The organism is Asticcacaulis sp. AC402, from assembly GCF_000495835.1.
Classification (GTDB): domain Bacteria; phylum Pseudomonadota; class Alphaproteobacteria; order Caulobacterales; family Caulobacteraceae; genus Asticcacaulis.
Genome location: NZ_AWGC01000019.1, coordinates 1 through 56,733, shown reverse-complemented (window position 1 = coordinate 56,733; position 56,733 = coordinate 1). Strand labels below are relative to the sequence as shown.

Below are 56,733 nucleotides of genomic sequence, written 5' to 3'. Positions count from 1 at the left end.
CAGTGGTTTGTCGGCCCGGCCGGCTGGACCATGCTCGATCGCCAGTTCGACTTTCGTCCGGGCGGCATGGAACGCGCCCACGGCCGCTTTCCGGACGGCAAGGAGAGCGATTTTCAGTGCCGTTATCACGACATCGTGCCCGACAGCCGCATCATCTACGCCTTCGACATGTATGTGAACGGCAAGAAGATTTCCGTGTCCCTGGCCAGTGTCGAGTTCATCCCGGTCGAGACGCGGACCCTGATCAAGTTCACCGAGCAGATCGTTCATCTCGACGGCTATCCGACGCCGGAAGACCGTGAAATGGGCAGCCGTTACATGCTCGAGATGGCCGCCACCTATATCGAATCCGAGGCGACCAAGGCTTAGATCATGACCGTCCGGATTACCCCTCACCTGGCCTTCAACGGCACCTGCCGCGACGCCTTCGCCTTCTATGCCGAGGTCTTGGGCGGCGAGATCACCCTCATGATGACCCACGGCGAATCGCCAATGACGGATCAGTTTCCACCGGAATGGGCCGATGCCGTCCTGCACGCCACGCTGACCTTGGACCGGGGCGAAATCTCCGGCGCTGACGCCCCGCCGGAAATCTACGCCAAACCGGCCGGCACGACCGTCACGCTGACGTTCGACGATCGCGATGAGGCCGAGCGGGTGTTTACGGCCCTGGCAAAGGGCGGCAGCATCTACCTGGATTTCGCTGAAACCTTCTGGTCGAAGGGCTTCGGCATGTGCACCGATCGCTACGATCAGCACTGGATGATCAATACGGTAGGAGAGATGTGATGACCTGCTCAGCCAAGGCCTGTCTGGACAAGACCTATGTTTGACACCGAACTGACAACCGAAGCAAACGACCTTATCCTGGTCCGCGACTTCGCCGCCCCGCGCGCCCTGGTATATCAGGCCTGGACCGACCCGCAGATGCTGGCCGCCTGGTGGGGGCCGGAAGGCCTGACCACGACGGTCGATGTCGATGTCCGGCCGGGCGGTAGCTTAAGCCTTATCATGCACGCCCCCGATGGCAGCGACTATCCGGTAATGGGCGAATTCGGCGAGGTCATCGATAACGAAGTGCTGGTCATGATCATGCAGGTCGAACGCCACCCGCCGGCGTGGCACGCCATGATCCGCGGCAAGTATGTCGAACTTGGCGGCGAGGAAGCCGCCTATGTCGGCGGCCCCATCCCGACGCGGATCACGTTTGAAGACTGCGATGCCGGCACCCGCGTCACCGTGCGTCAGACCTTCCCGCAGGCTCTGGTGCGCGACGCACACGTGGCGTTGGGCAATCCGGTCGGCTGGCGCAGCAGCTTCACCAAGCTGGACGTCGTGCTCGCGAAGGTAGTGTGATCACAAAGGCGGTTGCCGAAAAAAGCCGATGCGGCTACACCTGAACCTCTCATTCTTCGTCCGGGGGTTGGATGAAACGGTTGGTTTGCTTAGCGGCAATGGTGTGCCTGACCGCCTGTTCGGCGGAAGGTCCGATAACAGCATGGCGGTTGAACGCGTTTATTGCAAAGCCGACCGAGGTGACTTTTCGGGCGGCGTTGAAGTCGACGCGGACCTGCCTGAAACCCGGCTGCCGCGAGGGCGAAAACCTGACCGCAGCGATGATCGACGGCCTTACCGAACGGATGCGTGAGGGAAACCTGCTGGCGGTGCGTCTGGCGATGGCCTCCAACTATCTCATTGGCGATAGCGCCGGCGCCCGTGGGACCCTGGCCCACAGCTTTGGGCCGGTCATCAAGGGCCAGCCGGAAGCCTTTCTAGACGCGGCCCTGACCGAGGACTGCCATCGGCTGGAGTTCGTGACCACGACGCCTGAGGCGATGCTGGACAATGATGGGGCGCAGTATGACGAACTGGTGGCGCGGCGTGAGGCGTTGATGTCGGTGACGCGGCCGTATCTGCAGGATTTGCGCAATGAGTATGTCGCGGCTCTGGATAAGGCGATCGAGAAGGCTGACCGGGGACGCTTCAAGCCTGTCGTGGCTTTGGAATAGCGTTTTTTGACCACAAACCACACGAACCTTAGGTCAATCGTAACGGTGGGCATGTCGGACAGGCAGTTAAGATTTGCCACGAAAAGCACGAAAATTGGAAAAACACGAAAATTTTGAGCACGTTTGACACTGCCGCGAAGCGGCCTTTTCTTGCGTTTATGTCGCTTCGCGGCAGGGCAAAAACAGCATGAATTTTTTGTGCTTTTCGAGATTTTGGCGTTTATCGTGACAAAAACCTTACATACGGAGTCGTGCAACAGAGCTGTCAAGCACGTCCTGAAGTTCGTGGTGTTCGTATCGGTTCGTGGCCAAATTCTCCCTAAAGCCAGCCGTCGTTTTTCAGCGCTTTCACATAGCTGCGGCTAACCGGCGCGGTTGCGCCGTTTTTCAGGACCAGGCTAACCTTGCCGTCGCTGCGCCGGACATCGCCAACCGCCTCCTTAGCCACCCACCACGACCGGTGGATCTGCGAGCCCTCGATGCCATCCAACTCGCGGATGGCATCGTACAGCCGCATCAGGATCAGGGTTTCGCCGGCCGAAGTGTGAACGCGTAGGTAATGATCCTCTGCTGACAGGGCCAGGATAGCGGCATGGCGGTACTTGAACCCCAACCGCTCGCGGAAAGCCTCGCCCGGTTCGGCCATACGCGCCTCAGGAAAGGCATGGCTCTGGGCCGGCGTGCGGTTGACCTGGGTATGCAGGAAGGCCATCACGACCGAGATCATCAGAACCGGCAGGGCATAATACTGCAGGTCTTCGACCCGCGGCATCCGCCGTTCGAACGCGGCAGTAATCAGCCACACCACCAGAGTAATGGCCGGGGTAATGCCGGCGATCATCACTGCCATTTCCTGCCAGGCGTTCAGCCGCGTCGCGCGGTCAACCAGCAGACCGATGGTTTGCGCCGTAACCGTGCCGGCGACCATGACCGACAACCAGTAGGCAAAACGCAGCAGCAAGGGCAACTGATGGGTGCCATTGGCGCCAACAAAGGTCAAAAAGGCGGCCATGCCCACGGCGACCAACTGGGTACGGACCCAGGGTTGGCGCCACAGGGCCGCCATTGGCGAAGCGTGAACGGCGCCAGGTGGCGTTTGGCGAAGGGAAGGAGGCTGATCGCGCATCGGGCCAGACTGGAAAGACAGGATGTGGGGTTATGAGCCATCCTATCGCAAAAAGGAAGCCGCCTCATGGACATCCTCGCCGACTTCGCCAACCCCCACGCGCCCAATTTCGACCTGTTGTGGCGCCAGCCCCTGGTCATCCAGATCCACATGCTGGCCGCCGTGGCTTCGTTTGCTGTTGCCACCTGGCAGTTCATCGGACCCAAAGGCACTGTGCCGCACCGGCTGCTTGGCTGGATGTGGGTGATCTTCATGACGACTGTAGCGGTGTCGAGTTTTTTCATCCGCGAGATCAACAAGGGGGGCTTGAGCTTTATCCACATCCTGTCAGTCTTGACCCTATACGGACTGGTCATGCTGGTCTGGCATGCGCGCCGCCGCAACATCAAGGGGCACGCCGGTCAGGCGCGTGGTCTGTACATCGGGGCCCTGATTGTAGCCGGTCTGTTCACCTTCATGCCGGGCCGGTTGATATGGCACATGTTTTTTGGTTGACAGCGTTGTCTTGGTTTAGACGCAAACGTTAGCGCTAACATCGCTTGTGGAATAGGGACTCGCGCGTCGATAAAATTAGCCACACGGGCCAAATTTCTGTGACTGAGCGGTTGCACAATCCGGTCCGGCTCTTTATAACGCGCCCGATCGATGGACGAGCAACGGCGTTCGCCCTGATGTCGCTAAGCACAACATCAGAGCCCTCACGCTCAATTTGTCATGAATTGGACGCGCCGGCTCTGCCGTTCATTCACATTTGTCAAGACCGGTTCCATGAACATTCACGAGCATCAAGCCAAGGCCGTCCTCAAGGCGTTCGGCGTCGCCGTTCCGCGCGGCTTCCCTGCCTTTTCACCGCAGGAGGCCGAAAAGGCCGCCAAGACCCTGGCCAAGGAGGCTGGCTCCAAGGTGTTTGTGGTCAAGTCGCAGATCCACGCCGGTGGCCGCGGCAAGGGCCGTTTCGAAGGCCTGGGGCCTGACGCCAAGGGCGGGGTCCGTGTCGTCAGGACGCCGGAAGAGGTCAAGAGGAATGCCGATGAAATGCTGGGCCGCGTCCTGGTGACCATCCAGACCGGCCCCGCCGGTAAGCAGGTCAACCGCCTCTATATCGAAGAAGGCGCCGACATTGCCAAGGAGCTGTACCTGTCGCTGTTGGTCGACCGGGTATCGTCCAAGGTTTCGGTGGTTGCCTCGACCGAGGGCGGGATGAGCATCGAAGACGTCGCTCACGACACGCCGGAAAAAATCCACACATTTACCATCGACCCGGCTACGGGTGTATGGCCAACTCACCATCGTGCCCTGGCTCAGGCTCTCGGCCTGAAGGGCGATGTCGCCAAGCAGGGCGCAAAGCTGCTGAACCAGCTCTATGCCGCCTTCACGGCCAAGGACATGGACATGCTGGAAATCAACCCGCTGATCATCACGGGTTCGAATGAGCTTCTGGTCCTCGACGCCAAGTGCTCGTTCGATAGCAACGCCTTGTTCCGCCATCCGGACATGGTCGAGCTTCGCGACGTCACAGAAGAGGACGAGAAGGAAATCGAAGCCTCGAAGTATGACCTCAGCTACATCGCCCTCGATGGCGAAATCGGCTGCATGGTCAACGGCGCCGGCCTGGCCATGGCGACGCTGGACATCATCAAGCTGTACGGTTCGGAGCCCGCCAACTTCCTCGATGTCGGCGGTGGTGCCACGACCGAAAAGGTCACCGCGGCCTTCAAAATCATTACTTCGGACCCGAAGGTGAAGGGCATCCTGGTCAACATCTTCGGCGGCATCATGAAGTGCGACATCATCGCCCAGGGCGTGATCGTCGCCGTCAAGGAAGTCGGCCTCAAGGTTCCGCTGGTTGTGCGCCTGGAAGGCACCAATGTCGAACTCGGCAAGAAGATTCTCAATGAAAGCGGCCTGAACGTCATTGCCGCCGACGACCTGGCCGATGCCGCGGCCAAGATCGTCAAGGCTGTGAAGGGTTAAGTTTTATGTCCGTTCTCGTTACCTCCGAAACCAAGGTTATCTGCCAGGGCATCACCGGCTCACAGGGCACCTTCCACACTGAACAGGCCATCGCCTACGGCACCAAGATGGTCGGCGGCGTCACCCCCGGCAAGGGCGGTCAGACCCATATCGGTCTGCCGGTCTATGACACGGTAGCCGAAGCGCGTGACCGTACCGGCGCTACCGCCACGGCCATCTACGTCCCGCCCCCCTTCGCCGCCGACTCGATCCTCGAAGCGATCGAAGCCGAGATGGAATTGATCGTCTGCATCACCGAAGGCATTCCGGTGCTGGACATGGTCAAGGTCAAGAAGGCGCTGCAGGGTTCCAGGTCGCGCCTGATCGGGCCGAACTGTCCCGGCGTCCTGACGCCGAACCAATGCAAGATCGGTATTATGCCCGGAAATATCTTTAGCCCGGGCAGCGTCGGTGTGGTATCACGTTCGGGCACGCTCACCTATGAAGCGGTGTTCCAGACGACCAATGCCGGCCTTGGTCAGACGACGGCCGTGGGCATCGGCGGCGACCCCGTCAAGGGCACCGAATTCATCGATGTGCTGGAGATGTTCCTGGCCGATGACGCTACCAAGTCGATCATCATGATCGGCGAAATTGGCGGCCAGGCGGAAGAAGACGCGGCGCAGTTCCTGCGCGACGAAGCCAAGAAGGGCCGTATCAAGCCCATGGCGGGCTTCATTGCGGGCCGCACGGCGCCTCCGGGCCGTCGTATGGGCCATGCCGGCGCCATCATCTCCGGTGGCAAGGGCGGGGCCGAGGACAAGATCGCGGCGATGGAAGCCGCGGGCATCCGCGTCGCGCCGTCGCCGGCAGCGCTCGGTGAGACCCTGCTGAACGTCCTGAAGGGACTGTAGGCGGGAACAGGGTTCGCCCGGGTGGGGTTTCCAGGTGAAATCCAGCCCAAGAACCCAGAAGACTGTATCGGCAAAAGTATCGTGAGAAGTCTCGCGGTGCTTGAGCGAACTAACCCCTCCGCGGCCTCTGTTGCCGCGGCAAGGGCGACTGCCCGCCCGAGCTTATGCGAGGTAGCCCTCGCGGTGCTTGAGCGACTAACCCCTCCGCGGCCTCTAATGCCGCGGCAAGGGCGACTGCCCGCCCGAGCTTATGCGAGGTAGCCCTCGCGGCGCTTGAGCGAACTAACCCCTCCGCGGCCTCTATTGCCGCGGCAAGGGCGACTGCCCGCCCGAGCTTATGCGAGGTAGCCCTCGCGGCGCTTGAGCGACTAACCAACCAGAGTGTCGTTGTTGGCTCTGGTCACGATTTATAAATGGAAAGGCAGACGGTGTCGTAATTGGCCGTCTGAGCGGTACATAAAATGGCGGATGATTCCGGCCGGTTGAACCAGGTCTTCGCGGAGACCTCCTTCCTCTATGGCGCCAATGCGGTGTTCATCGAGATGATGCAGGAGAAGTGGGCGCAAGACCCCACCTCCGTGCCCCCCGAGTGGCGGGCCTTCTTCGACTCCCTCATGGACAAGCCCGAGACGGTCAAGGCCAATGCCGAGGCTGGTGGCTGGGCCAATCCCGGACCGTCACCGCGCGACGATAACATCTCGGCGATGGACGGGTTCTGGCCAGCGGTGCAGGCCAAGGTCGAAAAGGGCATTGCCCAGAAGGCGGAAGCCTCCGGTACGCCGGCGACGCAGGCCGAACTCCAGGCAGCATCGCGCGACTCGATCCGCGCCCTGATGCTGATCCGCGCCTTCCGTATCCGCGGTCACTTGCAGGCCAACCTCGACCCGCTGGGCATCGAACAGCCCGGCCAGAACCCTGAACTAACTCCGGAATACTGGGGTTTCGGACCCGGCGACATGGAGCGTCCTATCTTCATCGACGGCGTTCTGGGTCTCGAAACCGCCACACTGCGTGAAATTCTTCAGATCGTGCGCCGTACCTATTGCGGCAATATCGGCGTCCAGTACATGCACATCGCCGACCCGGCCGAAAAGGCCTGGGTCCAGGAGCGCATCGAAGGCCGCGACAAGGAAATCACCTTCACCAGGGAAGGCAAGATCGCCATCCTGAAGAAGCTGATCGAGACCGAGGGTTTCGAGCGCTTCTGCCACCGCCGTTTCCCTGGCACCAAGCGTTTCGGCCTGGACGGCGGCGAGGCCATGATCCCGGCTCTGGAACAGATCATCAAGCGGGGCGGCGCCCTGGGCGTCAAGGACATCATCTTCGGCATGGCCCACCGCGGCCGTCTCAATACCCTGGCCGGGGTGATGGGCAAGCCCTACCGCGCCATCTTCCATGAGTTCCAGGGCGGTTCGACCCTGCCGTCGGACATCGAAGGTTCGTCGGACGTCAAGTATCATATGGGCGCTTCGTCGGATCGCGCCTTCGACGGCAATAATGTCCACCTGTCCCTGACTGCCAACCCGTCGCACCTGGAAATCGTCAACCCGGTCGTGCTCGGCAAGACGCGCGCCAAACAGGCCCAGCACAACAAGACCAAGAGTGACGGCAATCCCGACCGCAGCATGGCTGTCGGCCTGCTGATACATGGCGATGCAGCCTTTGCCGGCCAGGGCGTCGCCATGGAATGCTTCACCCTGATGGGTCTGAAAGGCTACAAGACCGGCGGCACCATCCACTTCATTATCAACAATCAGATCGGCTTCACGACCAGCCCGCGCTTCTCGCGCTCGTCGCCCTATCCGTCCGATCCGGCCCTGATGGCGGCGGCGCCGATCCTGCACTGCAACGGCGACGATCCGGAAGCCGTGGTGTTCGCGGCCAAGATGGCGACAGAGTTCCGTCAGAAGTTCGCCAAGGATGTCGTCGTTGACATGTTCTGCTATCGCCGCTTCGGTCACAACGAAGGCGATGACCCGACCTTCACCCAGCCGATCATGTACGCCAAGATCAAGGACCATCCGTCGACGCGGGACCTTTACGCCCAACGTCTGATCAAGGAAGGTACCTGCACCCAGGTCGAATACGATCAGTGGTTGAAAGACTTTGACTCCTTCATGGACGAAGAGTTTGACGCCGGTAAAGTCTATCGTGCCACCAAGGCCGACTGGCTGGATGGCAAGTGGCAAGGTCTGGGTCTGCCGGAAGAGGACGAGCGCCGCGGTATCACCGCCGTGCCGCGCGCCAAGCTGGTCGAACTGGGTACCCGCATCACCACCATCCCCAACGACCTCGACGTCCATCGCACGCTGAAGCGTGTCATAGATGCGCGCCAGCAGATGATCACCAGCGGCGAAAACCTGGACTGGTCCACGGCCGAGTCCCTGGCCTTCTCCTCGCTGCTCGACGAAGGTTTCCCGGTCCGCTTGTCGGGTCAGGACTCAATCCGTGGCACCTTCTCGCAACGTCATTCGGCCTTTGTCGACCAGACGACCGAGGAACGATACTTCCCCTTCAATCACCTGCGTGACGGTCAGGCCCTGTACGAAGGCATCGACTCGGCTCTGTCAGAAGAGGCCGTGCTGGGTTTTGAATACGGCTACTCGCTGGCCGATCCAAACACGCTCACCCTGTGGGAAGGCCAGTTCGGCGACTTCGTCAACGGCGCCCAGGTCATTATCGACCAGTTCATCAGTTCCGGTGAACGCAAGTGGCTGCGCATGTCGGGTCTGGTCATGCTGCTGCCGCACGGCTACGAGGGTCAGGGTCCGGAGCACTCCTCAGCCCGCCTTGAACGCTTTCTGCAGATGTGCGCTGAGGACAATATGCAGGTCGCCAACTGCACGACACCGTCCAACTACTTCCACATCCTGCGCCGCCAGATCCACCGGCCCTTCCGCAAACCGCTGATCCTGATGACGCCCAAGTCGTTGCTGCGCCACAAGAAGGCGGTCTCGCAACTGAGCGAGATCAGCGAGGGTTCGTCCTTCCACCGCGTGCTGCATGACGATGCCGAACGCAGGCCCGACGTTGCCGGCCTCAAGCTGGTGCCCGACGACAAGATCCGTCGCGTCGTACTGTGTTCGGGCAAGGTCTATTACGACCTGCTGGAAGATCGCGAAAAGAAGCAGATCAAGGACATCTACCTGCTGCGCCTGGAGCAGTTCTATCCGTGGCCGATGAAGTCGCTCATGACCGAGCTGGGCCGCTTCCCTAACGCCGAACTGGTATGGTGTCAGGAAGAGCCGAAGAATATGGGCGGCTGGGCCTTTGTCGATCCGTGGCTGGAACTGACGCTCGACCGCCTGAAGATCAAGGCCAAGCGGGCACGCTACGTCGGCCGTCCGGCCTCGGCTTCGACGGCCGCCGGCCAGATGAGCCGCCACCTCAAAGAGCTCGAGACATTCTTGAACGAAGCGTTCGCTTAACCTGTTTCCCCAATACCCCGCTCCCGACCCCGCGACGCGGTAATCCACCAACGGCGCTCAAGCAGCGAAGCGATAGCGCAAACAAAAGCGCTCAAGCCGCGAAGCGATAGCGCAAAGAAAATGGAGCCTTAGACATGGCTGATATCCTTACTCCCGTCCTTGGGGAATCCGTTGCCGAAGCGACTGTTGGCCGCTGGACCAGGAAGTCCGGCGACACTGTGAAAAAAGATGAGGTCCTGGTCGAACTCGAAACCGATAAGGTTGCCCTGGAAGTCGCCTCGCCGGCTGACGGCGTGTTGACCATCCTGGTGGCCGAAGGCGAAACCGTCACGCCAGGCACTGTGCTCGGCTCGGTCGGCGCCGCTGGTGCTGCCGCTGCGCCCCAACCGGCCGTGGCCGCAGCCCAACCCGCACCGGCTGCCGCGGCTCCCGCTCCTGCTGCCGCCGCTGCCCCCGCTTCGGGTGACAAGCCGCTGTCGCCGGCCGTCACCCGCATCGTCGCCGAGACCGGCCTTGACCCGAACAAGGTCGATGGCACCGGCAAGGACGGCCGTATCACCAAGGGCGACGCGCTGGCGGCCCTGTCCGGCGGGACTGGTACGCAGGTCGCCGCTTCCCCGGTGACCCCGACGGCAGCGCCGCGCACTCTGGGCGCCCGCGAAGAACGCGTTAAGATGACGCGCCTGCGTCAAACCATCGCCCGTCGCCTCAAAGAATCGCAGAATGTCGCAGCGCAGCTCACGACGTTCAACGAGGTCGACATGTCGACCATCATGAACCTGCGCAACGCCTACAAGGACGCCTTTGAAAAGCGTCACGGCGTCAAGCTCGGTTTCATGTCCTTCTTCGCCAAGGCAGTGGTCGCGGCGCTGAAGGACATTCCGGCCGTCAATGCCGAGATCGATGGCACGGACATCATCTACAAGAACCACTACGATCTGGGCGTCGCCGTTGGCACCGAAAAGGGTTTGGTCGTGCCGGTTCTGCGCGATGTCGACACGCTCTCCCTGGCCGGCATTGAAAAAGGCATCTCTGCCCTGGGCAAGCAGGCCCGTGACGGCACCCTGTCGCTGGACCAACTCCAGGGCGGCACGTTCACCATCACCAATGGCGGCATCTACGGTTCGCTGATGTCGACGCCAATCCTGAACATGCCGCAGGTCGGCATCCTGGGGATGCACGCCATCAAGGATCGCCCCATGGTCGTCAACGGCCAGGTCGTTGTCCGCCCGATGATGTACCTGGCTCTGTCCTACGATCACCGCATCGTCGACGGCAAAGAGGCCGTGACCTTCCTTGTCCGCGTCAAGGAAGGCCTGGAAGACCCGCAGCGCTTCGTGCTCGACGTTTAACCTACGGTATTTTCGACACATACGGCCCGCAGGTTTGCCTGCGGGCCGTTTTGTTATGGCGATTATCCCCGTGATGAATTAGGCTATTCGAAATAGATAATTCCAGGGGTTAAATGTGAAAGTCTCAGGTCTCGCCGCATGGGCGTTGGTGGCGGTGGTTGCCGCCGGCGGATCGGCTGTGGCCGCGCCACGCAAAAAAGAGCTGAACAGCAAATCCGTCTATAGCCAGGCGGATGCCGTCAAGGGGCAGGCCCATGTAACCGCGGCCATGACGTTGCCGATGCTCGACCTGCTGCTAAAGGCCGATGTTCAGCACCCGGAATATATGTTGCAATACGGCCTGGCGCTGGACCTCGGCCGCCCGTCGGTGTCGCGGCAACTCTCCCAGGGCGAAAAGGAACGCCTGAAGAAGGGTTATCGCGAGTTGCTGGATATCTATCTGACGTCGAAGGACAAGTTCGATATCGAATTCGATGAAGACGCCATGCTCGATGAGTCCGAATTCTGGATCTACCTGGCCAAGCACGTCGGCCGCAAGAAGGACACGCAGCAACTGAATTCCGCCCTCGGCATGGGCGGCGACCCGGCGGCGGGTACAATGGGTTTCTTTGTGCCGCAAAGCTTCGGCGATGATGACGACAGGTTGAACCTGAATCAGGATCTGGTACTTAAACCGGGTCTGGTCAATGCCGCTACGACCTGCGCCCAATCTGCCTATGCCTTTGCGCGCATGGGTAAGGCGCAGAAGGTCGATATTTCGGCAACCAAGCTAACATCGGATCAGTTCGCCAAGGTCCAGGAAACCGCGGTACGGGTTTATCAGACGAGCTACAAGCAGGGCGTTCTGGCCTGCGGCAGCAAAGACTTTTTCGTCAAGACAGTCGCTTTCTCCGAACAGAACCTGGGCGTACTGGGCGCGATGAAGGAAAACCCCGCCGCCATCCTGGCCACGATCAGCGATCCAACTGAAGACGAGATCAAGCCGGAGTAGTTACTGCTTGGTCTTGACGCCTCAACTCGTTCCAAAAATGTGGCGACTACTTTTTAGCATGAAGCTGTTTTTGACGCCCTGTCCGGGATCGGTTACTATGGCCTTAACCATAAGGGTGCGAGGGACGCGGTCATGAAATATATACGCTGGTTTTTGGTGGCGATCGTCGTTGCCTATGCTGCCTGGATCGCATTTCCGGTGATGAAAGCCGTTATGTTCCCGGACCACGGTGAGCCAACGATTGCCTCTCGCACGATGGACCAGGACGACTATGCTGGCGGTTTCAATGCGCCTGACATGGGCCAGGCTCCGCAGGATATGAACTCGATCCAGGGTGAAACCGCCGTCGAGGCCGTCAAGACCAGAAACACCCCGGTCGTGGCCCTGTGGGGCGCCGTTGTCTTTCTCTATCTTGTGGCGGCTTGGCTGCACGCCAACGGTAACGTCCGTGCCGCCTTCACCTATTTGCTGGGCTTCCTGGCCGACCTGGTCCTGACCTATGTCACCAAAGGTTCAGCCGGCGGTGGCATTATGGACAAGCTGTTTTCGATTCTGTCTGGCTGGGATCCGCGCTATGTCATTACACTGGTGGCGCTGGTGCTGGGCTTCCTGATCTATATGTCGCGCCGCCGTCCTCAACCGAGGATCAGCGGCGCCTTGCCCACCTAAAAAAGTCGCTGTGTGGGCGCAATTGGCTTGACCTTACGGCGCCACAATCCTAACTCACCGGCAGCAGTTTATCCTTGATGGGGAAGGGCCCGACATGGCTGACGACCTGAATTTCGACGTAGTGATCATCGGTGGCGGCCCGGGTGGCTATAACGCAGCGATCCGCGCCGGCCAGCTGGGCCTGAAGACGGCGATTGTCGAAATGCGTGGCGTGCTCGGCGGCACCTGCCTGAACGTCGGCTGCATGCCGTCCAAGGCCCTGCTGTATGCTTCGGAACTGTTCGAGGCCACGACGACGGAATTTGCCAATATTGGCATCGAGGTTCCCGCGCCCAAGCTGAACCTGGTCCAGATGATGAAATCCAAGCAGGAGAGCGTCAACGCCCTGACCAAGGGCGTCGAATTCCTGATGAAGAAGAACAAGGTTACCTATTTTATCGGCCGCGGTTCGATCGCCGGCGCCGGCAAGGTGACCGTGACCGCCAATGACGGTTCGACCCAGTCACTGACCACGAAGAACATCGTCATAGCCACCGGCTCGGAGCCGACCCCGCTGCCGGGCGTTCCTGTCGACCAGAAGTCGATTGTCGATTCCACTGGCGCCCTGGCACTGCCGGCGGTGCCAAAGTCGCTGGTCGTCGTCGGTGCCGGTATCATCGGCCTGGAACTGGGTTCGGTGTGGCGCCGCCTGGGCGCCCAGGTAACCGTTGTCGAATTCCTCGACCGCATCACGCCGGGTATGGACACGGAACTGGCCACAGCCTTCCGCCGAACACTGGAAAAACAGGGCGTTGTCTTCAAGCTGGGCACCAAGGTGACCAGCGCCGTGCCGGGCGCCAAAGGTGTTGAACTCACCCTGGAGCCTGCCGCTGGCGGTGCCGCGGAAAAGCTGACGGCCGATGTCGTTCTGGTCTCCATTGGTCGCCGTCCCTTCACCCAGGGTCTCGGGCTGGATACGGTCGGTGTCGCCACCGATCCGCGCGGCTTTATCCCGACCCACCATTTCAAGACGTCAGCGCCGGGTGTGTGGGCCATCGGTGACGTTATCCTGGGGCCGATGCTGGCGCACAAAGCCGAAGAAGACGCGGTCGCCTGTATCGAACTGATTGCCGGCAAGGCCGGTCACGTCGATTACAACCTGGTGCCGTCGGTCGTCTACACCTTCCCGGAAGTCGCCTGGGTCGGCCAGACCGAGGACCAGGTCAAGGCCTCCGGTGTTGCCTACAAGACCGGCAAGTTCCCGTTCCTGGCCAACAGCCGCGCCAAGATCAACCATGAGACCGATGGCTTCGTGAAGTTCATCGCCGATGCCAAGACCGACAAGGTTCTGGGCGTGCATATGATGGGCCCGCAGGCCGGTGAGTTGATCGGAGAAGTCTGCGTGCTGATGGCGTTCTCGGGGGCTTCGGAAGACCTGGCGCGCGTCTGCCACCCGCACCCGACCCGCTCCGAAGCCGTCCGCCAGGCGGCCATGGGTGTCGAAGGCTGGACCATGCAGGCCTAGGGTTGCTGCAGTTGGTGCATGGGGGAAGCATGGACAGGCGTTTGCATCGCCGGATGATGGTTTGTCTGATCACCGGGTTTTGGATCTTGGATGTCGTGTCTGTTTCCGCAAAGGAAAAGGCCGCAGCCCCCTTTGATCCCAACCGGGAAATCGTTGAGGCCGCGCCCTATATTGAGCGGGCGCTCATGACGCCGATGGCGGATCTCTACCAGGCGGCGGCTCCTGAAGACCCCGACGCGATGTTGGTTCTTGGTCTGGCGTTGTACGCCGGCCGCACGGAAGAAGGTCGTTTCACAGCCAAGGACGAGGCTGACCTCGCGGCCCTGGATGGCCGCATCCTCGAGCCCTTGGCTGCTTATCTGCGCAAGCATCCCGACAAGCAGCACATAACGGTCAACTGGCGGCAAAAATTTCGGCTTAAAAAAGATGAGGCCGCGGTCGTCGACCGGTACCAAAAAGCGCACCTGGCGGACTTCTGGCTGGGATATGCGCTTACCAGCGCCAGTGTAAAACATGGCGCGGGTGGCGTTCCGGCGTTACGGCCTGCCCACCATCACCGCGGTAGAAAATTCGCTACCGGAAATATGACTGGCTGGACTCCGGCACCTGTTATTACCTACCATGTTAGCCGTCGTGCCTATAGTGCGGCTGTCAATTGCATCTGGTCTCTGCGCGAAGCTGCCGGGTCGCAGGTAACATCTCTGACTAGCCGGCCGCCCAGCATGCGAATCTTCCGGAACTTTATTCACATCGATACCGACGCCTATCTGGCGGCACAGTGGCAACCGGAATCGGGCTATCTGGGTCCGATGAAGGCAGCGGCGTGCGGTACTCCGGCGCAATTCAACACCTATCTGGCCAAGCTTACGGCTGTGACAGGGGCGCCATAGGGTAAGGAGTTGTTTACGCTGTACGAATTGCGGCGTCCGGCTGTAATTCGGGGCACAGTTTTTGTTGTATTGGGGGATGATAATGCGTGGATGGCTTTTGGCCGGGTGGCTGTTCGTGGCGGCAGGACCGGCGATGTCGGCGGAGACGACGAAATCCGACAAGGTCGTGGCCGAAATTGCACCGCTGATCGAACACGCTTTGACTCAGCCGATGGTGGATATCTACGCCGCCGCGAAGGCGGGAGAAGCCAATGATCTGTTGGTCATGGGGCTGGCCCAGGTCGCTGGACGTGTAACCGATGGCGAGTTCACCGAGGTGGACCGGAAAGCCATAGATCGACTGGATGCCCGCGTTGTGTCGCCCTTCGACAGCTACGTCGAACAACATCCGGACCGCGACATTGCGCGGGTCAACTGGCGTCGAAAATTCAAGCTCACGAAGGATGAATTGGCCCTCGTCCATCGCTATGAGATGGCCTATCTGCCGGACTTTTGGCTGGCGGCAGCGGCCACGCGAACCCGTCGTATGCGGGTGAATCGCTTTGTCCGGCCGACGTCCGCGATGATCACCTCGGGAGTCTATGCCGGTGGGGACTCGCTGATGGGTCTCCAGGGCGTGCCTTTTATCCCTCTGGATCTGCTGTTCACCGCGGCGCATTGCGTCGCGGCTGTGCGTGACGCGGCGGGTCTCGAATTGCAACCTTTGGATCTGCACCCCCTGTCAGTCAGGCTCTTCCGCAGTTTTCGTGACTTCGACATCATAGCCGAGCTGGAAACGCAGGCGGCGGGGTTCAAACGCCGCGGTCCGGTGGGGGCAGCGGCCTGCGGCAGCCCGGATCAATTCAACGGCTATGTTGCGAAGTTGAGGGCCTCAACGACGTCCTGATCTGAAGAAGGTGAAGTCATGATGACCTTCGCGATGATCACGGGACAGCCCATGGCCAAGGACAAGCCTGCCACAACGACCTCGGTCAGTAGCTTCAAAACGGACTAAGGTTCGACAATCACATACAAGCAATTATGCGGCAGGGTGACAATTACTCCGTCTTCGGATGATTTAGTATCCGTGGTACCCGTCGCCATGCCGTTGGCATCGAGGATCGTCGCGCGTTTCAATGCCCTGTTGCCAATACGCACCGTTGCCAGTGTATTGGTGATTAGCCACGGTACGCCGCCATGTTCGACGATTTCTCGGCCGGTGACCGTCTTGCCGTCCGGATCGGTCCACGTGGCGTCCGTATCCGCCCACCCCGTCGGCCGCGCCTGTGTTCCCGCCTGAATCAGCACCTTGCGGCTTTTCTCCAGCGGTAGACCATCGAGACTGACGACCAGGACTGTGGCATAGGCGTTGTCCGAGATGATTTCGATGTCAGACAGCGTAAAGGTCCGTGTTCTGCCGAGAAATCCGCTAACGCCCTTAGCCCTGGGCGTATCCAGCCGGGCAATGCCGTCGCGGTAGTTCCAACTCAGTGCTCCGCCCAGGCTGGTCACGGCGCCGGGCTCCATCTGCTTCGCCAGGTCGACGACCTGATTTTCGGCGGCTGAGTCATAGATGACCTTCACCGGTCCGGTCAGATAGGCCAGGGGCGAGACCGTGCTGTCGCTGCCGTTGCGGGCATAAGGCGCCGAATCGCGGTTAGGATCGAAACCGCCATCCTCGGCGATCAGCGGGATGTCGCCTCGCCACAGTTCGTCCAGGGTGCGGTGCTCGACGACAGCCGGCTGGTTAGCCTCGGCGACATAGCCCATGCGATACATTAGGGCCGCGGCGGGGAATTGCCCGAGAGTCATGGGTGAATTGGCGATCCATTTGCCTATCGAGGGCAGGTAGCCGTTGGCGCTGCGCGGCTGATCCCATTCACCCCTGCCGCCAAGATGGAACCAGTAATAGCCATCGACGCCACTGATCGACTGCATCGCCGAAATAAGGAAGGGGGCCTCGCTTTCGTAGGCGGTCGGCGGGACCCACAGCGATTCGGTTACCAGCATCGGGTGGCCCGACGGCTGTTTGACGGCCAGGGGGAAGCTGCCCGGATCGGTCAGGGTCGAAACATCCGTATAGCGGTCGCCTTTTTTGACAGCCCAACTCACGGTATCGCTACCTTCGTGGCGGCCGGTGACATAGCGGTTGACCGCAATGATATCGGTCGCAGTGTAACTGTAGCGCTCGGCGTCGTTCAAGCGCTCCATGCTGGCCGTGCGCCAATTGCCGGCATTGATGAGGGTCGGCACGGCCAGTTCATAGCGCAGCCAGTGCTTCATGCCGCGGTTAAAGCCGTACATGGTGTGGGTGAGGAATTGGGTGGTGTCGGTATAGCGCTTGCCCCTGCCACCCTCGCGCTGTCCCTGCGTCAGCTCGTAGATATTGGGCAGGGCCATCCTGCCCTGGTCGGGCCGGTCGGGACCCGGCGCACCCGTGGCCTCGGCGCCGTCCCAGGCGACCTTGGCGGCTTGCAGGTTTGGGTATTTCTGGTTCAGCCAGTTACCAAACTCCAGCTCCAGTTGGTCGCGGTCGGCACCCTGGATCTGGTTGAAGGTCCAGAACAGCAGCGAATCCTCGTTCTGGATTTGGAAGATGGCGACTGCAGGTTCTTCGCGCAGGGCCTTGCCGGTATAGGGGTTTTCGCGCAGGAAGAGGGCCTCCATCCAACTGCGATAGGCCTCAATCATCAGGGGATCGTAAAACAGCAGGCCGGTGGTGGTGTCGGCCTCGGGATTGCGCGGCAGCGGCCAGTTGGGCTGGGTGCGGGCGCCCTTGTCATCATGCATACGGTCGAAAAAGGCCCAGTAGGGCGACACCGTGACGTAGATGCCCTCCTTCTTCATCGCGGCGACGAGGTAAAAAAGCTGGTCCAGGGCTTTTTCGTTGATGTCGGTGATCTGGGAATCGCGTCGGTCGGTCGGCGCCAGATTGCCGTGCCAGCGCACCATGTTGACACCGCGCTTTGCCAGGAACCGCGCCATGCGGTCGATCTCTTCGTGACTGCCCTCGGCCGACACAGTGCCGCCCCAGAAGCGGATCGGCTGACCGTCAGCCCGGACAAAGCTTTCGCCGTCCTCGCTCAGGCGGATAAAGCCGTGCTCGCCCGCATAGGCTTCGTTCAGGTAGCGCAGATCGAGCTTCGAAGCCGGGTCGAAGCTGTCTTCGGCAGGCGCAAAGGCCCACCAGCCTTGGCCGGCGACGGGCTGCACGGCTTTTGCCGCTGCCGGGGCAGCGAGCATGGCGAGGGTGAGGGCGAGGAAGGGGATTTGCTTCATGGTCGGCAGGGTGGGGCGTAGCCGCTCAATGGTCAAGAACATCCTTCGCGCCTTCGCGTCTTCGCGTGAGGAAAAAATGTCTCACGCGAAGACGCGAAGAAAACAGACGCTATTCCCCTTTCGGATGGGCCGCGGCATAGGCGCTGAGCAGGCGTTCGGCATCGACCTGGGTGTATTTCTGCGTCGTCGATAGGCTGGCATGGCCCAGCAGTTCCTGGATCGAACGCAGGTCGGCGCCGGAGCCAAGCAGATGGGTGGCGAAGGAATGGCGCAGGGCATGGGGCGTCGCCCGATCGGACAGGCCCAGGCGCGAACGAAGGTGCTGCATCGAGGCCTGGACATGGCGTGGCGACAGGTCGCCACCGCGTTTGGCGCGGAACAGGCGGTCGCCGGGTTGCAGCACAAAGGGCTGCTGCGCCTTGTAGTGTTCGATGGCCTCGCGCACCCCCTCCAGTACCGGCAAGACACGCATCTTGTTGCCCTTGCCGGTTATACGCACGGACTCACCTAACGGCGTTTCGCCGATCGTCAGCGACAGGGCCTCCGAGATCCGCAGGCCCAGCCCGTAGAGCAGCATATAGACGGCTTCGTCGCGGCTGTTTTCCCAGTCATCGCGGTCGCTGTCCATGCGGGCTTCGGCCAGGAGCCCGATCGCCTGGTCCTCGTTCAGCGGGCGGGGCAGGGTGGCCTTCAGCCGGGGCCCGCGCATAAGCCCGACCTGGACATTGCCCTGGTTCAGATGCAGATCGAGATAGCTGTGAAAGGACTTGATCGCTGACAGGTGCTGCGCCAGGGATCGCGCCGACAACGGCTGTGTCTTGGCGCGCAGATGCGCCATCCAGCCGCGCAGATCGCCAGAGGTCACGCGCGTGACGTCATCCAGCGAAACTTCACCCCATTGATTCCCCAGATAGCTGACATATCCGCGAAAAGCATGGCCATAGGCGGCGAGGGTATGCGGCGAACAGCGCTTTTGGTTGTTAAGCCAACCCAGCCACGCCATTCGCGCATCATCGAGAGTCATAAAGGCTCCTGGTCATTCGTCTGCCTGGGACCGCCGGGTGGTCTCCCTCCCCGTTCCTTGCGGATCAGGGAGGCGGGTGAGAGGGCTTCACCTCCAAAACCTTGGGGGGCTTTGGGAAGGGAGACCTCAAAGGCGAACGCACGTCCGTTCAAGGCGCAGATGTAGTTAAGCTTTGCGGCATTTTAAGGCCGAAAAGTTACCGCTTTGTTCACTATCTCGGTGATGGCGGTGTGAACGGATGTCTAAGGCAAAACCGGCCAGCGTTCGGCGACGCGTTCCACCACACGGGCAACAAAAGCCACCAGTTCGGCACCCATGTCCGGCGAGAAGCCGTCGAAATCCGATGACCCGAACGCCACCAGACCCGGCCGGCCGTCACGCCATAACGCGATGCGCAAAGCGGCTGCCGACTTGATGCGCTTGACGTCGTCATCGAACAGAACGCGGCAGACGGCATCGGGACCCAAAAGACTCAAACCTGTCTCGCCGACGATATAGTCGACGCCGCCGTAGTCGAGCGTTTTCCAGCCCAGTGGCACCGGCGCCGTGTCTTCCAGCGCGATGGTCGCCGAGATCAGCCCGAAGCGATTGCGCGATTCGTCGTTCAGCCGCCGCGCCAGGTCGGCGTGGTTGCGCGCCTCCATCAACGACAAAGCCAGGCCATGAGTCTGGTTCTGGGCGTCGAAATTGGCCTTGGCCGTCATTTCGAGCTGGCGGCGGACGTCGAAATCCTTCAGCGCCCGGGCTTCCAGCCGTGACAGAGCGGCCGGTCCGAAATCGATGAGGTGGCGTGACTTGGGCTGCAGGCCCAGGGCATCCAGCAACGCGGGGTCGCGGGCGATCTGGTCAGCATGCTTAACAAGATGGCGGCGCAGGGCCTGCCAGTTGTCGAGGTCGGGCGAGGTTAAGCCGCTGTCCGTGGTCATGGCGCCACCTTAAGGCCAGTCTTTCATTCTGTGAAGCGCATTTCCCCCTGCGTTTGTGACAAACCCGGCGATTTCGTGTTAGGGGATTGTGGATGACTCGCGTTACCGAAAACCTGGCCGATTCCCAAGACTTATTAACTTTAACGGCTAAGGTTGTTGTGCTGGCGCCGGTTGCGGAAGCGCTCGACTATGCTGTTCCCGACGGCATGGAACTCGCTGCCGGCGACCATGTCGTGGTGCCATTGGGCCACGCCAGGGTGCGTGGCTTAGTCATTGGCCTGATGCGCATCCCGAAAAGTGTGACGCACTTTTCGGATGAAGATGCGCTTCAAAACAAAAGCTTAGAGCGCCGATCCGATTCTTCCGGATCGAAACGCGCGCTAATGCGCGAAGCCATCGATTTTCCGCTGAAACCGATCCTGTCGAAGCCGGACGATCCTCCAGTGCCGGAAAACTCGCTGCAGTTCTGGCTTTGGGCAGCCAACTGGACCGTGACGCCGCCAGGTACCTTCCTGAACGGCTGTTTGCGCGCCCTGAAAGTGGCCCGCGCCCAGGTGCGTATGGGCTATGTCCGTACCGAGGTCGAACCGGCGCGAATCACCAAGGCGCGTGAACGGGTGATCGAAACCGCTGTACTGCCCATGGGGCTGGGCGAACTGGCCCTGGCCGCCGGGGTGTCGGAAGGGGTGGTGACCGGCCTGGCCAAGGAGGGCGTGCTCGAAAAGGTCGCCCTGCCGTTCGATGATCGCATCCCTCAGCCCGATCCCGATTTCGCGCCGGCGCGACTGAACCCGTCGCAGTCGGCAGCGCATCAATTGCTGCGCATGGAACTGGCCAAGGGATTCGCGCCGGTGCTGTTGGACGGGGTCACTGGTTCGGGCAAGACCGAGGTCTATCTCGAAAGCATCGCCGATGTGCTTCGCACCGATCCGACGGCCCAGGTCCTGGTCCTGCTGCCGGAAATCGCCCTGACCCAGGCGGTGATGGGGCGGCTGGAGGCGCGCTTCGGCGCGGAGGTGGCCCAGTGGCACGCCAATATCGGCAATGCGTCGCGCCGTCGCATCTGGGAAGGGGTTGCGACGGGTAAGGTCCGGCTGGTGGTTGGCGCGCGCTCGGCCCTGTTGCTGCCGTATCAGCGTCTGGGCCTGATCGTCATCGATGAGGAGCATGACAGCTCCTACAAGCAGGAGGAGGGGGTGCGCTACCACGCCCGTGACCTCGCAGTGTTCCGGGCCCGGATGGATGGCGCCATGGTCGTCATGGCGTCGGCGACACCGTCGTTGGAAACTCTGACCAATGCCGAGAAGGGCCGCTATACCTGGATCCGGCTGGATCAACGTCACGGCACGGCCGTCATGCCCGATATGGGGCTGATCGACATGAAGCTCCATGCCCCCGACAAGGGCCCAAAAAACGAACAAATGTGGCTTTCGGATATTCTGGTTGCCGAGATCCGGGAGACCCTCAAGCGGCGTGAGCAGGTGCTGTTGTTTCTCAACAGGCGGGGCTACGCGCCGCTGGTACTGTGCAAGGGGTGCGGTGAGAAGATGTCGGCGCCCAATACCGATTCCTGGCTGGTCGAGCACCGGTCTTCAGGACGGCTGGTCTGTCACTTGACCGGGTTCTCTATGCGCAAGCCCAAGACATGTCCGCACTGCGGCGCCGTGGATAGTTTCGTCTCGGTGGGTCCGGGCGTCGAGCGCATCCTGGAGGAGGTCCAGATGCGCTTTCCAGAGGCGCGGGCGGAGGTGTTTTCATCGGACACAGCGCCCGACGCAGCGTCCTCGGCGGCCTTGATCCGGCGCATTGAGGACCACGACATAGATATTGTCATCGCCACCCAGGCGGCGGCCAAGGGGCATAACTTTCCGAACTTGACTCTGGTCGGGATCGTCGATGCCGATCTGGGCCTGAAGGGCGGCGATCTGCGCGCTGCCGAACGGACCTTTCAGCTGTTGCAGCAGGCGACCGGCCGGGCGGGCCGCAGCGTCAAGCCGGGCAAGGCGCTTTTGCAGACCTATTCGCCGGAACACCCCGTCATGCGGGCCCTGGCGCATCAGGATCGAGAGGCGTTCTACGCCTATGAAGGCATGTCGCGCGAAATGGCTGGGTTCCCGCCCTTTGGCAGGCTGGCCGCGCTGATTCTGCAGGCCAAGGACCAAAAGCTGTTGGACCGGTTTTCGCGCGAACTGGCGTTATTCATTCCGAACACGGACGGTATAGACGTCTATGGGCCCGCCGATGCGCCCCTGGCCCTGGTGCGGGGTCAGTGGCGCAAGCGCTTCCTGGTGCGGGCCGACCGCAATCGCGATCTTCAGGGGTTCGTCAACCACTGGCTGGCAGCGATCAAGCGGCCCAATGCCATCCGGCTGATTGTGGATATCGAGCCGTATAGCTTCCTGTAAAGCGCAATCCGATAAAGTGTGCAGCACTTTTCGGATAAACTGCGTGATAAAACCAGAACTTTCATCGGTGTTTTGATTCCATCAAAACACATCCCTCTCTCGCGGCGACATATGGCGATTTTACATACTGCGGATTTAGGATGAAGCCATGACGAACGTGATCATTATCGGGGCGGGCATATCCGGCCTCAGTGCAGCCCTGGCGCTGAAGGCGCGCGGGATGAGTTACTCCATTTTAGAAGCCGGCGGCGAGATCGGCGGCCGGGCGCAGACGCGGCGTTTGCCATCGGGCGTGCCGGCTGATCTTGGCCCGCACTGGCTGCATGGCGAAACCAGCGAACTGGTTGATCTGATTGCCCGTTACGGCTTGGTGAGTCGCAAGGACAACGGCGCGGCCATGCGGATCTACGAATATGGCCGCCAGGTCGATCGTGGCGACGACTGGCCGGCCGGTGCAGTCGATCCCGACATGGCCAGGGCGATTGCAAGCGGCGACTCCCCAGACGTCCCCATCTCCGGACTGGGTAAGGACGAGGAAGGCCGAAAATGGCTGCGCCTGTTCGGCCAGGGCTGGAACGGTCTGGAACCGCCGGCGGAACCTTCGGCCTATGAATTCCTGACGGATGAAAGCGAACCGGGCGGATTGCAGCTCGATGGCGGCATGGCCGCGCTCGTCACGCACATGGCCGATGAGGTAGGGCGTGAGTCTATCCAGCTGGATACGCCTGTGACCGAGGTTCGGGCAACTGCGGAGGGCGTCGCGGTCAACGGTCTTGCAGCAGGCCGTGCGGTGGTGACGGTCGGCCTGGGCGCCTTGAACAGTGGCCGGATCGGCTTCGATCCTGAGGTTCGTGCCGCGATTGGAGCGGCCACCCAGGGTCTGGTGGTCAGCCGGATGAACAAGATCATTCTCGAGCTCGATCCGGGATTGTTTGCCGACCGGCATATTCCGGAGGATCTCGGTTTGCTTGTCGTCGATGCCCGGGCGCATTACTGTCACATCCGTAGCGGCGGTTTGCCGTTGCTGACGCTGTTTGCGACGGGCGAGGCGGCGGTGGCGGTCGAGGGCCTGTCGCATGTGCAGGCGCTGCATTATGTCGCGGAGGCGGTGAAGGCAGTGCCGCAGTTGCACGACCTGAAAAAATTCGTCGTTTCCGAACCGATCGTGACGCGGTGGCTGGCCAATCCGTGGACGCAAGGGGCGTATTCCGCCTTGATGCCGGGACATCGCCGTTATGCACCGTGGTGGACGGGCCGAGTCGGTGTCTGCGGCGACAGTTTCGACGATCGCTTTCCGGCGTCATTGGCCGGGGCCTTCCGGTCGGGAAAGCGGTTGATCGAGGCCCTGCCTTGAGTTATCGAGTGTCTATCAGTTGCAAGGGTAGTGAGTCATGACGCGGGTTGTCACGGTTTTCGGCGGTTCGGGCTTTTTGGGCAAGCAGGTCGTGCGTTTGCTGGCACGGTCGAACTGGCGGGTGCGCGTCGCGGTGCGTCATCTCGCCTCCGCCTATGACCTCAAGCCCATGGGTGACGTCGGACAGATCCAGGTGGTGCGTTGCGACGTGCGCAGGGACGCCGATATCGAAGCCGCGTTGAAAGGCGCCGATGCCTGCGTCAACCTGGTCGGCATTCTGTTCGAGACCTTGGCCGTAAAATTTGACAGCGTACACCGCCAAGCAGCGACGAGGATGGCGGAGGCGTGTGCCGCCAGGGGGATCAAGGACTTTGTGCAGATTTCTGCCCTTGGCGCTGATTCGCGGGCAGCGTCCAAATATGCCTCCAGCAAGGGTTGGGCCGAGGAGGGCGTGCGCAAGGCGGTCCCGACGGCGGTGATTGTGCGGCCAGGGATCATCTTTGGTCCCGGAGACGGTTTCTTCACCATGCTGGCCGGGCAGTTGAAGCTGTTGCCTCTTTGGCCGGCCTTTGGCGGCGCAGTGAACAGGTTCCAGCCAGTCTATGTCGGCGACGTGGCAGCGGCGGTTGCCAAGACCCTTGGACATGCCGGTTCGTATGGCAAGGTATATGAGTTGGGCGGGCCAGAAGTGTTCGCTTTCAAAGATCTGATTTCCTACGTTGGCCAGGAAATCATGCAACCCCGTCCGCAGGTATGGGCGCCGTTCTTCGTCGCGCGGATGATCGGCCTGGCCGGTGACGTTCAGGCCGGCATCCATGGCCTGGTGTCGGCGGTGCCGGCGCCGTTGCTGACCACGGACCAGGTTCTGCTGCTGCAAATCGATAATGTCGTGGCCAAGGGGGCTCTGGGTCTCAAGGATCTGGGTATTGCCGCGACCGCGGTCGAATCGATTGTGCCGACCTATCTGTGGCGGTTCAGGAAGAATGGTCAGTTTGCTGTCGCCACCTGAGGGAAAGACTTGGGGCCGAAGGCCCTAGAGCAGGACGGCTTTAGGTAGAATCGCCATCTCGCTCTAGGTTTTTGTTTTGTCGCGCAATTTTTCCGAAAAGTGGCGTCCACTTTATCGGATTGCGCTATAAAACCCCATGCCTCAGAAGCCCATCTGCAACAGCACCAGTCCCAATACCCCGACACAAATCCGCCAGATTGCAAACACGCCATACCCGTGCCGGCTGACATAGGCCAAAAGCGCCTTAACCACCAGAACCGCCGTCACAAACGCTGACATGAACCCAAGCCCGATCAGCCAGACATCGCTGAAATCCATCTGCTTGTAGGTCTTGAAGACATCGTAGGCGAAGGCCCCAGCCATCGTAGGCATGGCCAGGAAGAATGAAAACTCCGCCGACGCCTTCTTGTCCACCTTGCACAACATCGCCCCGATCAGGGTGGACCCCGACCGCGACATGCCCGGAATCATCGCCAGACATTGAAACAACCCGATCGTCAAAGCCGTCTTCCAGTCCAGCGCCATGGCATCGTCGTGCTGCGGCTTGGGCGCCCACTTGTCGACCGCCCATAACGCAATGCCGCCAACAATCAGACTGAAGCAAATCAGACGGGGTGATTCGAACAGCACCGTCTTGATAAAGTCATGCAGCAAAACCCCCAGCACCATGGCCGGCAGGAAGGCCACCAGGACGGATATCACGAACCCGCGCGATCGTGGTTCGGTCGGCAACGTCACCACCACGTCCCACAGGCGCTGGAAATAGAGTGTCAACAAAGCCAGGACCGCACCGAGTTGGATCAACACCTCGAAGGTCTTGCCGGTGGTCTCGAATTTCAGAAAATGGCTCAGCAGCAGCAGGTGCCCGGTTGACGACACAGGCAGGAATTCCGTCAGGCCTTCTACCACGCCCAACAGTACGGCAATCAGATAGTCCATAAGCGACCTCGCAGAATACGGGACGCTCTTAGACCAGAATTGTTATGAGGGTCTAAAGCTTTTTCTTATACCAAGCCTCATAAAGAATGACGCTTGGTATTCGCATTTTTTCAGCTCAAGCGCCGCATGGCTCCTCGCGTAAGCTCGGGCGGGCAGTCGCCCTTGCCAATCCACGATGAGTCAAGGTCATCGTGGATTGGTATTACACCTCCCCGCGCGCTTCGCGTGGGGAGGTAACAGGAGGCGCTTAATCCACGATCTGCGGATGCGGTCCGATATAGCGCAGACGTGCCTTGGGCGTGCCCCCCGACTGCATCTGTTCGATCGCGTGGGCGAGCCAGCCGGCGCTGCGACCGATGCCGTACAGCGTCACCGGTGCCTCCCGCGGCAGGTCCAGATGGCGGCCGATCAAAGCCAAAGCCAGGGACATACCTACGGGATGCCCCGTCAGGTCCTCGCCTACCCTCAGTACCGTCTTCAAATCCTCGCCCAACTGCGGCGCCGCATCGATCAAAGCCTTGGCCCGCGCCGGTTCCGACGATGAGTAGTCCCGCTCGAAACCCGGCAATTCAAGCCCACGCTCCAGCAGAGACTTGGCCAGGGCCAGCGGATTGCCCGTCCGCCGCACCTGAGTAACATAACTTTCGGCGCGCGAAATCTTACCGCCCAGCTTCGGCGAGCTCATCGTCCCGAAACCAGCGATCAGTGGAATGGCGAGAGGTCCCAAGGTTGCCGCTGAAACCCGCACAGCCAGGGTCGCCTCGTCGAGGCTGGTGTCGGCGGACAATACCAGGGCCCGGCGCAGCAGATCCGTGTCCTTGTTGTCATAAACCTTCCATGCCCGCGCCAGGCGCTGATGGAAGAACAGACGCGGCCCGCCATTGGTCACCGCATCGACCATTTCGTTCAACAGGCTGGCCGCTTCGTTGCCGAGATCGCGCTCTGGATGGATATCGGTCATAGCCTCTTCTTCCAGGCGCCGGCTCAGCATCGAGAGCACCCGCGTGCGCGGTCCGCCCGGGAAGTTGACGTCTGGACGCGGCTTAAGCGGCCCAAACGGGTTGGGATTGCGGCTTTGCCACAACAAGGCGGCCACGGTTTCAAAATTCTCGGTTACTGCCAGGTTGATACTGTCGCGTCCGCGGTAGTAATGACGGCCCTCGACCGTGATCGAAATCTCGGTATCGATCGCCGCCTCGCCACGGGTCACCGTCCCGCCGGTCAGTCCGGGCGGCAAAGCATCATAGGCAGGCGCCGGTCCAGCCGGTCCGGCGCGCATCGGGATGCGACCCGGCGCGCGGCGCGACAGGCGCTCAATATCGTCCAGCGCATACAGACTTTTTCGCGGATGCGCTGGATCGCTCTTCGCCGCGATTCTCTGGCGGCTGACATAAGCGTACAGGGTCTGAGGCTTTACCTCGAGACGCTTCAGGGCCTCGGCCCGACTAATCCAAACTCGCGACATTTACGCAACCTATAACAACTATAATCAAGATTGATTCGAATCTGATCATATACCGTTCGCAAAAAGAATCCATCATGGATTCACGGTTTGTTAACAGTTATCCCCTGCACGATGTCGTGACTCCGAATTGTTTGGACAGAGCCAAAAAAGGCCATGATCGAAACGCCCGAATCTACCGAATCTACTCCCGATCAAAGGGTCCGCCTGGCATCCGCCCTGTCGGTCGGGGTTGCGTTCGTCCTGGTAGGGCTGAAGGGGTTTACCCTGATCCAGTCCGGCTCGATGGCCATACTGGCTTCCCTGGCCGACTCAGGTTTGGATCTTCTTGCCTCTCTGGCGACCTTCTTCGCCGTCCGCTATGCTCGCAAGCGCCCGGATAAGGCGCATCCCTTTGGCTACGGCAAGGCCGAGGCCTTCAGCGCCCTCTTCCAGGCCGGGCTGGTCTTCGCCTCAGCGGCCCTGGTTATGCGCGCCTGCTACGACAACCTGGCCCATCCCAAGCCGATCGAACAGTCCGGCCTGGCCATAGCTGTCTTGGCTATTTCGATCGTCCTGACCTTGGGCCTCGTCTGGGTTCAGGATGCCGCGATAAAGGCCAGTGGTTCCGTCGCCGTTGCCGCCGACCGCATGCACTATCTCAGCGACCTTGCGACGAACCTGATCGCCATTGTTGGCGTCGTCGCAGCGGCGCTTGGCCTGGCCTTGTTCGATACGCTGGCCGGCTTCGTCATGGCGCTGCTGCTGGTATGGGGTGCGGTCCAGGTTTTGCGCCAAGCGGCCGATCAATTGATGGACCGTAGCCTTGGCGACGACGATGTCGCCCGTATCAAACAGTTGGCCGAGGCTGATCCACAGATTCTGGGCATCCACGCCATCCGCACCCGCCATATTGGTCCTTACATTGCCATCCAGATGCATATCGTACTCGATCATGCCTTGACCCTGGAAGCCGCCCACATCCTTTTGCTTCAAGCGGAAAAGCGCGTGCTTGAGGCATTCCCGAATGCTGATATCATTATCCACCCGGATCCGCGCGGCGCGGACGAGCCGCATGGCGGCGTTTTTGCCGCGGCGCCGGCCAAAGGACACGTATGATCAGTTATTCGCGCCAGTTGTACCACTTTGCTTTCGACCCCCATTCGCGGCTGGCCCGCCTCGGCCTGGGCGAGAAGAAGCTGGCCTTTGAGGAAACGCAGGTCAAATACTGGCAACCCGACGACACCATATTACGCCTGAATCCGTCCGGCCTTCTGCCGATCCTGATCGAGACCCCGGATGGTGATGCCGGCGGCAAGACCCGGCGCTTGTGCGAAAGCCGGGCCATACTCGAGCACCTCGAGGAAACCTACCCGGATATCCCCCTGTGGCCGCAGGACCTAAACGAGCGTGGCGAGGCGCGGCGCCTGGTCGGCTGGTTCGAGCGCAAGTTCGACTACGAGGTCAATGCCTTGCTGCTGCATGAAAAGATGGAAAAGCGACTTATGGGCGGTGGCGCGCCAGATATTGCTGCCATGCGCGCCGGGCGGGACGCCCTTAAGGACCACCTGCGCTATTTCGAAAGTCTGCTTCAGTACCGCAACTGGCTGGCCGGCCAGGTCATGTCCTATGCCGATTTCGCCTGTGCCGCCCAGTTGTCCATCCTCGACTACTTCGATGAGATCAATTGGTCCCGTTACCCCGCATTGAAGACATGGTACATGGTGGTCAAGTGCCGGCCGGCCTTCCGGCCGTTGCTCAATGACAAACTGCCTGGCATGGCGCCCTCATTGCATTATCAGGAACTGGATTTTTAATCCTCCCGCTGTTCATGAACGCCCAGACCCGTCCTGCCCCTGACCTGGCCGAAACCATCCGGCAGGAAGCCCATCGCCTGGGCTTTGCGGCGGCGCGGTTTGCAGCCCTGCCTGACGTCTGGGACGCCGCCGATCGGCTTACTGCCTTTGTCGAAGCTGGCTACCACGGCGATATGACATGGATGGAAGAGACGCTCGAACGCCGGCGCCATCCGCGTAACATGTGGGCCGGCGCGCAGTCAGCCCTGGTCCTGGCCTACAATTACGGCCCCGATAGCAACCCGCTCGAACTTCTGGATCATCCCGAGACCGCCAATATCAGCGTCTATGCCCGCGGCGACGACTACCACGACCTGATCAAGAAAAAGCTCAAACAGCTGGCGACCTGGATCGTCACCCAGACCAGCTGCGAGCTGAAGGTCTTCGTAGACACGGCGCCCCTGATGGAAAAACCACTCGCGCAACTGGCTGGGCTGGGCTGGCAGGGCAAGCACACCAACCTTGTGTCGCGCGAACTGGGCTCGTGGTTCTTTCTCGGTGTCATCCTGTTCGACCGTGTTTTTGAGACCGGCCAGCCCGAAGCCGACCATTGCGGTTCGTGTTCTGCCTGCCTGAGTGCCTGTCCAACCGACGCCTTCGTCGGGCCTTACCAGTTGGATGCCCGGCGCTGCCTGTCCTACCTGACCATCGAATTCAAGGGGCCGTGGCCGGAGTCCTTGCGTCATGCCATGGGTAACCGCATTTACGGCTGCGACGACTGCCTGGCAGCGTGCCCGTGGAACAAGTTCGCCTCAGCCGCCGCCGACATAAAGCTGCAGACCCGGCAAGGATTTGATAAGCTTTTGCTGTCAGACTTGGCGGTACTGAACGATGCCGCATTCCGCGCAGTGTTCAGCAAATCACCGATTAAGCGCATCGGACGTGCTGCATTTCTGAGAAACGTGCAGTATGCGATGGGTAATGCCGCAAAGCTTTCGGAAAATCCAGAATTGATTGCGGCCATCCGCGGCGGTCTGACCGATCCCGACCCGGTCATACGCGGTGCTGCCGTCTGGGCCATGCGTCAGGCGGTTGATGACAAAGAATTCCAGCAAATTGCTGAAAGGTTTCATAATTCTGAAGTCGACACGACGGTAAAACGTGAGTGGGAAGGCCGGTATGACTGAGGATTTGCCGGCGAAATTCACCCTGATCACGCTCAGCTACAACTCCGGAGTCCATACGGCACGCTGCCTCACCGCGCTGACCGCTTTGGGTGGGAATCCGGTCATAGTCCATGCCGACAATGGCTCGACCGACATCGATTTGGACGGCCTGGCGGTACAGTTCCCGAGGGTGCGACAGATTCGTAACGATCGGAATCTCGGCTTTGCCAAGGGTATGAATCAGGCTGCGGCAACGGCGACGACGCAATGGATCGGCTTTATCAATCCGGACGCCTTTGTTGATCGCGATTGGCTATGGGCGATGCAACACGTCATCGATGACCATCCAAATGTCAGGATTTTCACCTCCCTGCAGACCGATGCCGAGCACATGGACACGCTGGATGGAGCGGGTGATTCCATAACCTTTTTTGGATTTCCCTATCGGTCCGGTTTCGGCCATCCGGTGCCGGCAAATTTGGCGCCTGCCGAGGTCTTTGCCCCGTGCGGTGCCGCCATGCTGATACGCCGCGATCTGTTCGAGCGGCTTGGCGGGTTTGATGAACGCTTCTTCTGTTACTGCGAAGACGCCGACCTCGGCTTTCGTGCCCGTCTGGCTGGCGAGACGACGGTATTTGTACCAGACGCCAGGGTCGCCCATATCGGTTCGGCGTCGACCTCAGTCCGTTCGGACTTTGCCCTCTATCATGGCTACCGAAACCGGCTGTGGCTGTACGTCAAATCCATGCCCTTGGGCCTGTTGATCCTGACCCTGCCGTTCCATCTTGGTCTTACCCTGGTCGGGGCTGTGAAGGACACGTTCAAAGGCAAGGCCAGTATCGTCTGGGTCGCTATTTGGGAGGGTATTGTCGGCTTAGGACCAATCCTTCGCAGCCGCAAAATAATTCAGCATGAACGGCGCTTAAGCGCTTTACGTTTGGCCAAAAGCTTGACATGGAACCCGGTAAAAATCGCCACCCGCGCGATAGATCACCGGAGGCTGCTATGAACCCTGCTTTGGATGCGCTCAGAACCCAGGCTTTTGTCGACGGACCGGGCAAGATCATCGATCATTTCCGCAACGATCCCGACCGCCTCAGCCGCATGAGCCTCGAAATCGCCGGTCTTTATATCGACGTGTCGAAGCAAAGCTGGTCGAAGTCGGGTTTCGACCGCGCCATCGAGGCCTTCGAACAGTCGGGCCTCGACGGCGCCCGCGAAAAGATGTGGACCGGCCAGACTATCAACGTCTCCGAAGGCCGCGCGGTACTGCATGTCGCCTTGCGCGATTCCGACGATGAGAACCTGCGCCTGCGCGGGCCGGAGATCACCAGCGACGTCAAGACCGCCCGCGACGCCATGAAAAGCTATGCCGATGGCATCCGCGCCGGAGCCATCACAGGGTTTTCGGGCAAGCCGTTCAAGACGATTGTCCATATTGGCATCGGTGGTTCGGACCTGGGTCCGCGTCTGGTCTTCCAGGGCCTGACGCCATTGACGCCTCAGATCGACGTTCGTTTCGTTGCCAATGTCGACGGTTCGGAACTGGCCCTCGCCCTGGCGGGCTTAGATCCGGCGGAAACCCTGGTCATTGCGGTGTCGAAGACCTTCACCACCCAGGAAACCCTGGCCAACTTCCTGGCCGCGCGCGACTGGCTGGTCTCCGCACTGGGCGTCGAAGCAGCGCAAGCCCACATGGCCGCGGTCTCGGCAGCACCCGACAAGACCGGCGCTTACGGCATTGCCGGCGATCGCGTCTTCGGGTTCAAGGATTGGGTCGGCGGCCGCTATTCGTTGTGGTCGGCGGTGTCGCTGTCGCTGGTCATCGCGCTGGGTTACGATGTTTATGAGCGCCTTTTGGCCGGCGCCCACGCAATGGACCAGCATTTCCTGACCGCGCCGTTCCACCGTAATGCTCCGGTCCTTTTGGCGGCGGCACAGCTCTATAACCGTATCGGCCTGAACCGGCCGTCGCGCGCCGTCATTCCCTATGTCCACCGCCTGCGTCGTCTGGCGGCCTTCCTGCAGCAGTTGGAGATGGAGTCGAACGGCAAGCGTACTTCGCCGACCGGTGATATTCTCAGCACAGCAACCTGCCCGGTCGTGTTTGGTGACGAAGGCACCAATGCCCAGCACGCCTTCTTCCAGATGTTGCACCAGTCCGAGGACGTCGTGCCGCTGGAACTGATCGCGGTCGAAAAGAACGCCGAAGCGTCGGACGACATGCGCAAGAAGCTGCTGTCGAACGTCATCGCCCAGGGCGAGGCTTTCATGGTCGGCAAGTCGCTGGAGACGTCGGAAGCCGAGTGCCGCGCTTTGGGCTTCGATGCCGCCAAGACGGCCCAGATCGCGCCGCAGAAGGTGTGCCCGGGCAATAAGCCATCGACCCTGGTGTTAATCAACGAATTGACGCCCGAGACGCTGGGCGCGCTGCTGGCGCTGTATGAGCACAAGACCTTTGCCGAGGGCATTGTGCTTGGTCTAAACAGCTTCGACCAGTGGGGTGTGGAGTTGGGCAAGACCTTGGCCAGTGCTGTGTTGAAGGATTTTGCGGCTGAGGTGCCGGCTGAGCATGATCCTTCGACGGCGGCTTTGATTGCGCGGGTGAAGGGGTAGGGTTCGGAGTTTGGGGCCTAATACCAACCCGCGAAATTCTTGACACACCGCGGGTTGGCAAGGCCGACTGGCCGCCCGAGCTTTTGCGAGGAGCCATGCGGCGTTTGAGCTGAAAAAATGCGAATACCAAGAGTCATTCTTTATGAGGCTTGGTATAAGAGGACCCCTCCGTCTCGACTTGCTACGCCTTCGGCTTCGCTCGCTCGCCACCTCCCCATTGAAGGAATGGGGAGGAGAAGGAAGAAGATTCCAAGGCCGGCACAGTGACATAAAGTTCACTTGTGCGGTGAGGGGGGCGGTCCTACATCCTTTGGGGCAACAGAGGAGGGGAGCCGATGGCTCATTCGCGGCGCATGAACATTCAGGGTCTTCTGGCGGGCGCTGCGGCGGCTCTCGGATTGGGAACAGCTGCGCGGGCGCAGGCGACCGATTTTGAGGGCATATGGACGGGGCGGTTGACCGTGGGATCTGCCAGTCTGCGGTTGCGCCTGGTCATAGCCGGCAATACGGTCAAGCTGATCAGCCTGGACCAGGGCAGTGGCGAAATCCCCGCCAGCAAGGTCAAGATCGAAGGCAACCGCATCTCTGCCGAGTTCAAAGCCATCAAGGCCGATTACAATGGTGAGTTGAAAGGCGCCGACCATATCACCGGCACCTTCACTCAAGGCGCGCCCATACCGCTCGATTTCAATCGCGGTGAGGTTATCGAAGAGAGCTCGGCCGGTGTCGAGGCGCTGACGGCTGAGCGGTTGCAGGGCATTCGCAGTGGTGCAGGCACGCCGGCGATCGGCGCGGCCTGGCAGGGTAAGTCGTCAGGCCGCCTGGCCGACGGTTTGCGTATGGCCGGTGGCGCCAACGCGGTGACACCGGACGATCAGTGGCACTGGGGCTCGATCACCAAGTCGATGACCTCGACCCTGGTGGCGCGTTTGGTCGAAAACGGCGCTGTCAAGTGGGATACGACGGTCGGGGCGCTGCTGGGCGACAAGGCGGGGGCGTACAAGGATGCCAGCTTTCTGCACCTGCTGAGCCATCGCGCCGGGTTGCAGCCCAATATTCCGGATAGCCGGTTTAACGCCTATGCGCGGGATGGATTGGCGGACGCTCGGGTCGAACGGTTGGCTTATGCGGCGGAGGCTTTAACGGCCAAGCCGGTGGGACCTTTGGCGGGACAGATGGTCTACAGCAATAACGGTTATGTCGTCGCCGGCGCGATGATCGAGGCTGCGGCTGGCCGGAGTTGGGAGACGCTGATCCAGGATCATGTGTTCGAGCCGTTGGGTATCACTTCGGCCGGGTTCGGTGCGCCGGGCACGGCGGGTAAGGTCGATCAGCCTTTGGGGCATCTGGCGCAGGGCGCCAGTCGCATGCCGGCGCCGGTTGGGCCAGGGTTGTTGAACGATAATCCTGTGGTGCTGGGGCCAGCTGGACGGGTGCATATGTCGATGGGTGATATGCTGGTGTATCTGGCGGCGCATCGTGACCGGACAGAGTTTTTGAAGCCGGAGACCTGGGCCAAGTTGCATACGCCGCCGTTCGGGGGTGACTATGCTTTGGGCTGGGTGGTGCGGCCCGATGGTGCGATCTGGCATAATGGCTCGAACACCGTGTGGTATGGCGAGGTGTTGGTCGATGCGGCTGCCGGGGTCGTCTGTGCTGCCTGTGGCAATGATGCGGCGCCGCAGACCATGGCGGCGGTCGGTCAGGCGCTGATGGCGGCGCGGGCAGCGGCTCTGGTTTAAGTGGTCCGATTGGTTTAGGTTGACTTCAAACCGGTAGTGGCGGGTCGCCTTACGTGTACCCCTCCACCGCTTCGCGATCCCCCTCCCCACTTCGTGGAGAGGAAAAGCAAGGTTAGCTTTGACTGTGACGTGCTGTGATCAATGAGAGGAAGCCCGGTATGTCCAAGCCCGTCGTCGGTGGTGGTCCCAAGAAGGTCCTGTATGCCCTTCAGACGGCGACGAAGATCGGCCTGAAGTCCACCGCCAAGGCACTCACCGCCAAGAATACCTGCAAGGCCTGCGGGTTGGGCATGGGCGGGCAAAAGGGCGGCATGACCAACGAATCCGGCGACTTTCCGTCGGTGTGCAACAAGTCGATCCAGGCCCAGTCGACCGATATCCAGTCGGGAATCCCCATCGAGGTGCTGACCCACCCCTTAAGCGACCTGCGCGAACTGGACGGCCATGAGTTGGAGCATCTCGGGCGGCTGGCGACGCCGCTGTACAAGCCCGCCGGCGGCGACCGGTTCGAAGCCATCGACTGGGACGCGGCTTTGGACCTGGCGGGGACACAGATGCGGGCGACGGCGCCGGATCGCAGCTTTTTCTACAGCTCCGGCCGGTCGTCCAACGAGGCTGGTTTCGTCTTGCAACTGCTGGCGCGGGCCTGGGGCACCAACAATGTCAACAACTGCTCGTACTACTGCCATCAGGCCACAGGCGTGGGGCTGGGAACCACCATTGGGACCGGGACCTCAACCGTAGAGCTGGACGATCTCGACCGCTGCGATTTCATCTTCGTCATCGGCGCGAATCCGGCCTCGAACCATCCGCGCTTCATCCATAAACTGAAGGGTATTCGTGATCGGGGCGGCCAGGTGGTGATCATCAATCCCGCCAGGGAGGCTGGGCTGGTGCGTTTTGCCCTGCCGAAGAGCGTCAAATCCATGGTCACGGGCGGCGACTGGATCGCCTCTGATTACCTGCAGCCGCGCATCGGCTCGGACCTGGCCGTGATGAAGGGGCTGGCCAAGGCGGTATTGGTTGCGGCGGATGGCGATTTCATTGCCGCCCATACGATGGGGTTTGAGGCGTTCCTGGCCGATATTGAGGCGACGTCGTGGGACGAGATCGAAAGTCGGACCGGACTAGCGCGGACGGACCTGGAGCGAGTGGCGGGACTGTACGCAAAGGCCGGATCGGCCGTGTTTGCCTGGGGGATGGGGATTACCCACCACCTCAATGGCTGTGAAAATGTCGAATATATTGCCAATCTGGCGATGTTACGTGGTCAGATCGGTCGGCCGGGCGCCGGACTTCTGCCCTTGCGGGGACATTCCAATGTCCAGGGCATCGGCACGATAGGGGTAAAGCCGGTGCTGGCGCGCGAGGTCCTGGCGCGGATGGAGCAGGCGTTCGGCATCACGCTGCCGCAGGGCGGCGGGATGGACACCATGGCCTGCATGCAGGCGGCGCGGCGTGGTGAGATCGATGCCGCGGTCCTGATGGGCGGAAACCTGTTCGAAGCCAATCCCGACAGCGCCTTTGCCCTGGAAGCGATGGGGCGGATCAGGTTCAAGCTGTACCTGACCACGACCTTGAATCGCGGCCATGTCCACGGCATCGGCGACGGTGATGTACTGATCCTGCCGGTGACGGCCCGCGACGAGGAGTGGCAGCCGACAACGCAGGAATCGATGTTCAACTTCGTGCGGCTGTCGGATGGCGGCATTCATCGCTTCGATGGCGTGCGGCCGGAAAGCGATATCCTGTGCGACCTGGCGCAACGCCTGATGCCGGGATCGCCGATCGATTTCGTCGCGTTCAAGCAGCACCGCACTATCCGCGAAGCTATTGCCCGCATCGTTCCAGGTATGGAAGGTCTGGCGGACATCGATGTGGCGCGGCAAGAGTTCCATGTCCGTGGCCGGTTGATGCACACGCCACACTTCCATACCATCGACGGCAAGGGACGTTTCGTTGTCCGGTCCTTGCCGCCGGTCGAGGCGTCGCAGCTATTGCTGACCACGGTGCGCTCGGAAGGTCAGTTCAACACCATCATCTACGAGTACACGGACAGCTACCGCGGAGGTATGGACCGCCGGAGTGTCCTGTTGCACGCCGATGATCTCTCGGCGCGCGGACTGAAGGATGGTGACGTGGTGGCGCTTGAATCCGATCACGGACGCATGGACGATGTGACCGTCCGTGCCTTCGATGTCGCCCGCGGTTCGGTCATGGCCTATTATCCGGAAGCCAACATCCTGGTCGGCACAGCGGTCGATCCGCGCAGCAAGACGCCCGCGTTCAAAGCGACGCCGGTGCGGATCGTTTCATCGCTGAAGGCGGACGGCGAAGCCTCGTCTACTTCGCCTGAATGTCGAGAAGCTCGACCTTGAACACCAGGACGCTGTTGGCGGGGATTTCGCCATTGCCCATGTCGCGTTCGCCATAGCCCAGTTTCGAGGGCACATACAGCATATAGCTGTCGCCCTTGTGCATCAACGGGATACCGATCTGCCAGGCCTCGACCACGCGGTTCAGCGGGAAGCTTGCCGGCTGGTTGCGTGCATACGACGAGTCGAAGATCCGGCCATCGACAAGCTTGCCCTCGTAGTTGACGGTGACCGTGTCGGTGATCTTGGGCTGGGGCGCATTCGGGTTAGGGTTCGAAAGCACCTTGTACATCAGGCCCGACGGCAGAGTGACCACGCCTGGCTCCTTGGCGGTCTTGGCCAGGAAATCTTCGCCAGCCTTGGCGTACTTGGCCTGGGCGGCTTCCAACTCGGCCTGGTAAGCGGCCATTTCCTTTTCGACGACGCTTGCCTCCTTACGGTCGCAGCCGTTCAGAGTAAATGCCGCCAGGGCGCAGACAGTGATTAGGCGAATTTTCATTGGGCACCAATGGCGAAGAGGCGCACCCGGAAGATCAGGGTGCTGTTGGGCGGGATGTCGGGGCTGAGGTCGCGCTCGCCATAGGCCTGGGCCGGTGGGGCGTAGAGCAGGATCTCATCACCGACATGCATCTGCGGAATGGCCTGTTGCCAGGCCGGGATAAGCCGGCCCAAAGGGAAGTTGGCCGGCTTACCGCGTTCGAACGATGAGTCGAAGACGGCACCGTTGATCAGCTTGCCCTCGTAATGAATCGTGACATTGTCGGCGACGGTTGGCTGGGCGCCAGGCTTGGGCGAGCTGGAAATCACCCGATACATAACGCCCGACGGCAGAGTTACGACGCCCGGCTGCTTTGCGACGCCCGCCAGATAGGTCTGACCGGTCTTCAGGTTGTCTTGCGCTGGGGTGGCGGCGTGAACCGCACCGGTCGACAACAACAGGGCTGCAAGCGTTCCCCTAATCCATGCGTAGTGCATAGCCTGTGCTCCTCAAGGCTTCAGAAATTTCAAAGGCGTGGCGCGCGTCCTGGGTTTCGACCATGATGTCGAACTCAGCCCCCTTGGCCGGAACGTCCAGCACCAGGCGATTGTGCGCCACATCGACGATATTGCCCCCTTTGGCGGCGATGGTGTCCGCCATCAACGACAGCATGCCGGGGCGATCGTCGCCCAGTATGCGGTAAGTGACAAGTCGTTTTTCGCGGACCAACTCTCTTTGCAATACGCTGGCCAGCAGGCGCAGGTCTATATTGCCACCGCACAGGATGGTGCCGATGTTCTGATCCTTGAACCGCTCCGGAAAACGCATGATCGCGCCCAGACCGGCGGCACCGGCGCCTTCGGCAACAGTTTTTTCGACGTTGGCATAGGCAGCGATGCCGCGTTCGAAGTCGGCCTCGTCGATCACCATGACATCGTCGACATGGGGATTGGCCAGCTCGAAGCTCAGGTCGCCGACGTCCTTCACGGCTATCCCCTCGGCGATGGTAGATCCGCCCATGGGCACCGGCATATCACGCCGGCGGGCAGTAAAGGACGGGAACATGGCGGCTTCGACGCCGATGACCTTGATCCACGGCTTGATCGCTTTGGCGGCGATGGCCACGCCGGCGATCAGCCCGCCGCCACCGATCGGCACCAGCAATGTATCGAGTTCGGGCGCCTGTTGCAGCATCTCGATGGCGATCGTGCCCTGGCCTATGATAACGTCGCGGTCGTTGAACGGGTGGACATAGATGCCCTGGCGTTCTTCGCACAGGGTCTGGGCGGCGGCCGATGCTTCGTCGTAATTGGCGCCTTCGATGACGATATTGGCGCCGAAGCTCTGGGTCTTCTGGACCTTCACGAAGGGCGTGCCGACGGGCATGACAATAGTGGCAGGAATCCCCAGGCGCTGGGCGTGATAGGCCAGGCCCTGGCCGTGGTTGCCGGCCGACGCCGCGAAGACGCCGCGGGCGCGTTCGGAGTCAGTGAGGCTGAGGATCTTGTTGAGCGCGCCGCGTTCTTTGAACGCCGAGGTGAATTGCTGGTTCTCGGCCTTGACCCAGATCTTGCGATGGGTTGCGGCCGACAGCCGCTGCGAGAAGGTGCAGGGAGTCCGGACGATATGGCCTTCCAGCCGTTTCGCCGCTGCTTCGATGTCCTGAAAGGTCACGCTCATGGGGCTGGGCCTTACCGTGTTGAATGGGGAAAGTCCAATTGGGGCGCGGCAATATGTTATTTCATTTGAAACGATAATTTATACTTATGGGCATCTTAAGCATAATTTGGCGGAAATTTGGAACTTTTTACACATCTTGAACGTGGAAGGTTGAATTTTTGTGTAGAAAGCGCCTATTCATCCTAAGCAAGCACCTGTTGAGAGGACAAAAATGACGAAAAACTTCTTCTCCCCCGCTTCTCATGGGTTCGTGAGGATCGCCTGCGCCACGCCGAAGGTGCATATCGGTGATCCGCAGGCCAATCTGGCCGAGCATATCGACCTGATCAAGCGGGCGGAGCGCGATGGCGCCGATCTGATTGTGTTTCCTGAACTGAGCCTGACGGCATACGCGCTGGACGATCTGTTCCTGCAGGATGTGTTGCTGGACGCGGCCAAACAGGCCCTGGATGAATTGAGCAACCTGTCGGGTGCCTATCGCTCGACGATTGTCGCCGGAGTTCCGCTGCGGATCGACGGCGCGGTGTACAACTGCGCCGCTGTTATCCATCGCGGGCGATGTCTGGGTATCGTCCCCAAGGTTTTCCTGCCCAACTATCGGGAATATTACGAGAAGCGGTGGTTCGCTTCGGGCGCGGACCTGGGCGATCAGGGCGTTCGCGTTAACGGACATTATGCGTCTATTGGTCCGTATATGCGTTTCTACGCTAACGGTTTCGAAGATTTTGTCTTCGGGGTCGAGATTTGCGAAGACCTTTGGGCGCCGGATACGCCATCCACAAGGATGGCGATGCAGGGTGCGACCGTTATCGTCAATCTATCGGCGTCGCCGGTGGTTATCGGCAAGTCGCGGGCGCGCAAGCAGTTGTGCCAGGCGGCGTCGGAGCGGTTGATGTGCGCCTATGCCTATTCGGCGGCAGGACCTGGTGAGTCGACCACCGATCTGGCCTGGGATGGGCAGTCCCTCGTCTACGAGTTGGGCGTATTGGTCGCCGAGGGCGAACGTTTCCGTTCCGATACCCTGACCTATGCTGATGTCGATGTTGAACGTATCGCGCTCGACCGGTTGCGAAACGGCACGTTCCGCGACGCCGCCAAACTAAAGGAGGAACTGCTGTATCGTGGGACCTCGTTTGACTATGTACCCCACGTCCGGACGGATTTTTACCGGACCGTGGCGCGGTTCCCCTACGTGCCTGACGATGCGTCGCGGCTGGACGAAGACTGCTACGAGGCCTTCAATATCCAGGTCCATGGCCTGATGCAGCGCCTGACCTCGACAGGTGTTCAGAATGTCGTCATCGGCGTTTCGGGCGGGCTGGATTCGACCCATGCCCTGATCGTGGCATGCAAGGCTTTCGACCGGCTGGGAATACCGCGAGCGAATATCCACGGCTACACCATGCCGGGGTTCGGTACGACGACGGGCTCAAAGAACGATGCGTTGAAACTGATGAAGGCGCTGGGGATTTCCGCCGAGGAACTGGACATCCGCCCGGCGGCCAAGCGAATGCTGATGGATATCGACCACCCCTATGCCCAGGGCGAGAAGGTCTATGATATCGTCTTCGAAAACGTCCAGGCGGGCTTACGGACGGATTTCCTGTTCCGGTTGGCCGGCATCAAGAAGGGCTTTGTCATTGGGACGGGTGACCTGTCTGAACTGGCTCTGGGTTGGTGCACCTATGGCGTCGGCGACCACATGAGCCATTACAATGTCAACTGCGGCGCGCCCAAGACCCTGATCCAGCACTTGATCCGCTGGGCGGCCAGTCGCGAATTCGATGCGAAGACGGCGCGAATTTTGATGTCGGTGCTGACGCGCGAGATTTCGCCGGAACTGATCCCGGTCGAGGAGGGCCAGACTCAGAAGACCGAGGACAAGGTCGGGCCGTATGAGCTTCAGGATTTTAATCTCTATTACATCACGCGGTTTGGCTTGAAGCCGTCGAAGGTCGCCTTCCTGAGTTATCAGGCGTGGAAGGACAAGTACGAACTAACGACAATCAAGCATTGGCTGGAGGTATTTCTGTATCGCTTCTTCACGATCTCGCAGTTCAAGCGGTCGGCGGTTCCCAATGGTCCCAAGCTGATCTCGGGTGGGGCCTTGTCGCCGCGTGGGGATTGGCGAGCGCCTTCGGATGGCAACGCGAAAATTTGGCTGGAAGAGCTGGAGGAGAATGTGCCGGAGTAAGCGCTGTAAACCCCTCTCCCCGTTCTTCACGGGGAGAGGTTAGGGTGAGGGGCCCTTTCTGAAGGTTCCGCTGCGGCAGAACTTTCAGAAAAAAGCCCCTCACCCGATCGCGTTCACTTCGTTCCGCTCTCGTCCTCTCCCCGCAGGCGGGGAGAGGTAAGTAATTGTTTCACTTCACTCTTTTTGCGGTGCCGTTAAAGCTGCACGTTGCGCCGTGATAGACGGAGCAGGCTTCACTCTGCGTCACAGTCAGAACATCGCCGTTCTTCCGAATACGGAAGGTACAGGCGGCGCCGTCGTCTGGCGGTAAAGCAACCTCCAACTCACTCGCCGAAATCGCCTTGCTGGGCAGACCACCGTCAGCCAGGCCGATATCGCCGGTGCAGCCGTCTGCCTCACCCTCGATCAGCACCACCCGGTGCGTCGCGTCGATACGCACCATCAGGTCACCAGCGTACCTGCCAAGCCAGGTGTCGGTCACCGGCGGCGGGGCCGAGGCCGCCGGATCTTCCGGCGCCTCGAGTTTGGGTGAACAGGCGGCCAGGGCCAGCACCAGGATCAGGGCGCGTTTCATGTTTTCAGCTTCTCCGCCAGCAGTTTGGCTTCGGCAGCACGACTCGAGCCCGTCCGCCAGATGACAACAATATCGCGGAAAGCATGGTCCGATTTCAAGGGCCTGATCGTGACGTTTTCCGCCGGTACCATGCCGGAGTCGACCGCCATGGCCGGCAGCAGCGAGAGGCCCAGACCTGACCCCACCATCTGGACCAGCGTGTTCAGCGAGGTTGCGGCAAAGCCGCCGCCGGCATAAGCCGACAGCGATTCGTTGGCGCCGGACGCGCCGGTCCAGGAACAGGCGGCCATGGCGTGGTCGCGCAGGCAGTGGCCGTCTTCCAGCAGGATCAGTTCTTCGTTCTTCAGGGCCTCCGGGGTGATGCTGGTCTCGCGGGACAGGCGGTGGTCGTGCGGCATGGCAGCGACAATCTCGTCGCGGGCGACAAAAACGTGGTCCAAGCCGGTCAGGTCGTAGGGTAGGGCAATCACCGCGGCATCGAGGGCGCCGGTCTTCAGCGCCGCGATCAGACGGGCGGTCTGGTCTTCGCGTAAGAACAGGCGAAGATCGGGAAACTCGGTGCGCAGCCGCACCAGAGCTTTGGGCAACAAAAAGGGCGCGATGGTCGGGATAACCCCCAGCCGGAACCGCCCGGTCAGGGGTTTATCGGCGCCATGGGTGGCTTCGACCAGGTCTTCCGCGCGTGCCAGGATATCTTCGGCGCGTTTCAGGGTCTCCTCGCCGATGGCGGTCAGGATGACCTGGCCGCGGGCGCGGTCGACCAGGCGGGCGCCGAGGATCTTTTCCAGTTCGGCAATGCCCGAGGACAGGGCCGGTTGCGAGACATAGGCCTTTTCAGCCGCCGCCATGAAGCTTTTGTGTTCGGCCAGCAGTTTCAGATATTGCAACTGGCGCAGGGTAGGCAGGATATGCAAGGGACTATTCTCCGTTGCCCTTGAATATGGCCTACTGGTCTATAAATTCAACTTATTCGTTGGCGGCAAACATCAAGTGGAATTTATCGATGGTGAGTGAAACCCTCTACAACCTTATCCCCGCCTATGGCCAGGACCTGATCCGCAACATGACCGTGCTGCTGGAGGAAACGATCCTGACCGAGCAGCAGCGATGGGGGATGTTTCTGTCGGGCGCCCATGCCATTGGCGTCGGTGAGGTCATCCGCCAGATTGAAGCTGCTGCGCCGTTGTCGGCTGAGGCGATTACGGCGGCCAAGGCGGCGTCAGCCATCATGGGCATGAACAACGTCTATTATCGCGCGTTGCACCTGATGCATAACCGGGAATATGCCGATCTGCGGTCGGGCCTGCGTATGAATATCCTAACGAATCCAGGCGTCGACAAGGTCGATTTCGAGCTGTGGTGTCTGGGGGTTTCGGCGATCAATGGCTGTGGTCTGTGCCTGGACAGCCACGAAAAAGTGTTGCGCAGTCACGGAGTGACGGCCGAGCAGGTTCAGGCAGCGCTGCGGATTGCGGCAACGGTGAATGCCGTTAGTGCAGTGGTGCGGGCGGAAAGTAACTATAAGTAAAATCTATAATAAAATAAAATAAAATAAACTTGCCTTATTGCTTCTCCTGGGCGATTTTCCCCCCACCACACTTCACTCAATAGGAGAAAGCCCATGGGCCTCATCAACACCACCATCAAGCCGTTCAAGGCAACCGGCTTCAAGCAAGGCAAGTTCATCGACGTCACCGACGCCGACGTAAAGGGTAAGTGGTCGATCTTTTTCTTCTACCCAGCCGACTTCACCTTCGTGTGCCCGACCGAGCTGGAAGACCTGGCCGACAACTACGAAGCCCTGCAAGGCATGAACGTCGAAGTCTACAGCGTTTCGACCGACACCCACTTCTCGCACAAGGCGTGGCACGATACTTCGCCGGCCATCGGCAAGATCAAGTACACCATGCTGGGCGATCCGTCGGGTCAGATCACCAACAACTTCGACGTCATGCGCGAAGGTATCGGTCTGGCCGACCGCGGCACTTTCCTGGTCGATCCGGACGGCGTCATCCAGTTCTGCGAAGTCACTGCCGAAGGTATCGGCCGTAACGCGTCGGAACTGCTGCGCAAGGTCAAGGCGGCCCAGTATGTCGCTTCGCACCCCGGCGAAGTCTGCCCGGCCAAGTGGGAAGAGGGTGAAAAGACACTGGCTCCGTCGCTCGACCTGGTTGGAAAAATTTAAGAGTAGCTGGAAAGTGGACCCCTCCGTCGCGGACTTCGCCTTTGGCCTTCGGCGAGCGCCGCGCCACCTCCCCATCAAGATGGGGAGGAGAAGGAAAGTTAGTTTCTCCTTCTTTCTCCTCCCTACCGAAGGTGGGGAGGGGGACCGCGAAGCGGTGGAGGGGTCCTCTTTCTACCCGATCTCATTCTCCTGATCTCCAGTTTGCGAACTGGAAATCTGGACAATGAATTTTCCCCTGACATTGGAGAACTACCATGCTGGACGCTGGTCTTAAGGCGCAGTTGAAGGGCTATCTGGAAAACCTTCGCACCCCGATCGAACTGATTGCCCATACCGATGGCGGCGCGAAGTCGCGCGAACTGGTTGAATTGCTCGAGGACATCATCGCGGCCTCCGACAAGGTCTCGCTGAGCGTCCATCAGGGCGGCGAAGGCGTGCGCGTGCCGTCGTTCGATATCGTTCGTCCGGGTTCGGATGTAGGCGTGACCTTTGCCGGTCTGCCGATGGGCCATGAGTTCACATCGCTGGTTTTGGCGCTGTTGCAGGTGGGCGGTCACCCGCCGCGGGTCGAGGCCGATGTCATCGAGCAGATCAAGGCCCTGGAGATTGAAGGCGAACTGCACTTTGAGACCTATTTCTCGCTGTCGTGCCAGAACTGCCCGGACGTCGTCCAGGCGCTGAACCTGATGAGCGTGTTGAATCCGAAGATTAAGCACACTGCCATCGACGGTGCCCTGTTCAAGGACGAGGTCGAACAACGCCAGGTCATGGCGGTGCCGAGTGTCATCCTCAACGGCGAGGTCTTCGCCCAGGGCCGCATGGGGGTAGAAGAAATTCTGGCCAAAATCGACACTGGCGCGCAGTCGCGCGAAGCCGCCAAGATCAACGCCAAACCGGCGTATGATGTACTGGTGGTTGGCGGTGGTCCGGCCGGTGCTTCGGCTGCCGTCTATGCCGCACGCAAGGGCATTCGCACCGGCGTGCTGGCCGAGCGCTTCGGCGGTCAGGTGCTCGACACGATGGGGATCGAGAACTTCATCTCCGTGCCGCATACCGAAGGTCCAAAGCTGGTGACGGCGCTGGAACAGCACGTCAAGGATTACGACGTCGACGTAATGAACCTGCAGAAAGCGGTGGCCCTTGTGCCGGCGGCAACGCCCGACGGTCTCCACGAGATCAGACTGGAGAATGGCGCAACGGTTCGGGCGCGGACTCTGGTTCTTTCAACAGGCGCACGCTGGCGGAATATGGGTGTGCCGGGTGAGACGGAGTATCGCAACAAGGGTGTGGCCTATTGCCCGCACTGCGACGGTCCGTTGTTCAAGGGCAAGCGCGTCTCGGTGATCGGCGGCGGCAACTCCGGCGTCGAGGCTGCGATCGACCTGGCTGGTCTGGCCTCGCATGTGACCTTACTGGAGTTCGCGGCGGAATTGCGAGCGGATGCAGTGCTGCAACGCAAGCTGTACAGCCTGCCGAACGTGACGGTTTTGACCAATGCCCAGACGACGCAAGTCAAGGGTGACGGTTCGAAGGTGGTCGGTTTGAGCTACAAAGACCGCATCCAGGACGTGGTACATGATATCGAGCTGGAAGGCATCTTCGTCCAGATCGGGCTTGTTCCGAATACGGAATGGCTGAAAGGAACAGTCGAGTTGTCCAAGCATGGCGAGATCGAAATCAATGCCCGCGGTGAAACCTCTATTCCGGGCGTGTTCGCGGCCGGTGACGTCACGACCGTACCGTACAAACAGATTGTCATTGCCATGGGTGAAGGGTCAAAAGCCGCTCTGTCGGCGTTTGATCACTTGATCCGGATTCCCGCCGTGACCGGCATTGCCGCGTAGAAAGAAATACCAGGAAGCGCAGCCTCCTGGTATTTCCTTCTTACGGGTTTGTCACCTCGTAGCCTTTCGCCCTTAGCCGATCGAGCGCCGCACCTTTGCGTAAGACAACTGCCAACGGAAACACGGCGACCGACTTGCCCGGTTTCTTCAGCGCTTTTTCCACGGCCGCAACGCTATCATTGACGCTGCGCTCCATCAGGGCTGAGCCCTTCGACGATCCACTCAGGCAGCGCGCCATGGCGGAGGCGGGATAGTTGGCCCGGACGGTCGCCAGATCGCCGACGGCCCAGGCCGCGGCCGCTTTTCCCGAACGGTCCATGATAAAGTCGATATCGTCGAGCGTGGCCGTGACGCAGACCTCGGTCGCCTGCGGCGTCATGGCGTTGATGTCCTTTACGATGGTACCCATGTCGTAGCTGGCCGCTGCTCTGACCGGAACGCCGGCCTGCCGGGCCAGCCGTTTGACGGTGCTGCCGGGCTCATCGTCGCTGAGGCCACGCTTCTGCATCACTTCCCGGCGCAGCCGCACCACGGCCCAAACCGGCTTATCCTTGGCGAAATCGCGGATCGAGACGCCGGAACGGCGGGCGGAGGCTTCGTAACGGCCGTAGATCTCCGGCGACAGCGCCTGCGCCAGTTTCTTGCCGTCCGGCAGACCTTTGCGGAACATCAGGCTGGTCATGTCGCCGGCGCCGGCATGGCTGGTCGCCGGCGTGATCAGGACATTGGAGCCGCGCAGGGCGTTTTCGATCCGTTTGGTGTTCCAGCGCTGTTTCTTCGGGAAGACTGGCAGAATACCCACGATGATTACCTGGGAGTCGTCGTCACTGACCCGCCACATGGCCGGTGCCACGACCATGGGGCGGGCTTTGATAATGACTTCCGGCCAGTCTTCGACCTGAGCGTCGACTTCTGCGGCGGCGTGCAGCGGCAGGCCTGCCAAGCATAGTATCAGGAACAGACGGCGGAACATGGCGGACTCGAGCAGATGGGAGGGCTTACGCTACAGAGGGAGTGTGACGCTTTTGTGAGATCAGGCCGATCGCGCCGAAGCGACGGCTGAGTCGATGGACTCAAAAGTCAGCGGCCCGCCCCAAAAGGCCTCGATCAGCATCGACTGAGATTTGGGCGCGCCCGTCGTCAGGAAGCTCCGTGCCCCCGATGATCCGAGATCATATTGCGGATGGCGCTCGACATAATCGCCCAGGGCCTTGGCGACTGAGGGAGGCTGATGGATGATCGGCGTACCGTCCGGAAGATGCTGACGGAACAGGTCGGCGACCAGTTCATAGTGGGTGCAGCCCAAGATAGCCCGGTCGGGGTACCGCCCGATGCGGATACGCAAGGACTCGACGTGGCCCTTGATCTTGGCCGACAAGGCGTCACGATCTGCGCCGTGTTCGATCATGTCGGCCAGACCGGAACAGGCTTCGGTGAAGACGGCAAGGTCCTGGCTGCGTTTGTCGATTTCGATTTCGTAGACCCGCGAGCGTGCCGTCGCCACCGTGGCAAATACGCCCACGACGTCCAGTTTCTCGATCTTGGGTCCGCGACGTTCCGCCTCGTGCTCCCATGGCAAACCAGTGGCGGCTTCTATGGTTGGCACGATGATGCCCAGGACATTGACCGGCCGCTTGCAGGTCTTGCGAAAGCCTGACAGCCAGGTTTGCTGCAAACGGCGCAACGCGACGGCGGAGGCGGTATTGCACGCCAGGACGACCAGAGAGGCGCCGGCTTCGAACAGAGTTTCGCAGCCCTGACGTGTCAGTTCGACGATCTCTTCACCGGAACGGTCGCCGTAAGGGGTATGCTTCTGGTCGGCGAGGTAGACGAAGTCCGCCTGGGGCAGCCGATTGACCAGGGCGTGGTGAATGCTTAAGCCGCCAACGCCCGAGTCGAACACGCCCATCGCCATGAAACTCTTTCCCTTCCAATCGCTTGCCGGTTGGCAAGCGCGCCATATAACGTTCTTTGGGCGCCCGAGCTTGTGCGAGGAGCCTCGCGGCGCTTAAGCCCTAAGACGTTACAAAAACTTAATTTGGCCATAACGATGGCCACTTATAGGGTCATCGCATACGCCTTTTGCAACCGGCCGTAAACGGGGTTTTGCAGTCGGTTTTCACGGAGTTTTTCATGTCCGAACCTAACATCGATCGTCGAACCACACTGGGTCTGATGGCCGCGACGGTACTGTCTTCGGCCGCCGCGCCAGTATGGGCGCAAGATGGCACGGCCCTTAGTCTGACCGGCGAGTGGACCGGTCCTTATGGCGGGGTCCCGCCATTCGACAATGTCGATATCAACCAGTTCGAAGCCGCCTATAACGCTGCCATGGCATCGCAGCGCCGGGAAATTGCCGTGATCGTCAAGAATCCGGAACCGGCGACCTTCGACAATACCATCCTGCCCTATGAGCGGTCGGGCAAGGCGCTGGGCAGGGTCGGAACAATCTACGGCATCTGGAACGGCAATCTGGCGACGCCGGAATTGCAGGCCATGGGCAAGACCATCCAGCCCAAGCTGGCGGCGTTTTCCGACGAGATCATCCAGGACCCCAAGCTGTTCGAACGCATCAAGTCGGTGTGGGACAACAAGGCGAAGTTCAATCTGACACCGGAGCAGGATCGTCTGTTGTGGCAGTATTACACGAACTTCGTCCGGGCCGGTGCAGCTCTGTCGCCCAAGGCCAAGACGCGGGTGGCAGCGATCAACAAGGAACTGTCGCTGCTGTTCAAGACCTTCTCGGACAATCTGCTGCATGATGAGGAGCAGGTCCTGGTGGTGTCCGAGGCCGAACTGGCGGGCCTGCCGGACGGTTTGAAGGCGTCGATGAAGCTGCCTGGGGGCGGTTACGGCATCGCCAATACGCGCTCGGCGATGGAGCCGGTGACGACCTTCTGCACTAACCGGGCAGTGCGCGAAAAGGTATGGCGGGCCTATGTCAATCGCGGCGACAATGGCGATCAGTGGGACAACAACGCCATTATCTCCAAGATCCTGAAGCTGCGTTTCGAGCGGGCGCAATTGCGCGGCTATGAGACACACGCCCATTGGCGGCTGGAAAACGCCATGGCCAAGACGCCGGCCAATGCCATGGCGCTGATGGAGGCGGTGTGGGGGCCGGCCGTGGCCCGCGTCAGGGAAGAGGTCGCCGATATGCAGGCGGTGGCCGATAAGGAAGGGGCCGGGATAACCATCGAGCCGTGGGACTACCGCTTCTATGCCGAGAAGGTGCGTAAAGAGCGCTATGATCTCGATGAAAATGAGGTCAAGCCGTACCTGCAAATGGAAAAACTGCGCGACGGCATGATCTGGGCTGCCGGTCAGATCTACGGTTTCGAGTTTCTGCCGGTAAGCGATGTGCCGGTGTTCCACGAAGATGTGAAGGTATGGAAGGTCAGCAAGGCCGGTGCCCCGGTCGGGTTGTTCTATTTCGACCCCTATGCGCGCAAGGGCAAGCGGTCGGGCGCGTGGATGAACGCCTATCGCTCGCAGCAGCGGATGGACGGGAAAGAGATCCTGACGCTGGTGTCGAACAATTCCAACTTCATCAAGGCGGCGCCGGGTGAGCCGATTCTGATTTCCTGGGATGACGCATCGACTCTGTTCCATGAATTCGGCCATGCCATTCATGGCCTGTCGTCGAACGTGACCTATCCATCGTTGGCGGGGACCAATGTGGCGCGCGACTATGTCGAGTTTCCGTCGCAGCTCAACGAACATTGGTTGTCGACCAAGGAGGTGCTGAGCCGGTTCGCGCTGCATTATGAGACGGGTGAGCCGATGCCGGCGTCTCTGCTGGCCAAGATCGAAAAGGCCGACACGTTCAATCAGGGTTTCTCGACAGTCGAATATCTGGCGTCGGCGCTTATTGATATGAAGCTGCACCTGGCCGGTGGGGCGGATATCGATGCGGATGCTTTCGAGCGTGAAGAACTGACGAAGCTGGGCATGCCGAAGGAGATTGTCATGCGCCACCGCACGCCGCAGTTCGGGCATGTCTTCTCATCGGACGGCTATTCGGCGGGCTATTATAGCTATCTGTGGTCGGACACCTTGACGGCTGATTGCGCTGAAGCGTTCACCGAGGCCGGCGGGTTCTACGATAAGGCGGTGGCAGATCGGTTGCAGGCGCATGTGCTGAGCGTTGGGAATACGGTCGATCCGGCGGACGGATATCGCGCGTTCCGCGGACGCGATCCGAATCGGGATGCGCTGATGCGTAAGAGAGGGTTTCCTGTAAAATAATGGGGTGAGGAGCGCCGCTTTACCCTCTTCGGGCAAAGCGGATGAGATTGACCCTGTGGGTCGATTTCCGCGACGGGCAGGGTTCCGCTACCCAACCTCTTTTCTTCTTCCTTTCCCGACCTCGCCTCTCTTGGGGCGAAGATCAGGAAAGGAAAGAGGGAAGACTTGGGGCCCCAAACCCCAAACCCCGTTCAGTTCTGGCTGGATGCCCGCGCTTTCGCGATCTCCGCCGCCAACGCATCATTGTAGGCTTCCAACTGTCCGGCGGGCGCAAAGGCGGCCCAGTCGGGATGGTTCAGCCGTCCAATAAAGCGGCCCGTGCAGGGAATCCGATAGTCGTTCAGGTAAAGCACCGGGTTCAGTGCCGCCTTACGGTCATCGCCGGCCTGAAGCGCCGCGCGGGCCTTGTCGAGATTGCTGCCGATCGCCATGCTCTGATTCTTTACCCCTTTTTCAACTTCCTTTTTGATGTTGGCAAAGGGGTTGAACAAGGGCGCCATCGGCAGGCCCGCCGGCTTGAATGACAGATCCCCAAGATAGGCGACGTCACCATCGCGGACTTCGAAGGTCACGGTGCCCAGGCAGAAATTGACCGTTTCTACGCTTTCGAGGGCGTATTGGCCGGCCGGGATGACAAAGGTGCTGTAACGCGGCGTATCAACCGGGCCCTTCAGGGTTGGGTCCTTGATACCGCGGCCGGTGGCAAAAGGCTGACACTACAAAGGAGGGCGCCGGCTGGACCAGAGAGTTGAAGGTTCCGGAGGTGGTCACCCGCCGGAAGACGAAAACGCCGTTTCCAATCAGGGCTTTGTCGGCCAGTCGCGCCGACACGACGACAACCGCCATGCCCGGCGCGGGCCGAGCCTGCTCTCCCGGTGCCAGTCGGGTGATGGGCTGGGGCGGCAGTGGCCCGAAATCCGCCACCGCTTTTGCCGTCACCGCCGGCATGGGGTAAACGGTCGGCTGTAAAGTCGCATCGTAATAGTTGCTGAAGCCCGTATCCTTTGACGGTTTGCCGGCCAACGGCGTGGCAGCAGAGACATAATCGGCAAAGCCGGCATCTGGCAGGGCGTGCAGTTTCGCCAGTCCTGCGGCGTCCAGCCGATAGTGCTGATAACCCAGAGAGGTCATGCAATCGCGATGTTCCGTAACGGTAAGGCCCCGGGCATAGCTCGCGTCCTGCGCCGCGATGATGCCCTTGCCGATGCCGGCGCCAATTGCACCGGCCACCGGGTCACTGGTGTGAACATAGACGTTGGGCGTTGGCGTCGGGGCGGTTCGAACCTGATAGACCCGGCCGGCTTCGAACTTGCAGACCGCGAGATCGGCCTCGATGCGCCGCTGTTCGACGCCCGGCCGGGCAAAGAAACCGTCCTTGTCGATCCACGGTGCCGTATTGTCTTGCGCCTGGGTCGCTGTTGTCACGCCGGTAAGCGCCAGGATGGCTAAAATCAGTTTTGCTTTCATGTTGCTGCCCCCGCAAGCTGCCTGCAGATCAGGCTTTTGCAAATCCATAGACAATTTTCAGGTCAACGCCTACATTTAACAGCGATTTGGTCTATATAACGCCTTATGAGCCGCCCGTTCCTCAAGATGAACGGCCTCGGTAACGATTTTCTCGTCGTCGATGCCCGCGAAACCGCCTTCCAGCCCGCCCCGGACCAGATTCGGGCGTGGAGCAACCGCGTCTCCGGCATCGGCTTCGACCAGCTCATCGCCATCGAGGGCTCCCGCGACGGTGACGCTTTCATGCGTGTGTGGAACGCCGACGGCGGCGGCGTCGAAACCTGTGGCAACGCCTTGCGCTGCGTCGCCTGGTATCTCAACCGTGACGCCAGCGATAAAACCTTGAAAATCGACACCCTGGGCGGCCCCACCAAAGCCCGCGTCCTGCGCGCTGACGCCAGGACCGGCACGGCCAGTGTCGACATGGGCAAGCCCGGCCTCGACTGGCGCGACATTCCCCTCTCCGAAGAGATGAACACCGCCAGGCTGGAACTGAAAGTCGGACCCTATGACGCGCCGCTTTATCACACGCCCGTCGCCGTCAGCATGGGCAACCCCCACTGCGTCTTTTTCGTCGACGATATCGCTACCGTCGATGTCAAGGCCACAGGCAGCCTGATCGAACACCATCCGCTCTTTCCGGAAAGCGTCAACGTCGAATTCGCCCAGGTCCTCGACAAGGACAACATTCGCATGCGTGTGTGGGAACGCGGCGCCGGCATCACCCAGGCCTGTGGCACCGGCGCCTGCGCTACCCTGGTGGCTGCCGTCCGCCGCGGCCTGACCGGCCGCTCCGCCACCGTCCATATGGACGGGGGCCCGCTGCACATCGTCTGGGCTGAGAACGAAAACCCCCTCCTGGGGCATGTCATCATGACCGGCCCGGTCGAAGTCGAGTTCGAGGGCACGCTTTGACCGGCAAGGATGCGTCCGTTGAGGTAGTCACTTTTGGCTGCCGGCTGAATTCTTACGAGAGCGAGGTCATCCGCAAAACGGCCGCCGACGATGGGCTGTCCGGCGCTATCATCTTCAACACCTGCGCGGTGACCGGCGAAGCCGTTCGCCAGGCGCGCCAGGCTATCCGCCGGGCGCGCAAGGAAAACCCGGACAAGCGACTGATCGTTACGGGCTGCGCCGCTCAGACCGATCCTGACACCTTCGCCAATATGTCGGAAGTCGACTACGTCATCGGCAATGCCGACAAGCAAAAGTCTGGCGCCTACCGCTTGACGGCCGACAGCGCCAGAGTTGTCGTCAACGACGTGTTCAGCGTCCGCGAAACCGCTGGCCACCTGATTGACGGTTTGAAGGACCGCGCCCGCGCCTTTGTCGAGGTCCAGAACGGCTGCGACCATCGTTGCACCTTCTGTATTATCCCCTACGGGCGTGGCAATTCACGCTCGGCCGCTGCCGGAGACGTCGTCGCCCAGACCCAGCGCCTGGTCGCCGAAGGCTATAATGAAATCGTCCTGACCGGCGTCGACCTGACCTCCTGGGGCAACGACCTCCCGGGTCAACCGCAACTGGGCCACCTCGTCACCCGTATCCTCAAGCTTGTTCCCGATCTCAAGCGCCTGCGCCTGTCGTCGATCGATGCTGCTGAAATCGATGATGCGCTGTTGCGCGCTTTTGCTGAGGAAGAACGCCTGGCGCCCTATCTTCACCTCAGCCTTCAGCATGGTGACGATTTGATCCTGAAGCGGATGAAACGTCGCCATTTGCGTGGCGACGCCGTTGCCCTGGTCGAAAAGGTCCGGAGTATTCGCCCGGACATCGCCTTCGGCGCTGATATGATCGCGGGCTTCCCGACAGAAACCGAAGCGCATTTCGACAATGCCGTATCGCTGGTCGATGCCTGCGGCCTGTCCTATGTCCACGTTTTTCCGTACTCGCCGCGGCCGCAGACGCCCGCCGCCAAAATGCCGCAACTGTCGCGCCAGCTGATCAAGGAGCGCGCCGCCCGCTTGCGCGCCAAGGCCCTTGAAGCCCTGCACAGCCATCTGGCCCGTCAGGCCGGCCGAACCCTGTCGTGCGTCATCGAAAAGCCCGGCTTTGCCCGCGCCGCCGACTTCACCGAGGTGGTCTTCGCGGGGGAGGCTATGGTCGGCGGGATCAGCGATATAGCCATTACGGGCCATGACGGCAAACATGCTATTGGCGCACTTGTTTAATTTAGACGCGCATCTTTATCCAGGAACGGGGGGGCGCCCGTGCGGTGCGTCACGCTTTTTGGGATGCGCTTTGGTCCAAAACACGGTACGGCAGTCGGCATGACGCAGGACAAGAAAAAAGGCTGGTTCGAACGCCTGACCCATGGGTTGTCGCGGACCTCGCAGAACCTGACCGAACAGGTCACCCAGGTGTTTTCCCAGAAGGAGTCGCTGAGTGACGCCGATCTGGAAGCGCTGGAAGATCTGCTGATCGAGAGTGATCTGGGGCCGCAGATTTCCGCCAATATCTCGGCCAAGATGGCCCAGGCCAAGTTTTCATCCAGCAAGGATTCGACGGCAGTTCGTGAGGCCCTGGCCAGTGCCCTGGCGGAAGAACTGGTCAATCATGAGGGCGTTTTCGAACCCTTGGGCGGCCCCAAGCCGTACATCGTGCTGTTTGTCGGGGTGAACGGATCGGGCAAGACCACGACGCTCGGCAAGATCGCCGCCTCACTGACCGCCAAGGGCGCCAAGGTACTGATCGTCGCCGGCGATACCTTCCGGGCGGCGGCCGTGGAGCAGCTCAAAGTGTGGTCCGAGCGTGCCAGGGCTGACTTTATGGGCCGCAAGACCGGCGCCGATGCGGCCGGGCTGGCCTATGACTCGGTGGTGAAGGCCAAGGAAGAGGGCTACGACGTCGTCCTGATCGATACCGCCGGCCGGTTGCAGAACAAGCAGGCGCTGATGGATGAACTGTTGAAGATCGTCCGTGTCATCAAGCGCGTCGATCCGGAGGCGCCGCATGAGACCCTGCTGGTGCTCGACGCCACGGTGGGACGCAACGCACTGAGCCAGGAACAGATTTTTGGCCGTCAGGCGTTTGTCTCGGGTCTGGTGATGACGAAGCTGGATGGCACGGCGCGCGGCGGCATTCTAATCCCCATCGCCAAGGCCTCCGACGCGCCGATCAAGCTGATCGGGGTGGGAGAGGATATCGAAGACTTGCAGGCCTTTAAGGCCCGTGATTTTGCCCGCTCGATGGTGGGCCTGGAGCCACAAGCATGACGCAAGACCCCAAACCCCTCGAGACCGCACTGAAGGCTGATCCGGAACTGGCGTTGAAGCCCACTGAGAAGAAACAGAACTGGATCAAGATCGGCGTCGACTATGGGCCCTTGATTGCTTTTGGTTGCACTTTCTTCGTCGTCAAGATGTTGAAGCTGGCGGCGGATCCCCTGCCGTTGGTCTATGCGTCAGCCGTATTGGCCATAGGCTCAGTTATTGCCCTGATCGTGGGGTTTGTCGCGGAAAAGCGTCTTGCCTGGATCCCGCTGTCGGCGGCGGCCATTGGGATTCCCTTCGCTATCCTTACGGTGGTGTTCAAGGACCCGATGTTCGTCAAGGTCAAGATGACCATCGTCAATGTTCTGATAGCCAGCGTCCTGCTCGGCGGTCTGGCGCTAAAAAAGCAACCTCTGAAGGCTCTGGTGGGTGAGGCATTGAAGCTGAAGGATGACGCCTGGCCAAAGCTTACCTTGTATTACGCCCTGTTTTATCTGGCCATGGCCGGCGTGAACGAAGCAATTTGGCGGACCCAGACCGACAGCGTCTGGACGACGTGGAAGCTGTTCTCACTGATCGGGGGGCCGATCCTCTTCTCCCTCGCGCTCTTCCCTTTCCTGATGAAAAATATGATCCAGCCCGATGAGAAGGCGTCGGATAACTGACAAACTGTTCCGCGTACGGAGCTTTGTCTCAAATCTGCCACATAGTTGTGAGAAAACGTCAGGACACAATTCAGCACGAGGATGTTGCATGAAGAAGTCCAAGCATACCGAAGCGCCGGTGTCGAAGTCGACGCTCGAAGGCTCACCCGCACATCTTCTTCACCGGGTTTTGCAGATCGCTCTCGACATATATAACGAGACGGCGGGTGAAGGTGCCCTGACGCAGCGCCAATATGCCGTTCTGACGGCTCTGGACGGCAGCGAGGGCTTGTCCCAGACCGACCTTGTCAAAATCACCGGCATCGACCGCTCCACCCTGGCCGACCTGGTGGCGCGGATGATCACCAAGGAACTGCTGGTGCGTGAGCGCTCTGCAACCGATGCCCGTGCTAATCTGGTGCAACTGGCTCCGGCCGGCAAAACGGCGCTGGACGATATGCAACCGCGTGTTCTGTTGGCGGACGAAAAGATCCTCAGTCTCCTGTCACCACCCAAGCGCGACAGTTTCGTCAAGCTGCTGCGTAAGATCACCTCGGCGCGCGAGGCCGAGTTGTCGGGCGAAGCTCCGGTCAGCAAGGACAAGCCTGAAAAAAAGCTCGAAAAGAAAAAGAAAAAGCACAAGCTCAGCGCCAAGAAGCTCAAAAAGCTGCCAATGCCGCTACTATCGGATGGTGCGTCCGAAGCCGTCGCCGGCGAAGACTTGGTTCATGCTCCCGTGACGGAGCAGGTTTAGATTGCATCCCGACAAGTGTGACGCACTTTTCGGATCATGATGCGCGACAAAACAAGAAATTAGAGCGGTTTTTTGATTCCGTCAAAACGCCTTCAGCTCTATATCACGATGTTCAGATAAGACCCTGGCCGCTTGGGCGGCTGGGTGCCGTCCTGGTCCGTTGCCGCGGGAGCCGCGTTTATGTGCGGCGTCGCCCTGGCAACCTCGGCCGCTGTATAGGTTGCCGGCGTGATCTTTGCTTGGGTGACCTGCTGAAAGAAGGCCTTCTGCGCCTGCAAGGCCGTGGTGAAGGCGCCGCCTTGCGCAGGTGTCTGGGCAGCCGGTTGCGCCGCCGGACGGGCTTGGGTGGCCTGAGGGTTCAGCATCTGGGCAAGGGAAGGGCGAATCGGAGTCGTCATGACTGCGATCTTAGGTAAATCAGGTAGCTATTTGGTTAACGGCAATTAAGATCGGTTAATTCATAAGGCAAGCCCGCGTCTTTTGCCTGAGGCACAAGCACCAGCCAAAAACCCGACTTGCCGGCATAG

Annotated in this window: 50 protein-coding genes (1 of these 50 only partly in view); 34 read left to right on the top strand and 16 right to left on the bottom strand. The window is 60.6% G+C overall.

Annotated features, from left to right (window positions below; all coding sequences use genetic code 11):
* The 4 genes from ABAC402_RS32200 to ABAC402_RS32185 all read left to right on the top strand — a co-directional run.
* A protein-coding gene (locus ABAC402_RS32200) for an SRPBCC family protein (protein ID WP_023449932.1) crosses the window boundary here: on the top strand, positions 1-369 show its 3' portion. Its footprint begins 102 nt before the window's first position; only the last 369 of its 471 coding nucleotides appear in the window; its start codon lies beyond the left edge, outside the window; the stop codon is at positions 367-369.
* Positions 370-372: 3 nt separating this feature from the next.
* Positions 373-789, top strand: a complete 417-nt coding sequence (locus tag ABAC402_RS32195) for a VOC family protein (protein ID WP_023449931.1) — start codon at positions 373-375, stop codon at positions 787-789.
* A 36-nt stretch (positions 790-825) separates the two neighbouring features.
* Positions 826-1,356, top strand: coding sequence for an SRPBCC domain-containing protein (locus tag ABAC402_RS32190; protein WP_023449930.1), 531 nt, complete (start codon positions 826-828; stop codon positions 1,354-1,356).
* Positions 1,357-1,427: 71 nt separating this feature from the next.
* Positions 1,428-2,009 (top strand): hypothetical protein, encoded by a 582-nt coding sequence (locus ABAC402_RS32185; RefSeq protein ID WP_155847397.1) that lies wholly within the window; start codon positions 1,428-1,430, stop codon positions 2,007-2,009.
* A gap of 319 nt (positions 2,010-2,328) precedes the next feature.
* Here the strand turns inward: ABAC402_RS32185 and ABAC402_RS32180 are convergent, their stop codons facing one another.
* On the bottom strand, positions 2,329-3,075 hold the full coding sequence (locus tag ABAC402_RS32180) for a LytTR family DNA-binding domain-containing protein (RefSeq protein ID WP_023449928.1): 747 nt from the start codon (positions 3,073-3,075) through the stop codon (positions 2,329-2,331).
* A 126-nt stretch (positions 3,076-3,201) separates the two neighbouring features.
* Between ABAC402_RS32180 and ABAC402_RS32175 the strand changes: the two genes are divergently transcribed.
* The 10 genes from ABAC402_RS32175 to ABAC402_RS32130 all read left to right on the top strand — a co-directional run bounded on the left by ABAC402_RS32175 (position 3,202) and on the right by ABAC402_RS32130 (position 15,722).
* Positions 3,202-3,630: a DUF2306 domain-containing protein gene (locus ABAC402_RS32175; protein WP_023449927.1), complete on the top strand. Its 429-nt coding sequence runs from the start codon at positions 3,202-3,204 to the stop codon at positions 3,628-3,630.
* A gap of 273 nt (positions 3,631-3,903) precedes the next feature.
* On the top strand, positions 3,904-5,109 hold the full coding sequence (gene sucC, locus ABAC402_RS32170; RefSeq protein ID WP_023449926.1) for an ADP-forming succinate--CoA ligase subunit beta: 1,206 nt from the start codon (positions 3,904-3,906) through the stop codon (positions 5,107-5,109).
* A 5-nt stretch (positions 5,110-5,114) separates the two neighbouring features.
* Positions 5,115-6,002: a succinate--CoA ligase subunit alpha gene (sucD, locus tag ABAC402_RS32165; protein ID WP_023449925.1), complete on the top strand. Its 888-nt coding sequence runs from the start codon at positions 5,115-5,117 to the stop codon at positions 6,000-6,002.
* A gap of 461 nt (positions 6,003-6,463) precedes the next feature.
* The gene (locus ABAC402_RS32160) at positions 6,464-9,430 is read left to right on the top strand and encodes a 2-oxoglutarate dehydrogenase E1 component (protein ID WP_023449924.1); all 2,967 of its coding nucleotides are present in this window, start codon (positions 6,464-6,466) and stop codon (positions 9,428-9,430) included.
* 134 nt (positions 9,431-9,564) lie between these two features.
* Entirely contained in the window at positions 9,565-10,782 is a 1,218-nt protein-coding gene (odhB, locus tag ABAC402_RS32155; RefSeq protein WP_023449923.1) for a 2-oxoglutarate dehydrogenase complex dihydrolipoyllysine-residue succinyltransferase, read from the top strand.
* Between the two features lie 115 nt (positions 10,783-10,897).
* Complete coding sequence (locus ABAC402_RS32150) at positions 10,898-11,773, top strand: hypothetical protein (protein WP_031235676.1); 876 nt, start codon at positions 10,898-10,900, stop codon at positions 11,771-11,773.
* A gap of 132 nt (positions 11,774-11,905) precedes the next feature.
* Positions 11,906-12,442 carry a hypothetical protein gene (locus ABAC402_RS32145; RefSeq protein ID WP_023449921.1) on the top strand — a complete coding sequence of 179 codons (537 nt, stop codon included), beginning with the start codon at positions 11,906-11,908 and terminating at the stop codon, positions 12,440-12,442.
* 94 nt (positions 12,443-12,536) lie between these two features.
* Positions 12,537-13,946, top strand: a complete 1,410-nt coding sequence (lpdA, locus tag ABAC402_RS32140) for a dihydrolipoyl dehydrogenase (RefSeq protein ID WP_023449920.1) — start codon at positions 12,537-12,539, stop codon at positions 13,944-13,946.
* Between the two features lie 2 nt (positions 13,947-13,948).
* Positions 13,949-14,836, top strand: coding sequence for a hypothetical protein (locus tag ABAC402_RS32135; protein WP_155847396.1), 888 nt, complete (start codon positions 13,949-13,951; stop codon positions 14,834-14,836).
* Positions 14,837-14,918: 82 nt separating this feature from the next.
* Positions 14,919-15,722 (top strand): hypothetical protein, encoded by an 804-nt coding sequence (locus ABAC402_RS32130; protein ID WP_023449918.1) that lies wholly within the window; start codon positions 14,919-14,921, stop codon positions 15,720-15,722.
* Between the two features lie 104 nt (positions 15,723-15,826).
* Here the strand turns inward: ABAC402_RS32130 and ABAC402_RS32125 are convergent, their stop codons facing one another.
* The 3 genes from ABAC402_RS32125 to ABAC402_RS32115 all read right to left on the bottom strand — a co-directional run bounded on the left by ABAC402_RS32125 (position 15,827) and on the right by ABAC402_RS32115 (position 20,044).
* Positions 15,827-18,136: a hypothetical protein gene (locus tag ABAC402_RS32125; RefSeq protein WP_023449916.1), complete on the bottom strand. Its 2,310-nt coding sequence runs from the start codon at positions 18,134-18,136 to the stop codon at positions 15,827-15,829.
* 67 nt (positions 18,137-18,203) lie between these two features.
* Complete coding sequence (locus ABAC402_RS32120; protein ID WP_031235674.1) at positions 18,204-19,118, bottom strand: tyrosine recombinase XerC; 915 nt, start codon at positions 19,116-19,118, stop codon at positions 18,204-18,206.
* Positions 19,119-19,360: 242 nt separating this feature from the next.
* Complete coding sequence (locus tag ABAC402_RS32115) at positions 19,361-20,044, bottom strand: DUF484 family protein (protein WP_023449914.1); 684 nt, start codon at positions 20,042-20,044, stop codon at positions 19,361-19,363.
* Between the two features lie 92 nt (positions 20,045-20,136).
* Here ABAC402_RS32115 and ABAC402_RS32110 point away from each other — a divergent pair, with 92 nt between their 5' ends.
* The 3 genes from ABAC402_RS32110 (at position 20,137) to ABAC402_RS32100 (ending at position 24,812) form a co-directional block, all read left to right on the top strand.
* A complete protein-coding gene (locus tag ABAC402_RS32110; RefSeq protein WP_023449913.1) occupies positions 20,137-22,449 on the top strand; it encodes a primosomal protein N' in 2,313 nt (770 codons plus the stop codon).
* A 148-nt stretch (positions 22,450-22,597) separates the two neighbouring features.
* Positions 22,598-23,803 carry an NAD(P)/FAD-dependent oxidoreductase gene (locus ABAC402_RS32105; RefSeq protein ID WP_023449912.1) on the top strand — a complete coding sequence of 402 codons (1,206 nt, stop codon included), beginning with the start codon at positions 22,598-22,600 and terminating at the stop codon, positions 23,801-23,803.
* A 37-nt stretch (positions 23,804-23,840) separates the two neighbouring features.
* The gene (locus ABAC402_RS32100) at positions 23,841-24,812 is read left to right on the top strand and encodes a complex I NDUFA9 subunit family protein (RefSeq protein WP_023449911.1); all 972 of its coding nucleotides are present in this window, start codon (positions 23,841-23,843) and stop codon (positions 24,810-24,812) included.
* 141 nt (positions 24,813-24,953) lie between these two features.
* Here ABAC402_RS32100 and ABAC402_RS32095 read toward each other — a convergent pair whose 3' ends face one another.
* Positions 24,954-25,751, bottom strand: a complete 798-nt coding sequence (locus ABAC402_RS32095) for an undecaprenyl-diphosphate phosphatase (protein ID WP_023449910.1) — start codon at positions 25,749-25,751, stop codon at positions 24,954-24,956.
* A 247-nt stretch (positions 25,752-25,998) separates the two neighbouring features.
* Entirely contained in the window at positions 25,999-27,216 is a 1,218-nt protein-coding gene (locus ABAC402_RS32090; RefSeq protein ID WP_023449909.1) for a citrate/2-methylcitrate synthase, read from the bottom strand.
* Positions 27,217-27,369: 153 nt separating this feature from the next.
* On the opposite strand from ABAC402_RS32090, the gene ABAC402_RS32085 reads away from it, so the two are divergent.
* The 7 genes from ABAC402_RS32085 (at position 27,370) to ABAC402_RS32055 (ending at position 36,890) form a co-directional block, all read left to right on the top strand.
* Complete coding sequence (locus tag ABAC402_RS32085; RefSeq protein ID WP_023449908.1) at positions 27,370-28,311, top strand: cation diffusion facilitator family transporter; 942 nt, start codon at positions 27,370-27,372, stop codon at positions 28,309-28,311.
* Positions 28,308-29,009: a glutathione S-transferase family protein gene (locus ABAC402_RS32080; RefSeq protein WP_023449907.1), complete on the top strand. Its 702-nt coding sequence runs from the start codon at positions 28,308-28,310 to the stop codon at positions 29,007-29,009. Before ABAC402_RS32085 ends, ABAC402_RS32080 begins: the two co-directional genes overlap by 4 nt.
* 14 nt (positions 29,010-29,023) lie before the next feature.
* On the top strand, positions 29,024-30,175 hold the full coding sequence (gene queG / locus ABAC402_RS32075) for a tRNA epoxyqueuosine(34) reductase QueG (RefSeq protein WP_023449906.1): 1,152 nt from the start codon (positions 29,024-29,026) through the stop codon (positions 30,173-30,175).
* Complete coding sequence (locus tag ABAC402_RS32070) at positions 30,168-31,163, top strand: glycosyltransferase family 2 protein (RefSeq protein ID WP_023449905.1); 996 nt, start codon at positions 30,168-30,170, stop codon at positions 31,161-31,163. The genes queG and ABAC402_RS32070 overlap by 8 nt, the downstream gene beginning before the upstream one ends.
* The gene (gene pgi, locus ABAC402_RS32065; protein WP_023449904.1) at positions 31,160-32,770 is read left to right on the top strand and encodes a glucose-6-phosphate isomerase; all 1,611 of its coding nucleotides are present in this window, start codon (positions 31,160-31,162) and stop codon (positions 32,768-32,770) included. Before ABAC402_RS32070 ends, pgi begins: the two co-directional genes overlap by 4 nt.
* 335 nt (positions 32,771-33,105) lie before the next feature.
* The gene (locus tag ABAC402_RS32060) at positions 33,106-34,512 is read left to right on the top strand and encodes a serine hydrolase (protein ID WP_023449903.1); all 1,407 of its coding nucleotides are present in this window, start codon (positions 33,106-33,108) and stop codon (positions 34,510-34,512) included.
* 158 nt (positions 34,513-34,670) lie between these two features.
* Positions 34,671-36,890 (top strand): FdhF/YdeP family oxidoreductase, encoded by a 2,220-nt coding sequence (locus tag ABAC402_RS32055; protein ID WP_023449902.1) that lies wholly within the window; start codon positions 34,671-34,673, stop codon positions 36,888-36,890.
* Here ABAC402_RS32055 and ABAC402_RS32050 read toward each other — a convergent pair.
* From ABAC402_RS32050 to ABAC402_RS32040, 3 genes are read right to left on the bottom strand one after another with little or no spacing between them, the layout of a single operon-like run.
* Positions 36,856-37,386: an FKBP-type peptidyl-prolyl cis-trans isomerase gene (locus tag ABAC402_RS32050; protein ID WP_023449901.1), complete on the bottom strand. Its 531-nt coding sequence runs from the start codon at positions 37,384-37,386 to the stop codon at positions 36,856-36,858. The genes ABAC402_RS32055 and ABAC402_RS32050 overlap by 35 nt on opposite strands.
* Positions 37,383-37,862, bottom strand: coding sequence for an FKBP-type peptidyl-prolyl cis-trans isomerase (locus ABAC402_RS32045; RefSeq protein ID WP_031235670.1), 480 nt, complete (start codon positions 37,860-37,862; stop codon positions 37,383-37,385). Before ABAC402_RS32045 ends, ABAC402_RS32050 begins: the two co-directional genes overlap by 4 nt.
* A complete protein-coding gene (locus ABAC402_RS32040; RefSeq protein WP_023449899.1) occupies positions 37,843-39,045 on the bottom strand; it encodes a threonine ammonia-lyase in 1,203 nt (400 codons plus the stop codon). The genes ABAC402_RS32045 and ABAC402_RS32040 overlap by 20 nt, the downstream gene beginning before the upstream one ends.
* Positions 39,046-39,256: 211 nt before the next feature.
* On the opposite strand from ABAC402_RS32040, the gene ABAC402_RS32035 reads away from it, so the two are divergent.
* Positions 39,257-41,239, top strand: coding sequence for an NAD(+) synthase (locus ABAC402_RS32035; RefSeq protein WP_023449898.1), 1,983 nt, complete (start codon positions 39,257-39,259; stop codon positions 41,237-41,239).
* 169 nt (positions 41,240-41,408) lie between these two features.
* On the opposite strand, the gene ABAC402_RS32030 is transcribed toward ABAC402_RS32035, so the two are convergent.
* Together ABAC402_RS32030 and ABAC402_RS32025 are read right to left on the bottom strand one after the other, a co-directional pair.
* The gene (locus ABAC402_RS32030) at positions 41,409-41,813 is read right to left on the bottom strand and encodes a hypothetical protein (RefSeq protein ID WP_023449897.1); all 405 of its coding nucleotides are present in this window, start codon (positions 41,811-41,813) and stop codon (positions 41,409-41,411) included.
* Positions 41,810-42,721 (bottom strand): hydrogen peroxide-inducible genes activator, encoded by a 912-nt coding sequence (locus ABAC402_RS32025; RefSeq protein ID WP_031235669.1) that lies wholly within the window; start codon positions 42,719-42,721, stop codon positions 41,810-41,812. Before ABAC402_RS32025 ends, ABAC402_RS32030 begins: the two co-directional genes overlap by 4 nt.
* A gap of 95 nt (positions 42,722-42,816) precedes the next feature.
* On the opposite strand from ABAC402_RS32025, the gene ABAC402_RS32020 reads away from it, so the two are divergent.
* The 3 genes from ABAC402_RS32020 to ahpF all read left to right on the top strand — a co-directional run bounded on the left by ABAC402_RS32020 (position 42,817) and on the right by ahpF (position 45,842).
* Positions 42,817-43,341 carry a carboxymuconolactone decarboxylase family protein gene (locus ABAC402_RS32020; RefSeq protein WP_031235668.1) on the top strand — a complete coding sequence of 175 codons (525 nt, stop codon included), beginning with the start codon at positions 42,817-42,819 and terminating at the stop codon, positions 43,339-43,341.
* 93 nt (positions 43,342-43,434) lie between these two features.
* A complete protein-coding gene (ahpC, locus tag ABAC402_RS32015) occupies positions 43,435-43,998 on the top strand; it encodes an alkyl hydroperoxide reductase subunit C (protein WP_023449894.1) in 564 nt (187 codons plus the stop codon).
* A 254-nt stretch (positions 43,999-44,252) separates the two neighbouring features.
* Positions 44,253-45,842: an alkyl hydroperoxide reductase subunit F gene (gene ahpF / locus ABAC402_RS32005; RefSeq protein ID WP_023449892.1), complete on the top strand. Its 1,590-nt coding sequence runs from the start codon at positions 44,253-44,255 to the stop codon at positions 45,840-45,842.
* A gap of 40 nt (positions 45,843-45,882) precedes the next feature.
* Here the strand turns inward: ahpF and ABAC402_RS32000 are convergent, their stop codons facing one another.
* A complete protein-coding gene (locus tag ABAC402_RS32000; RefSeq protein ID WP_023449891.1) occupies positions 45,883-46,815 on the bottom strand; it encodes a TraB/GumN family protein in 933 nt (310 codons plus the stop codon).
* Between the two features lie 60 nt (positions 46,816-46,875).
* Complete coding sequence (locus ABAC402_RS31995) at positions 46,876-47,757, bottom strand: glutamate racemase (protein ID WP_023449890.1); 882 nt, start codon at positions 47,755-47,757, stop codon at positions 46,876-46,878.
* 218 nt (positions 47,758-47,975) lie between these two features.
* Here ABAC402_RS31995 and ABAC402_RS31990 point away from each other — a divergent pair, with 218 nt between their 5' ends.
* Positions 47,976-50,090 (top strand): M3 family metallopeptidase, encoded by a 2,115-nt coding sequence (locus ABAC402_RS31990; protein WP_031235666.1) that lies wholly within the window; start codon positions 47,976-47,978, stop codon positions 50,088-50,090.
* Positions 50,091-50,281: 191 nt separating this feature from the next.
* Here the strand turns inward: ABAC402_RS31990 and ABAC402_RS31985 are convergent, their stop codons facing one another.
* Positions 50,282-50,662 carry a hypothetical protein gene (locus ABAC402_RS31985; protein ID WP_023449888.1) on the bottom strand — a complete coding sequence of 127 codons (381 nt, stop codon included), beginning with the start codon at positions 50,660-50,662 and terminating at the stop codon, positions 50,282-50,284.
* Between the two features lie 85 nt (positions 50,663-50,747).
* Positions 50,748-51,557, bottom strand: coding sequence for a hypothetical protein (locus ABAC402_RS31980; protein ID WP_155847395.1), 810 nt, complete (start codon positions 51,555-51,557; stop codon positions 50,748-50,750).
* A 105-nt stretch (positions 51,558-51,662) separates the two neighbouring features.
* Here ABAC402_RS31980 and dapF point away from each other — a divergent pair, with 105 nt between their 5' ends.
* The 5 genes from dapF (at position 51,663) to ABAC402_RS31955 (ending at position 56,206) form a co-directional block, all read left to right on the top strand.
* Positions 51,663-52,511, top strand: coding sequence for a diaminopimelate epimerase (gene dapF, locus ABAC402_RS31975; protein WP_023449886.1), 849 nt, complete (start codon positions 51,663-51,665; stop codon positions 52,509-52,511).
* A complete protein-coding gene (gene mtaB / locus ABAC402_RS31970; protein WP_023449885.1) occupies positions 52,508-53,767 on the top strand; it encodes a tRNA (N(6)-L-threonylcarbamoyladenosine(37)-C(2))-methylthiotransferase MtaB in 1,260 nt (419 codons plus the stop codon). Before dapF ends, mtaB begins: the two co-directional genes overlap by 4 nt.
* 99 nt (positions 53,768-53,866) lie before the next feature.
* Positions 53,867-54,811 carry a signal recognition particle-docking protein FtsY gene (ftsY, locus tag ABAC402_RS31965; protein WP_023449884.1) on the top strand — a complete coding sequence of 315 codons (945 nt, stop codon included), beginning with the start codon at positions 53,867-53,869 and terminating at the stop codon, positions 54,809-54,811.
* Positions 54,808-55,473, top strand: a complete 666-nt coding sequence (locus ABAC402_RS31960) for an inner membrane-spanning protein YciB (protein WP_023449883.1) — start codon at positions 54,808-54,810, stop codon at positions 55,471-55,473. The genes ftsY and ABAC402_RS31960 overlap by 4 nt, the downstream gene beginning before the upstream one ends.
* An 88-nt stretch (positions 55,474-55,561) precedes the next feature.
* Positions 55,562-56,206, top strand: a complete 645-nt coding sequence (locus tag ABAC402_RS31955; protein ID WP_023449882.1) for a MarR family winged helix-turn-helix transcriptional regulator — start codon at positions 55,562-55,564, stop codon at positions 56,204-56,206.
* Positions 56,207-56,304: 98 nt separating this feature from the next.
* On the opposite strand, the gene ABAC402_RS31950 is transcribed toward ABAC402_RS31955, so the two are convergent.
* Positions 56,305-56,604 carry a hypothetical protein gene (locus ABAC402_RS31950; RefSeq protein ID WP_023449881.1) on the bottom strand — a complete coding sequence of 100 codons (300 nt, stop codon included), beginning with the start codon at positions 56,602-56,604 and terminating at the stop codon, positions 56,305-56,307.
* Positions 56,605-56,733 lie beyond the last annotated feature (129 nt).

What these genes read in the sequence shown, in the direction of transcription:
- ABAC402_RS32070 (WP_023449905.1), top strand. Translation starts at nt 30,168, where the DNA reads ATGACTGAGGATTTGCCGGCGAAATTCACCCTGATCACGCTCAGCTAC.
- ABAC402_RS32055 (WP_023449902.1), top strand. Translation starts at nt 34,671, where the DNA reads ATGTCCAAGCCCGTCGTCGGTGGTGGTCCCAAGAAGGTCCTGTATGCC.
- ABAC402_RS32085 (WP_023449908.1), top strand. Translation starts at nt 27,370, where the DNA reads ATGATCGAAACGCCCGAATCTACCGAATCTACTCCCGATCAAAGGGTC.
- odhB (WP_023449923.1), top strand. Translation starts at nt 9,565, where the DNA reads ATGGCTGATATCCTTACTCCCGTCCTTGGGGAATCCGTTGCCGAAGCG.
- ftsY (WP_023449884.1), top strand. Translation starts at nt 53,867, where the DNA reads ATGACGCAGGACAAGAAAAAAGGCTGGTTCGAACGCCTGACCCATGGG.
- ABAC402_RS32180 (WP_023449928.1), bottom strand. Translation starts at nt 3,075, where the DNA reads ATGGCGGCCCTGTGGCGCCAACCCTGGGTCCGTACCCAGTTGGTCGCC.
- ABAC402_RS32195 (WP_023449931.1), top strand. Translation starts at nt 373, where the DNA reads ATGACCGTCCGGATTACCCCTCACCTGGCCTTCAACGGCACCTGCCGC.
- ABAC402_RS32030 (WP_023449897.1), bottom strand. Translation starts at nt 41,813, where the DNA reads ATGAAACGCGCCCTGATCCTGGTGCTGGCCCTGGCCGCCTGTTCACCC.
- ABAC402_RS32110 (WP_023449913.1), top strand. Translation starts at nt 20,137, where the DNA reads ATGACTCGCGTTACCGAAAACCTGGCCGATTCCCAAGACTTATTAACT.
- pgi (WP_023449904.1), top strand. Translation starts at nt 31,160, where the DNA reads ATGAACCCTGCTTTGGATGCGCTCAGAACCCAGGCTTTTGTCGACGGA.
- ABAC402_RS32035 (WP_023449898.1), top strand. Translation starts at nt 39,257, where the DNA reads ATGACGAAAAACTTCTTCTCCCCCGCTTCTCATGGGTTCGTGAGGATC.
- queG (WP_023449906.1), top strand. Translation starts at nt 29,024, where the DNA reads ATGAACGCCCAGACCCGTCCTGCCCCTGACCTGGCCGAAACCATCCGG.
- ABAC402_RS32100 (WP_023449911.1), top strand. Translation starts at nt 23,841, where the DNA reads ATGACGCGGGTTGTCACGGTTTTCGGCGGTTCGGGCTTTTTGGGCAAG.
- ABAC402_RS32080 (WP_023449907.1), top strand. Translation starts at nt 28,308, where the DNA reads ATGATCAGTTATTCGCGCCAGTTGTACCACTTTGCTTTCGACCCCCAT.
- ABAC402_RS31960 (WP_023449883.1), top strand. Translation starts at nt 54,808, where the DNA reads ATGACGCAAGACCCCAAACCCCTCGAGACCGCACTGAAGGCTGATCCG.
- lpdA (WP_023449920.1), top strand. Translation starts at nt 12,537, where the DNA reads ATGGCTGACGACCTGAATTTCGACGTAGTGATCATCGGTGGCGGCCCG.
- ABAC402_RS31990 (WP_031235666.1), top strand. Translation starts at nt 47,976, where the DNA reads ATGTCCGAACCTAACATCGATCGTCGAACCACACTGGGTCTGATGGCC.
- ABAC402_RS32145 (WP_023449921.1), top strand. Translation starts at nt 11,906, where the DNA reads ATGAAATATATACGCTGGTTTTTGGTGGCGATCGTCGTTGCCTATGCT.
- ABAC402_RS32185 (WP_155847397.1), top strand. Translation starts at nt 1,428, where the DNA reads ATGAAACGGTTGGTTTGCTTAGCGGCAATGGTGTGCCTGACCGCCTGT.
- ABAC402_RS31950 (WP_023449881.1), bottom strand. Translation starts at nt 56,604, where the DNA reads ATGACGACTCCGATTCGCCCTTCCCTTGCCCAGATGCTGAACCCTCAG.
- dapF (WP_023449886.1), top strand. Translation starts at nt 51,663, where the DNA reads ATGAGCCGCCCGTTCCTCAAGATGAACGGCCTCGGTAACGATTTTCTC.
- ABAC402_RS32090 (WP_023449909.1), bottom strand. Translation starts at nt 27,216, where the DNA reads ATGTCGCGAGTTTGGATTAGTCGGGCCGAGGCCCTGAAGCGTCTCGAG.
- ahpC (WP_023449894.1), top strand. Translation starts at nt 43,435, where the DNA reads ATGGGCCTCATCAACACCACCATCAAGCCGTTCAAGGCAACCGGCTTC.
- ABAC402_RS32020 (WP_031235668.1), top strand. Translation starts at nt 42,817, where the DNA reads ATGGTGAGTGAAACCCTCTACAACCTTATCCCCGCCTATGGCCAGGAC.
- ABAC402_RS32190 (WP_023449930.1), top strand. Translation starts at nt 826, where the DNA reads ATGTTTGACACCGAACTGACAACCGAAGCAAACGACCTTATCCTGGTC.
- ABAC402_RS32050 (WP_023449901.1), bottom strand. Translation starts at nt 37,386, where the DNA reads ATGAAAATTCGCCTAATCACTGTCTGCGCCCTGGCGGCATTTACTCTG.
- ABAC402_RS32000 (WP_023449891.1), bottom strand. Translation starts at nt 46,815, where the DNA reads ATGTTCCGCCGTCTGTTCCTGATACTATGCTTGGCAGGCCTGCCGCTG.
- ABAC402_RS32105 (WP_023449912.1), top strand. Translation starts at nt 22,598, where the DNA reads ATGACGAACGTGATCATTATCGGGGCGGGCATATCCGGCCTCAGTGCA.
- ABAC402_RS32095 (WP_023449910.1), bottom strand. Translation starts at nt 25,751, where the DNA reads ATGGACTATCTGATTGCCGTACTGTTGGGCGTGGTAGAAGGCCTGACG.
- ABAC402_RS32060 (WP_023449903.1), top strand. Translation starts at nt 33,106, where the DNA reads ATGGCTCATTCGCGGCGCATGAACATTCAGGGTCTTCTGGCGGGCGCT.
- sucC (WP_023449926.1), top strand. Translation starts at nt 3,904, where the DNA reads ATGAACATTCACGAGCATCAAGCCAAGGCCGTCCTCAAGGCGTTCGGC.
- ABAC402_RS32045 (WP_031235670.1), bottom strand. Translation starts at nt 37,862, where the DNA reads ATGCACTACGCATGGATTAGGGGAACGCTTGCAGCCCTGTTGTTGTCG.
- sucD (WP_023449925.1), top strand. Translation starts at nt 5,115, where the DNA reads ATGTCCGTTCTCGTTACCTCCGAAACCAAGGTTATCTGCCAGGGCATC.
- ABAC402_RS32120 (WP_031235674.1), bottom strand. Translation starts at nt 19,118, where the DNA reads ATGACTCTCGATGATGCGCGAATGGCGTGGCTGGGTTGGCTTAACAAC.
- ABAC402_RS31980 (WP_155847395.1), bottom strand. Translation starts at nt 51,557, where the DNA reads ATGAAAGCAAAACTGATTTTAGCCATCCTGGCGCTTACCGGCGTGACA.
- ABAC402_RS32175 (WP_023449927.1), top strand. Translation starts at nt 3,202, where the DNA reads ATGGACATCCTCGCCGACTTCGCCAACCCCCACGCGCCCAATTTCGAC.
- ahpF (WP_023449892.1), top strand. Translation starts at nt 44,253, where the DNA reads ATGCTGGACGCTGGTCTTAAGGCGCAGTTGAAGGGCTATCTGGAAAAC.
- ABAC402_RS32160 (WP_023449924.1), top strand. Translation starts at nt 6,464, where the DNA reads ATGGCGGATGATTCCGGCCGGTTGAACCAGGTCTTCGCGGAGACCTCC.
- ABAC402_RS32130 (WP_023449918.1), top strand. Translation starts at nt 14,919, where the DNA reads ATGCGTGGATGGCTTTTGGCCGGGTGGCTGTTCGTGGCGGCAGGACCG.
- ABAC402_RS32115 (WP_023449914.1), bottom strand. Translation starts at nt 20,044, where the DNA reads ATGACCACGGACAGCGGCTTAACCTCGCCCGACCTCGACAACTGGCAG.
- ABAC402_RS31995 (WP_023449890.1), bottom strand. Translation starts at nt 47,757, where the DNA reads ATGGCGATGGGCGTGTTCGACTCGGGCGTTGGCGGCTTAAGCATTCAC.
- ABAC402_RS32040 (WP_023449899.1), bottom strand. Translation starts at nt 39,045, where the DNA reads ATGAGCGTGACCTTTCAGGACATCGAAGCAGCGGCGAAACGGCTGGAA.
- ABAC402_RS32125 (WP_023449916.1), bottom strand. Translation starts at nt 18,136, where the DNA reads ATGTTCTTGACCATTGAGCGGCTACGCCCCACCCTGCCGACCATGAAG.
- ABAC402_RS31955 (WP_023449882.1), top strand. Translation starts at nt 55,562, where the DNA reads ATGAAGAAGTCCAAGCATACCGAAGCGCCGGTGTCGAAGTCGACGCTC.